The organism is Sinomicrobium halophytocola, assembly GCF_052983395.1.
Map to the genome: position 1 here is coordinate 173,014 of NZ_JBRKIT010000011.1, position 57,671 is coordinate 230,684.

Sequence of the window (57,671 nt, forward strand, 5' to 3'; positions counted from 1 at the left end):
ATCGGTAAGGTTATCGTAAAACCCACCTTTTCCCGACTTGCTTTCATCAAACGGTTTTTGCCTGTAATCCAGGTATCCCATCTGGTAGGGGTCCATGATATAATTCCACGGACCGTTAAGACTCAGAAATGTCCTGCCATAAACATTCTGAATGGTTTCCTGACCATACCCATGGCCGTGAAATATGGTAAAGACGATAAGGGCTAAAATTATTCTTCTTAACATGAGGTGTTCTTTTAAATTCAAAAACTTATGGGTTGTACTAAAACTCATTTGACTTCTTAATAACCGGTATTGAACTGGGATGCGCTGCTTCCCATAATATCTATCTGGCTTTGTGGTATGGGACAATTTACAAAATGTGACTGCCAGGGAGTCTCACTGTTGTTCGCGTCATTGGCCTCGGCGGTAGAATTATCGCCATTCCTGTAGTGCAGTGAAATTCGTTCTCCCAGGATACCCAACCGTTTTAACAGGAACCACCGGTTATTTTCAAAGGCGAGCTCCCGGGCCGATTCTTCCAGATAATCTTCGAGTGTCCAGGAAGTAAAATCTACGGTCGGAGCAACAGTATCCGGATCAAGGCCATATCCTCTGCGTCTTACTTTATTCATATACTCCAGGGCAATACCGTCTTCTCCAAGATTGTGATATGCTTCGGAGGCCAGTAATAAGGTTTCGGCAAACCTATAGTACATATAATTCTTATAACTCTCGTTGGTGTTGGGCAGTTTGGTCTCGAAATCGGCATATTTCTTCAGGCTCCAGTGAAACCTCCTGTAGTTATCCTCCGGTTCGGTAATAGGCTGACCAAAGTTGGGGTGCTCGGGGTTATTTACGGTGTATTCCTTATAGTCCTCGGGCCAGTAATAGGTTGAAAACCGGAGGTCGTTTTCCTTATCATACAATCCGTTCAGGTACGTATTGGGAAAGAACCAGCCCAGGGACTGTCCGCCGTACTCAGCGTCAATACTGACTTCTGCTTGTCCGTCAACTTCACCGGACTGCTTTTCATACAGTCTTTGGTTAAATACACTTCCCAACCAGGAACCTCCTCCCCCTGCAAGATCGTCTCCGTCTCCCAGCAGTTGATCTTTCTGGTACACGAAGAGGGCCTCGTTATGGTTTACATCGGCGCCAAAAACCTGGTTAATACCTACAAGTTGATGTGTTCCGTTGTTTATAATGGTATCGAACTGGCCTGCCGCTTCCTGCCAATCACTTGTCCACATCGCTGCTTTTCCCCGTAAATGCCTGGCTATGCCTTGCCCGTAGCGTCCATCAGGCACCTGCCAGTCCAGGTATTGAACGGCAAAATCAAGGTCCTGATTTATCACCCCGAAAACAGCTTCTTCGGTTGCGGCTTCGTAAACAACAGGATCGTTGATGTTCTGGGGAGTAGTCGGAACGGTATCTATTATAATATTCCCGTACATCCTTATTAGGTCCAGGTATAATTCTCCCCGGATTACCCTGGCCTGTGCTACTAATTTATTTTTCGCGCTCTCCTCCATTTCTATATTCCTGGCACTGGTAATAATAGCCGATGCCCGGTCTATGATCCGATAGGCATTATTCCATTTATCTGCCGGAAATACAGCAGGTGTATGTGTAGTGGAACCGTATGGGGTAAACCAGGTTCTGTGCAAGCCCAGGTCTGTGGCTGCCAGAAAGAACACGTTGGATTTCAAATTGTTGTTATCTCCTGAAGGAACATTATACAATCGCATCCTGTTATAAAGCGCAATTACGCCAACTTCCAGTCCTTCGGGTGAATTATAAATGAAATCTACGGAAACTTCGTCTGTTATTTCTTCTTCGAGGAACGACTTGCATGATAATAATGATAATGCCGTTAAAAGAGAAGAGAGGAATATATATTTAGTATTTTTCATCTGTTTATTTTTATTATTATTTATCAAAACCCGAATTGTAGTCCCACCACTACCGTAACCGGTTCGGGGTATTCATTGGGGTTTCTTTCCGGGCTGAAAGATTGAAAATCCGTAATGGTTACCAGGTTGCTCCCGGTAGTATATATTCTCAGGTTGGTCAAGCCGAACCTGGAAAGTATATCTTCCGGTAAGGTATACCCCAGCGTAATATTCTGTAACCTTACATAAGACGCGTCCTGTAGTCCCAGGAAATAAATATTGCCGGGATCATTTCCTTCCCTGGGCCTGGGAAAATCGCCCCCGGGATTTTCCGGTGTCCAATAGTTCTGCTTGATTCCGTTTTTAATACCTCGTAAAGATCCTCCTTCCAGATATCCGTACAGGAACGGATTATTTCTAATGATTCCCTGCACCGTGTATATATCGGCAGACATATCAAAACCTTTATATTCTGCGCCGACGGAAAGTGTTCCAAACCAATCCGGGGCCTGTGAAGTAATGACACGGTCCTGGTCGTTGATCAACCCGTCACCGTTCGTATCCTGTAGTTTTATATCACCCGGAAGTGCCAGGGGCTGGGCAGAACCTGCAATGTTTTCCCCTTCCTGGAATATCCCGATGGGTTTGTATTGGTAGAAAACACCAATAGGTTCTCCGATAAACCTGCGGTTCAGTACATCATCATCTTCTCTTCCGTCTCCATCGGCATCTTCTCCGTAAAGACTGACTATCTTATTTCTGTTTTTGGTAAATGAGGCTCCCAGGTTTACCTTAAGATCTTCTTTCCTGATAATATCTGCATTAAACGTGACTTCTATCCCCGTATTCTCTATTTCACCGATATTGGTCAGTTTTGAGGTATAGCCGGACGAAGGGTCAAGCGCTTCCGCTACCAGCAGATCTTTTGTCCGGGTATTGTAATACTCTACGGTTGAGGTAATCCTGTTATTGAAAAGTCCCAGGTCTATGGCGGCGTTGAAAGTGGTGGAGGTCTCCCATTTCAAATCAGGATTGGGTAATGTACTTCCAGGCACATACCCGGAAACACGGTCTCCGTCTATCACATAATCTCTCTGATCTGCTGTACTTTGACTCTGACCAGGGCTGATCCCTTCATTCCCCACACTTCCGTAGCTGAACCGCAATTTCAGGTTATTGATCTCACTGATATTCTTCATGAAATCTTCCCGGTGTACATTCCATCCCAGGTTGGTAGCAGGGAAAAATGCCCATTTATTATTTCTTCCGAATACGGTAGAGCCATCAGCCCTTCCGGAAATCGTTAAATAATATTTATTGTCATAATCATATTCTATCCTTCCCACTGCGGAAACGATACCTCTCTTATTTCCGGAAATGGAGGGTGTGTTCAAAAATGCGCCTTCAAGTCCCTTGATACCCAGAATATCGTTGGGAATCCTGTCTGCCTCGTTTACAAAATTGTTATATTCCGTTTCGGAAACACTCTGTACCGCGGTAATGGCAAAATGATTTACTTCTTTTATACTGAAGTCATAGGTCAGAATATTTTCGATCTGCCATTCTACATTATCCTGAAACTGGATGGCTCCGCTTCCCTGTCCGTTCCTGGCTATCCCGGCCAGTGACCTGGAAGTATTGTACGAATACCTTTTGTAATTCCAGGACCGTCTACTGGCATTTAACCTGTACTTAAACCCTTCGAAGGGCATGACATCTACAAAAACATTTAAAATATCATTCCTGTTTTTAATCAGGTTTGTCGTTTCGTTCAGGTCAATCAACGGATTTTTGTTCTCTTCAAATCCGCCGGGCAACCAACGCAGGGAACCATCATCATTATATACCCGCCCCAGGGGTGCCGTAGTAATTGCATTGAGCAACACTCCACTGTTGTTCGGATTATTGGTTTCGGAAAATTGAAATGAGGTATTCAGCCCGATTTTCAGCCAATCCCGGATCTTTTGGTCCGCATTCAGCCGCACGCCTACTTTATCATAATCGGAATTAGGGATAACTCCTTTTGTATTTATATAATTGACACTGCTGAATATGCTGAATTTCTCCGTGCCGGAAGAAATGTTCAGGGCGTGATTCTGAGTTTGTCCCGTACGTAAAATCAAATCTTCCCAATTGATAAAATTCCCGCTTTCTACACTTTCCAACTCCAGCGTGGAGAATATATCAGCATCCGGCCTGTAGACACCTCCGTTGTTAGTCCGGAATGCTTCCCTTTTTAATTGGACGAATTCTTCCCCGCTATAGATATCAAAATTTCTGTCGATGGTCTGGAGTCCGGAAAAGCCATTGTAAGATACGCTCATTCTTCCTTCCTTTCCCCTTTTGGTCGTAATCAGGATTACCCCGTTGGAGGCCCGGGCTCCGTAAATGGATTGTGCCGCGGCATCTTTCAGGACTTCCAGAGATTCGATGTCATTAGCATTAATATCATTGATGCTTCCTATCCGTACCCCATCGGCAATGACAATAGGATCATTACCACCGGTAATGGAACGTTGCCCCCTGATGCGAATCGTAGAAGACCCACCCGGGGCTCCACTGGCCAGGGTAACTTGTACCCCTGCCGCTTTTCCCCGCAGCATTTCCCCGATGTCTGATGTAGCCACTTTAACGAGGTCTTCGGTTTCTACCCGTACTACAGAACTGATCACATCGCTTTTCTTCTTGGTTCCGTACCCGATAACCACAACATTGTCCAGCAGATTATCACTTTCCATGGTCAGATTTATCTCATCCTGGTTTTCTACCGTTACGGAAACGGATTTCATCCCTACAAACGAAAATAGGAGTTTCTGACCCGGTGATGCATTAATCGTATAGTTCCCGTCAAAATCCGTTTGTGTTCCCGTTGCCGTGCCTTCGATCAGAATATTAACGCCTCCAAGCGGTAAGCCGGTATCATCGACCACCTTCCCGGTTATTGTATTATCCTGAGCATACGCAGACGTAAACACAAGGCAGATGTAAACGATCAGGCCCCACCGCAGATGATCCGCAAATTGTAAAAGAACATTTTTCTGTTTTTGGTTTTTCATGTGTTTAAAGTTGGTTTATCGAAAAACAAATATGATCTATTCTGTTTTTGTAGAGGGGATTTATATATTCGTTTGTAGGGGTAAAAATGTATTTACCCTAATAAATACGTGAATTTCAAAATATTACACAAAACAAAAAACATCCTTTTGAGCTATAAAAGCCTCTCAAAGGATGTTTGAACCCGTATTATGCGGCAATACTTATTCTGTGGTGTAATCAGAATTTTTATAGGCCGTAGGAGAAACCTTATATACTTTTTTAAATTCTCTACTGAAGTGCTTCCTGTCGTTGAAACCAACCATAAAGGCCACTTCCGAAATTGGATATGTTGTTTTTGAAATAATGTCGGCCGCCTTTTTCAACCGGACTTGTTTGATCAAACTGGCTACGGAATGATTGGTAAGGGTATTGACCTTTTTGTATAGCACAGTTCTGCTCATACCAATTTTATCAACAAGCATGCTTACATCAAAATCGGGATTTTCTATGTTCTCCCCGATAATTTTCATGAGCTTTTTAAGAAATAGTTCTTCGGGGGTGGTCAGCGTGTCGAGATCGGAATCTACAATAAAATTACCACTATACTTCTGGCGGAAAACTTCTTTGGATTTAAGCAGGTTCTGAATACTCAACATCAAAACTTTGGTACTGAAGGGTTTTGAGATATAAGCATCCGCACCGGTGGACAAACCTTCTATCTTGTTATCTACGGAAGCTTTGGCCGTCAATAATATTACGGGGATGTGATTGGTGCTTTCGCTGGTTTTGACATACTTGCAAAATTGTAAACCATCCATTTCCGGCATCATGATGTCACTGATGATCAGGTCCGGTATTTCCTTTTGCATGTATGAAATGGCATCTTTGGCGTTGGAAAAATCCAACACATTATATTCCTCTTCCAGAATGTTGTTTATAAATTTCCTGACCTGGTCATTATCTTCTACCGTAAAAACCGTTTTTTTATTGGGATCAAAATCTTTAAAAGTGAATTCCGTATCATCTTCCTCTTCAAGCCCTAACGGTATCTTTGAGGGAATATTTTCGGCATCTATGACGCTGTTGTACATGTCGGTTTCACTTTCACTGACCTGCTCGGCATTCAGGTGTTCTTTCCCGAGTAACAAGGCTATCTGAAAAACGGTATTTGCCCAACTTTCTTTTTCCTCCAGTACGGTTATCTCACCTTTATGAAGCTCCACGATAGTTTTGGAAAGAGCCAGGCCAACACCACTTCCCATGTTGTGAATGCCCCTGTTATCTACCTGGAAAAATCGGTTAAAAATATTGTCCTTACTATTCTCCGGTATACCTATACCATTATCTTTTACCTTTATCAGAACCTTATTCTCAACCTGGCCCAGTTGTTCTACAGCAAATACTATTTTCCCGTTTTTCCGGGTAAACTTAAAAGCATTGGAGAGCAGGTTAAAAATAACTTTTTCCAATTGATCGCGGTCAAAATACACTTGTATGGAATTGGAATTCAGCACGAATTTGTACTCGATATTCTTTTTAGCTGCCAATCCTTTAAAGGATTCATAGATGTCAAAACAAAAAGACACTATGTCCTGTTTTTTGCAATGGATAAGCATTAGTCCCTTCTCCGATTTCCTGAAGTCGAGTAATTCATTGACCAGTTTTAACAGCCGGTCTGAATTCTGCTGAATCGTCTTTAGTTTATTTTCTGTTTTCGGGTCCTTTGCGGAAGCCGACAGCAGTTCTTCTACCGGGCCTTTTATAAGTGTTAAGGGTGTTCTTATTTCATGGGATATGTTCGTGAAAAAATTGAGTTGCATATTCAACATTTCCTGCTTCCTCTCGCTTTCCACATGCTCCAGGAATAATTTTCTTTTTAGTTTTACCCTGTTACTCACAAACCTGAAGATGATAAAACCGCAGAGCAGCAGTAATAAAAAATAGATAAGGTAGGCCCACCACGTTTTCCACCACGGAGGAAGAACATGTATTTTCAACGTCTTTATCCTGGAGTTCCAGCTGTTATCCTCGTTGGTGGATTTTATGGAAAGTAAATAGTTTCCGGGATTTAAATTTGATAAATTGATCCTGTTCTGCGTTCCGGTATCGTGCCATTCGTCTTTTCGCAGATCATCATCCAACTTATAGGCATACCTGTTTTTTTTGGGATTGATAAAATTCAGGCTGCTGAATTCCAGTCCCACATAACCCTGATCATAATTGATCGTAATTTCGGAAGTTTCCGAAATTGTTTTCTTTAAAATAGCATTTTTGGAATCGGGCTCTATAGTTTCATTATTGATAATGAGGGTTGTAAGAACTATTTCACTATCATTGGGTGTTTTGTATAGTTTGCCGGGTTCAAAAACAATTAGTCCCCTGGTGGAACCGAAAGCCAGCTGGTTTTCATTGAGCACAACACCGGTGTTATACGAAAACTGCTTTACGGAAACACCATCTTTATCGGCATATTTTGTAATTTCAAAATCATTTTCTTTTAAGTCCTTTGATGAATTTTTTATGCTGATCTTAAACAGGAAATCTTCCGAACTGACCCAAATATTTCCCGCGGCGTCTTCAGTAATACTCTTTATGGCAGCATTGGTAAATCCTTTATCTTTATTAAGCCTTGAAAATGTTTCCGAAGACTGATCAAAACAGAAAAGTCCGTCATAATCCCCCCCGATCCACAACCTTTCCTCCGAGTCGGTAAATAATACCGTCAGACTGTTGTTTCCAATGGACGCCGCTCCACCTCCTGTTCTGTATATACGGGTTACTTTTTTAAGGGATTTATCGAAATAATTCAACCCGTTCTGGGTTGAGATCCAGATTCCTCCTTTACTGTTTTCCAGATCCATTATAAAATTATCGGAAAGCGAATTCGGTGATCTGTCATGAAGGTAATGTTCCACACTGCCATCTTTCAGTACCCGCTTCAGGCCATTTCCGTCGGTCCCTACCCAAATATCACCATTGTCCATCAGTAAAGATGTGATAGGGCGTTCGTCTTCCACCCTTCCGTTGGCAGAAAGCGGAACCGGACTGAACTGTTTGCTGCTTTTATCAAATTCATATAAACCATTAAAGGTACCGCATACGAGGCGATTTTTATCTTTTCGGATCAAAGCGGTGATTACATTTTTGGTCTTTTTATCAACCTTGTCATCAATCATATAGGAGACGGAAGTATGCCGGTTAAAATCGAGATACGTCAACCCTCCTCCATAGGTCCCTGCCCACAGCGCATGATCATTTTCCCTGGCGAGGGCACGCACGATAGAATTGTTCAAACCAAAATCCTGCCCGATGGTTTCATCTACATTGGTGAAGTTCGAATTGGCCTTGTTGTAAAAATTAATTCCCCCTGCCATCGTACCTGCCCAGATACATCCATGCCGGTCTTTTAAAAAACATTGTATGTCATTGTCGGTAAGACTCGAATTGTTGAGCGGGTGATGCTTATATTGTGTAAAGATTTCTCTGGTCTTGTCAAAAACACTTAACCCGTCTTTTGTTGCAAACCATACGGTATTGTCATTAATCGTAATGATATCATTAATCCAGTTGAAAGAAATAGAATTATTATCATCGTACTGATGCACATATTGAACCAGGGTGTTTTTGGCTTTGGAATATAAAAAAGCACCCATGGTTTCCGTGCCAAACCATAAATCTCCATTAGGCTCCTTTATGATTTTCCAGACCTTGGCTTTTAAAAATTTCTTGTTCCCGCTTAAAACTTCAGGCAGCTCCCGGAGTTCGGCAGTTGCAGGATCAAAGCATTGCAGGCCCTCCGCCGTGCCTACCAGAACCCCATACTGTTTATCATAAAATAACGAAAGTACCCTGCTCTTATTTAATGTGAAATTGGAGTCGCTTGTAATGTTGTCCAGCAACTTATCTTTCTTATTCAATTTTTTGACACCACCAAAAGTCCCGACCCATACATTTTGAGCATCGTCTTCGGCAAAGGAGCTTATATAATTCCTGCCGCCTTTGGTGGAAGAAACGTCAACCGGGGAGAAATTATCCGAGTTTTTATTAAAAAGATTAACCCCGTGGTTGGTGCCTATCCATAATAACCCTTCACTGTCCTCAAAAATCTCATTCACATGGTTATTGCTTAAACTACCCTCGCTCTTGTCCCTCACATACCGGTAAAAGCGATATCCGTCATATCTGAACAATCCGTTTTCGGTACCTATCCAGACAAATCCTTTATCGCTTTGGGCCAGGCAGGAAATCATACTTGGTGAAAAATCCTCATCATAGCTGATATGTTCAAAATACAAAGCCTGATCCTGTGCCAGCAGGATGTTATTACCTCCAACAAAAAGTAAGAGGTATATTATGTTTTTAATCAAACAATGTATGTCGTGCTTCAACATAAAAACTGTTAAGTTATATCTATAATAAGTATTGATCCGTGAACAACATTCCTAAAAGTACGATTTTTTTTGTCTGACGATATAGACAGGGCTTTCCTTTACTGTCTTAAGGCATAGTTGTAAAGCTTCACCATGTGCTAAAATAACAACCCTGAGAATGGCCGTTTACTTCAAACATCTCTTTTTGGGGGTAGAAATGTACATGCTGTTATAAATATCAAATACGTGTATCGCATAAACGACTCGTTGATAGTATTGTGAAAACAAGACTCCTGCTATTTCATTCATCAACCTGGTCTTTTTAAGCCCGGTAAGAGAGAAAAATACATTTTTACCCCCAAAGAAAAACGATCAGGCCCCTTTTTGTTTTATATAATTCCAATATTTGCCAAACTTGTAACATCTTCGGAATTACCACTTCCGGGGTATAAACCAAATAAAACTAACCGTAGCTCAGTGTGATTATGAAAAACCAGTATCTTATTTTGCTTTCTCTGTGTTTAATATTTTCCTGCGAGGACGATATCCGGGAAGTAAGTTTATTTGACAGCGGAGAAACCATTGCCGAGGCATCGAATTCAGATATAGGGTTTGGTGAGTCTGTCCGTTTTACCAGCACCTCCACCAAGGCTCTGACCACAAACTGGACTTTCCCTGGGGGTTCACCCGCGACATCCATTAACCCGGAAGTGACCGTAACTTATACGACCCCCGGAACATTTGAAGCTCAACTTATAGTTAAATATATCGACAATACCATCGACACCAGGACTTTTACCATAACGGTCCGTGGTATCGCCGAGCCTCTGCCTTTTGAGGGTGCCCCCGTTGACATAGAGGGAACTATCGAAGCAGAGAATTTCGATTTGGGTGGCGAGGGTGTCGGCTATCACGATACCGAAGAAGAAAATCTCGCGGTTGCCGCCGGAAGTCCTGTGTACAGGGACGATAAAGGTATTGATATCGAAGTTGACGAAATGGTAACGAACATCGGTTATACCAATGAAGGAGAATGGATGAACTATACTGTGAACGTCTTGGAAACAGGGAATTATGATTTTGAATTTATGGTAGCTTCCGGCAGTGAAGCCGGGGGAAATTCAATCAAGCTTCAGCTGATGGACCAGGATACCGGTACGGTTACTGAATTGGGAGAAACAGGCGATTTCGAAAATACCGGGGGATGGTCGGTTTATACCGGAATAACCATCTCCGAAGTCAGCCTGTCAGAAGGCTTGCATACCTTAAGAGTATATTTTACCGGGGGAGGAACCAATCTGGATAAAATAAACACTACCCTTCTGGGCGCCACACCACCGATCAATGGATTGGGTATCTATACCGAACGTGAGATCACGGAAAGTAATCCTGCTATAATCCCTCCTCTCAACAATGCTAATTTTGTAATCAGCGAGGTAGGAAATGCTGCCCATGGTGACAATGCTTTATATTATGAATTTGACCCGGCCAATTCATCAAGCCCGCAAACATGGGGTGCTATGGCTACATTGTTCCCAGAAGAGAATATAAACGCCTCTTCCTACTCCTATTATCATATCAGCCTGAAGACAACATCAACATCAAATATCCGGATCCGTATTAAAGCTAACGGTACAAATTACTGGGTCACCCTGAATAGCAGTACCACTGATGAGACTTATGGCATGGCAAGGGACGGGCAATGGCATAGTGTAAAAATTCCTTTGGCGGATTTTAATGCCCCTGATCTAACGTCGATATCCGAAATCCTTGTGCTCCGGAGCGATGATGCCGATTTCGGCAATACATCACCGGAAGATACGGAAAGGGATTATGACTGGTATGTGGATGATATTTACCTGACTGCAGAATAAAAAATATCACAAGACAGAGCCCTGGTTGTGATTCTTTAATTCTAAAAGGCCTTCACCTGTCAGGGTCACAAAAAGAACAAGAAATGGTAAGGAACCCTTGTAAATCAGAAAGTTTACAAGGGTTTACGATTTTTATAACCTTATTTGTTTTGATATAATTTGATTGTAAATGAAGTAATCAACGATATAATTTATAAATATTAACAAGTTGACAAATTGATTACAGCACTTTACAATCACAGACATTAAAAATTTGTAATCTGCCTTAAGCAATAAAAACTGCCACTGACATGACCGCATATAAAATATTTATAGTCATTTCCTTACCTATAAGTTGTATGACTATCTCTCCTCCAGGTTTTGCTTCTCAAAGTCCTTTCAATAACTCCTTCTTTTTCTCCTTAAATTCCTCTTCCGAAATGAGGTCGTCCTCAAAGAGTTCTTTCAGGTCTTTGAAATTGGCTTTAAGCTCTTAAAACTATCGGTATGGGTTTGAATATATTCTTCCCCCCTGGAAAAAACCCTTTGTTTAATAGCTTCTTTGATACTTGCTTCATTCATAGTCTAATAATTTTCATGCCGGATGCTAAAATTAATTTTATTTGAGGTTCAATTCGGCTGTTATCTCTATTTTTGTGTCAGATTTTTTATCTTTTAAAATAGCGGTCAACTGGTAAGGATTATTGATTTGTGCTTCGAAAAAAGTAATGGTAGCATAGAGTTTACTGTTGGTTACACTTTCGGCATCTATTCCCTCATGCTCATATTTGCTTAAAACATTTGGAGTGGATAGAATCTGGTTTCCTTTGGTATCTTCAATATTTAGTGACAGAACAGGATATACGTTTTCATTTTCAACGGTTAAACCGCTAAGTCCTTCTAATATTAGTATCAATTCATCTTCCTGGTTTATTTCATCCTCCAAAACCGGTTGTTTGAGGCTTTCGTTCCACAAATAGATGTTTGAGTAACTGATATCTTCGGAATGAATAGCGAGCAATTTGCTTTCTTCCACGGCAAAAGGAAGTTCATACAAAAAAGTCCCCTCGCCCTTTTTATCCCAGATATTGATATGGACCTTATATTTTTCGTTGTCCTTACAAGGCAAAGCGGCTGTGAAATTTGCCTGAAGTTGAAGCGGGGACAGCGTTGTTCCTTCTTTTATATTATCCAGCAAATCGGGATAAGCCAGAACGGTATCTTTTTCGTTTTTAGTGATGAACATGGATAATCCGGGAAACACTCTATCCCCTTCCTTCTTTAAGCCTTGTATATCATTGAACACGAAATTTACTTTTTCACCGTACACAAAATGACTCTTCTTTTCCGCTTTTCCACTTGCCTGGATGACCACTTCGTCACAATCTATACCATCGCCCCTTGAGTAAGCGCCGGATGTGAGATCTTTTTTCGCAGATTGGTTGAAATTACAGGCGGAAAAAAGTACAAAAAACAGGGGGATTACTATTACAGCTGTTTTTTTTATACGTTCATGAATAAATCCATCCGGACTTCTTTTTCCGGGCGATGAATTTCCTGATGTTTCATCTCGAACAAACGTATCCCTCAATCTACTGTTATCCATGGCACCTGATTTTTATGGCCGTATTACAGCCGATTATTGTCGAATATATTTTTTGTATTCGTTTATTTTATGCGTCAACCTGGTATTCAAATACCTGTTTTTATTTTTAAGTGTGGTTCCGATCAATTTAGCTTCTTCCAGGTAGTGTGCTATTTTATCGTTGCTCCAATGTCCTGGCGGAACTTGTAAATTTGTTATCCGATCGGCTAATTTTACCATTCCCACCTCTTTTTCCGATTGGTTGATTCGCCTGAGGCTGTCCGTCATTCTTTCTTTTTTGGATGTGATATTGTCGTTCTTGGTCAATGCCAACACCCCCGAAGCCACTTTTTCACCGAATTCGGTTTTAATTTCATTAAACCCGGTGGTTGTATCCTCAATAGTGTCGTGAAGAATGGCAACCTGTATGGCAAAATCCACGTCAAAATCATTTTTAGCTTGGTAGGCCATCAGTATTTCCATCGCTACATTGGAAATATGTAGCAGGTAATTGGAACTTGTTCCGGGAACTTTTTGGCTGCCGTGTTTTTCGCCTGCAAATTTCATTGCTTTTTGATATAAGTCCTGAGTCCTCATATTTGTATAAAGGTTGTTGCGTTAAAAATGCATAGTCACTTATGTTATTGTACTTTAACCGGATCTTGTTTTTCGGGTTCCGGTCCATAAAATGGCAGGAGCAGGTTACTTTTGGCAAACCGGCCACTCAGATCATCCCCGTGAGGCGTTTTTACAAGCACCATATTCCACCTGCCATTTACGCCGATGTAAACCTGGTAATTGCCGGAATTTATAAAATTGGCAAGGCAATCTTCAACGGCAGACACGAGTTCCTTTCTCGAAGAAGCTTCGACTTTCTTTAAATGGGTCGCTTTTAGCAAAACAAGGAGTTTATCTTCTTTTACTTTTGAAAAGTACTTTATTTTTTCGGTATCTATACCATATATGGATTGATCCATACAGTTTTTTAACCGATAGGAAATGGAATCTGTCTTACTGTCGGGATGGCTTGTCGTTTTTTCAATATCGTTATGGAGGGATATGCTACGGGCGTCTATTTCGGTTTCCACGTCTTTGTTACTCCAGAAAATAGCACCTGCAATGGAAAACAGGCCTATCAACAAAAGAACGGAACCCATCATTAAACAACCGCAACCGTGCCAGAGCGGCCTTTTGGGCGGATCGAGCTCATTGCTTTTCACCAGAGCGCGTTTCAGGTCTTCCGGAAGCTCGTGTTCGGCATAGTTTTTTTTGCAATGGCTACACTCCAAAATGGTGGTTTTGGAGAATGGGAACAGCGGAATCCAAAATATGTGAAAATACTTGCCAAAGGTAGTGGCCACAAAGGTATTTATATTCTTGCAATACGGGCATTCCGTATTACCTCCAATGCGTTTGGTTTTAATTTTTGACGCCCTTGTACCAAAAAATATCAGCATAATGTATTCGTTTAGACTTTTTAATTATCAGTCCTTTTCTTGTCATCCAGATAAAATTCGGTGTTTCCGTCGGTAGACAACAAGCGAACCGAATAGGACCCTTTTTCTTTGATTTTTGTCGGGGTTACCTCTGTTTCAAAATCGGTGTTGTTCAATTGCTCTTTGGGTTGATGGCCTTTGCTCATTTCCGTGCTTTTGGCCACATAATAGATGTCGTTTTCCACTTTCACGATCCTGAACCACCCAAAGCCAGTTCCGGAAGCAATACGCCCCAGTTTTTCAGCTTCTTTGTACTCTTCAAAATGCCCGAAGAAAAGATCACCTGCCTCCAGGGGCTGTTCCATAGCAATAACATCTTCTGATTTGGGTAACGGGGGTTTATTGGCTTCGTAAATAATGTACCCCAGTGTGGCAAAGCATGCCACAAGCCAAATCCAGCCGAATATGGTGATTTTAAAGATGAACGGAGGCCTGGGAGCTTCTTTGGCTTTTTTTGTGCAGTAGGCTTTCATCTCTGAGGTCCAAAGCCGTTTCGGAATTTTTTTACCTTCCACAACATCCCAATATTCCCCAGAGGCTTTTTTGGCATAAGAGGTATAAAAAAATGTTCTCCCAACAGTCCGGAATATGCTTAGTTGCATTTCATTTCCGGGGTTTCCTGGGTTTTTCAGCTCATCTGTTCTGTGGGTAGCTACTTCTATTTTTCTAATGCTTATAAACATATCTCTTTATCTTTAAATATATTAACTAAGGCAATACAAAGGATGAGTATGATGATAGCGTTCGTTTTCATGCATTTTTAAACCTTAAATTTCCTTTCACAATTTTCCGATCAGTGCTATGCGTATCCATCAATGATAGTGATGCACGATACGATTGAAATGTTTTTTGCTTTTATATTCACCTGGTTTTATGAGCAATGATTCCGGTGAAAAACTTCAGGAACAAATTTAAAATACCGGAAAGTTTGTGACAATTCTCAACCGCATATACAGTGACTACAAGTTAACAGAAAAACGTCTACAAAGCGTCTACGGTATTTGTTTCTTAGGCATAATACCCGCAGAGAAAATGAATACCGTGGGGGCGGCATTTTACAAAAAAATGACTGAATTTGAAATGGCACCATAAGCCATTACCGACGATGTACTTAAGCTAATAAACATGGAAAAAAATATGCCCTTTTACGCTTTCCCATAGAAAACATTACACGGGGAACCGATCATGATTTTATAAATACAAGGGCTGAAATTAAAGCTGGATGGTTAGTTATAAAAATGGTGCTTTTTTAGAACGCCCCACATCAGGTTGTTGCTAATGGTTATAACTGATTTCACAAATCTTCCAGGGGAATTCTTCGTTTATTTTTAATTTTTTTATAAAACGAAGGGGAAAGACCTGTTATTTTTTTAAACTGGGTTGAAAGATGGCCTACACTACTATAATGCATAAGACAAGAAATTTCAGTAAGGCTCAGTTCGTCATAAAGGAGTAGTTCTTTTATCTTTTCAATTTTATGAATAATAATGAAATGCTGTATCGTTATTCCTTTAACTTCAGAAAAAATATTTGCCAGGTATACATAATCATATCCTAATTTCTGACTGATATAATCCGAATAATTAACCTGGGGTAATTCATTGGTATAATGGATCATTTCTATAATGACGGCCTTTATTCTTTCGATAAGGATACTTTTTTCGTCATCCATTAATTCCAAACCGGATTTACGAAGATTCTTTTTCAGTTCTGCCTCCTGCATAAAGTTAAGATCTTCCAGTAACTCCACCATTCCTAAACCTATAGAACCATACTTAAGGTTTAGTCTGTCGAGTTCGGATTTAACCACCATCTTACATCGAAGACATACCATATATTTTATATATAAAATCATATTTCATTTTTTTTAACACACTCATAATAAGCATTCTAAAGTCCTGATCAAATATTAAAAATGGTGTGTTGCCATCTTGGTGATAACAATGTAAAGCAAAGGGTATTTCATCAATTGTTCCTAATGAAGGACATCGTCAATACTAAGATGATATATAAATGTGTAATAATTTTCTTTTTAAGTGCAATGTAATGGAAAGGTAAGAGTGTATCTTGGCATTACTTTATTAATGCACATTTTTGTAGGTCTAAAATACAAAATTATTCTTTGTAAGTTAGGTGGTAGTAACTATTTATTCACTGTATATGCGTATTCCCGTACTTCGTAAAGACCTGAAATTCATTCCGGATTCCAGGCGTGTTATCGGGCGGTTTTTTTCTAATGGAGACGATGGGACGAGGAATATGATTAAAAGAATAATGGCTCTGACCAACTCTCAAGTACATCTTATTCTAGAGCAGACTTTAAGAGAATTTGCGCCCCGGCACCGCAATATTTTTGAGCTCTTTAATAAGCATTGCGAACTGGTGAGAGAACTTATACAAGGTGTGGGAATTGTTTATGAAAAGCTTTCTTACCCTCGGAAAATGTTAATCGGAGCTTATTGTACGATGGAATATTCCATTGAATCTGCCGCATTTTTCAATCCGTCTATCATAGAGGACCCCGATCAATCCTTGTTGGAGGAAGGAGAAAAAAGGGTTATCTTATCATTTCGGGCAACGGGAGAAGGACATATTTCGTCTATTGTTTTTCGAAGAGGAGTGTTAGACAAGGAAAACAATCTGCACCTGGATAAAGTGGGGAAATACGTGGACATGGCAGAGATTATTCATAAAACAACTTATGATAGAGAACGATTTATAACGAAAATGAAAGAAATGCGTATTCCGGAAAGTTTTACATCGATTTTTATGGAAAATCTTCCGGAAGTTTTTGAATATCAATCACTATTAAATACTGTTAACTTGTTGCTGAAAGATGAATCACTGAGTCAGAAAAGAAGAACTGCCTTTACAGAGATTACCTGGTTAATGGATTCATATTACGATGTGCAGTTCAAACCGGACTCAGATATAACCGAACGTGTCATATTCCCATTGTCAGCATCAGAACGCAATGGTATGGAAGATGCAAGGTTTGTCAATTTTTCCGATGACGATAACACCAATAAAATATATGCTACTTATACGGCATTTAACGGACATACCATATTACCTAAATTGCTCTCCACAGATGATTTTTACACTTTCAGGATCATGCCTTTATTGGGTAATGGTGCACAGAATAAAAACCTGGCATTATTCCCTAAAAAAATCAAGGGAAAATATGCCATGCTCGCGCGGGTTGATGGTATTAATAATTATATTATGTACGCCTCAAGAATTACGGTATGGAATAACCCTATATTACTCCAGAAACCGGAATCTCCCTGGGAGTTCAGACAAATAGGAAATTGTGGTTCCCCATTATGGACACCGCAAGGATGGTTAGTAATTACCCACGGTGTAGGGCCCATGCGGCGGTATTGTATAGGGGCTTCACTTCTGGATCTCGAAGATCCTGCGAAGGTATTAGGCCGGCTGGAAGAGCCCTTACTGATCCCTCTTGAAAATGAGCGGGATGGATATGTTCCCAATGTGGTATATTCCTGTGGCGCAATTATACATAACGACAGTCTGATTCTTCCTTATGCAGTATCCGATTATGCATCTGCATATGCTGTCATATCCATGCCGGATTTGATAAAAGCACTAACAGGGTAATTCAGTATGATCCGGTCGTATAATAAATTCTTCATGAGCCTGTAAAACTGTCAAATGAGAGATCAAATAAGCTAATGAACTCTCCGCTCCCTGATTTCGATTAACCCCATAACTTTCAAAACCATCACAACATCCCTTGGTCTCGAAATCATATAAACTCATTCTCAGATCATTTTCACCCAGAAACCACATGAAAGAAATAAATAGCAGGTTCAGAAACTCTTTGTCGTCAGTGCATAGAAAAGCCCGATGGTACATGAGGACCATAGCCATAGCATCGATAGGTTGCTGAGCAAACAAAGACCGTTTTCCATCCTTCGCATACCAATCCTTGTTCCCTATAATAGATAAACAACCGTCTTTTATGGTGTGTGTTGTTAAAAAGTTCATGGACTGTAAAGCAATTTCGGTAACATTGGTATCGTTGAGCAATTGAGAGGCATGCAATAGTGCCAGCGGCAAAATGCCGTTATCATATGCCAGTAAATGCTCAAACCATCGCCAGTCAGTCGTGCCATGTCTGGAATATTCGGAAGTTAACTTTCCGGTAAGGTTTCTCAATCGTTCTGTCATCTCATCATCTGACGGATTGGAAGTCAGGTAATAACTAATCCCTATAATGGTATTTGCGATACTTCGTATGGATTTAAGGTTTTCAAAATTGGGAGCTGCGTTGAAAAATAGTAATTTTCCTGTTTGATAATATGCATCATTGGGAGAATTACCCAATAAATAACCTAATGCCCAAATTGTTCGGCCAAAAGAATCCTCCGATCCGACCTCGTCTAAAAAACTTCGATTGAAACCCAAAAAATTCCGGAATGTTCCATCGTCATTTTGCATATAATGAATATAACTTAAATAAATAGGCATGAGTTCAAGAGCCAGTTCATTCTTGTTTTGTTTATATGTCATTAAAACCATGAGTAATGCCCTGGCGTTATCATCCAGACAATATCCTTCCTTTAAATTGGGAATCCCGAATTTTGCATGCTGAATAATCCCGGTATCATCTGTAAGTCTCTTGATGTGAATTAAAGATAAAGGAGGGAGCAGCAAAGGATCGAGTACTGTTTCTTTTATGGGCACACTCCTTTTAGGTTCTTCCAAAATGGTTTGACATAGTGCTGTATATTGCAATCCTATTTTTGGCCAAACGAGGTTTTTCCCATATGAAGAGGATTTTTCATGGATAGCGGCACAAATTTCAGGCTCATCCAAAAGCCGGTTTAAGGTATTGGAAAGCATCAGATCGTCATTGAAATTAAATAATACCCCCCGATCATCGGCCAATAATTCTGCGGCATGCCAGAATGGAGTGGAAACTATAACACAGCCCGCCCCCAACGCATAGGATAATGTACCACTGGTAATTTGTGCTTCATTGAGATACGGCGTGATATAAATATCACTGGCTGATAAATATTTAAAGAGCTCCTGTTCGTCGATAAACTCATTCAGTAACAACACATGTTTACCTAACTGGTGATTTTTAATCAGTAACTGCAAATAGTTACGATATTCTTCCCCGGAATGTCGCAGCACATTCGGATGTGTTTTTCCTATGACAATATATAATGCTTCCGGATGTTGCTCAATAACCCGGGGTAATGCTTTGATCACAGTTTCGATACCTTTACTCCTCCCTATAAACCCAAAAGTAAGTAAAACCTTATGATCTTCCAGTTTGTAAGCCCTTTTGGCTGCCTGTGAGTCAAAATGAATATCAGGAACCCCGTGTTCAATAAATATAATTTTATCTTCCGGAACGTCGTAAACTGCTGTCAAGATTTGAATAGCTTTTTTGGACATCACCACAAGTTTATTCGCCATTTTACAAATTTCTTTCAAAATGGCCTTTTCATTATATGATGGTGTTTCCAGTATGGTATGCAATGTTACTATGATGGGTATTCGCAACCTATACAATAATGGTAAAATATACACCCCGCTGAGCCCTCCGAAAATTCCGAATTCATGTTCCAGGATACAAAGATCGGCACCACTGAGGTTAATAAAATTGGCAGCCTCCAGATAATCGGTCTGTTGTTCCTGTTCAATAATGTGTTTTACTTCTTTAGGGTAAGTGTAAGGGATATGATGGTCATTCATGGCAATAATCAGCGTCTCCGTATTGTCTTCGGTACTGCCAGCCATTGCCTGTGTCAAATTTTGTGTAAAAGTAGCAATGCCACATTCACGAGGTGGATAAGTACCAATTAATGCCAATTTCATAGGAATGATTTTTAAAACAAAGTAATCGCCAAACCAGAAAGTAAGACGATTCTAAGGATTTAACACTACAGTTATTTATGTTACCGAAATGCTTACGCGATATATTCTTTTAACTCTCTCTCAAAATACACCAGTTCTTTCGCTTTCAAATCGTTTTGCACCTTACAGTAATACACCCCTCGTGCATAAACCCTGATAATAAGCGGAACAGTAGGACGTACTATGGCGCATACTTGTTCCCCTTCCTTATATAAACTATTCCTTTCTTTCATTTTGTATGCTTTAAGTAGAATTAGTATTTGTGTATTTTTACATAATGTACTTTATGTCTGCCTTCAATAGAAGAATAAAAATACTATCTCATCATCAGCCAATATTACAAATGTGACATTAATTAAAATAAAAAGTGTTACATAATAAAAGATAAATATTATAGATTTAAATAAGGTTCTAATCCAATTGAACTGCTCTCGCTATTATGTTTTTTATCCACTTAACTGTTTTTGTCGCACTGTACATCGCTACACTAATAATGAGCATGCCTTACTACACATGAGAAATGGATAAATAGGAAAGGGATGTTTACTTTAAATTCCAAAATCAATCCGGTTTTTCAGGAGAAAGGTCCCTTCAAAAGGGGGAACTGAATACCCAAGAAAATCATTGAAAAATGGGTGGCAATATCCCAGGTTAACTACTATTACCTATTTTGAAGTTTTTTAAGAGCTTGAAACAAAAGGATAATATGGATAATGAAGGTATGTTTTTATCGACTATTTTTAATACGTTTTTTTACAAAAGGGAACACTGATCATTCCTTGAATAAATCTTTATTGGGTGTATTGCCCATTACGAAATGTAGATTTGCGCCAGATTTCAGAGTTTCCAGGGGAATCTCTTTTTGATGATATGCTTTCCCGTTTAATGTAAAGGACTGGATATAGTAATTTCCGGGTTTATTATTTTCCGTGGTGATATTGATCGTATTCCCGTAACCATTCTCTATCTTAATCCCCTCAAACATAGGGCTTCCAAATTGAAACGAAGGTTTCGGCCCGGTCAGTCCTTTTACATCAAATAATCCCATGGAAGACATCACATACCACGCCCCTAGTTGTCCCTGGTCTTCATCCTGTCCGTATCCATATCCGTGAACTTCTTCTGTACCATAGAAATTGTCACAAATCTTTCTTACCCATTTCTGGGTGAGCCATGGATGGTCCGTATAATTGAATAGCCAGGCAATGTGTAAATTGGGCTGGTTTCCCTGGTTATAAAGGTATTTTATTCCCGCAAAGGCATCGATGTCCTCTCCGCCGAACTTGGTCTTTTCGGATACCGTAAAGATAGAATCCAGACGTTTTACGAATTTTTCCTCTCCCATTTTATCGACGAGTCGTTCGGGAGTATGAGGTACATAAAAGGTATATTGCCAGGCATTTCCTTCCTGAAACCCTTCCCAGGGGGCAAAAGGATCAAAATCCTTGAGGAATTCCCCGGAAGCCCGCCTGGGACGGATAAAATCTGACTCTTCGTCATAGATATTCTCCCAGTTCTTCGATAACTTCATCAGTTCTTTATATTCTCTTTCTTTTCCCATTGCTTTGGCCAGTTGGGCCACTGCATAACTGCTATAGCTGTATTCGAGGGTGTGGGAAGCTGAAAATCCGGAGCCTTCGGGATTGGTATCCATACCTTCGACTTGATTCACATACCCCTTTTCAATAAAGTTTTTCAGATCGGTTTTCCCGGCACCCTGATTCCTGTTTTCATACCGGACTTCGTTTTCATATGCCGCCTTGAATGCCAGGTCCGTATCATAATCACGGATACCGGACTGGTAGGCAGAAGCCATAATCAGACTTACAAAATTAGTCCCGACACCGGAAACAAATTTGGAATTGGCCAGTCCGTCGCCCAGCCATCCGGAATTCTTATACACCTCCAAATGTGTTTGTATGAAATCATTATAATATTCCGGCCATACCAGGGTCCACAACTGGGTGAGATTCCAAAATGCTCCCCAAACCGAATCGGTATTGTAAAATGCATATTCGGGGATTCCGTTTTCATCCAGGGGGATCTGTCCCACACTACCATCATTCTGCGGAAATTGGCCATTGATATCACTAGCCAACCCGCGGCCCAGCAAGGCGTGGAACAGCCCTGTATAGAATTTCGTTTTATTGACTGTTGAAGTATCGGTCAGCTGTATTTTGTTCAATTCTTTCGTCCAGGTAGCCTGAGCCGCTTTTTTAGCCTGGGCAAAATCCAGGTCCCGGGCTTCTTCCATTAGGTTGTTCCTGGCATTTTCCAGGGAAGTATAGGAAAAACCTGTTTTAACCTCTACCCTATCATCCTGCTTTGTTTCAAACCCAAAGTATATCCCGACTCCTTTCCCCTGTCTGTCCGTTTCCCCGGGAAATTGTTCCTCTCCCTGAAAAGTCCCTACAGTTGAAGGCGGGGTATCTACCACTGCAGAAAAAAACATTTTGACTTCTCCATCAGGCTGGTATTTCTGTACGTATTTCGGATACGTGATCACCCATCCTTCTACGCTCTGATTTTCTTTATCATAGGAAACATAGGCATCCTTGACCTGCCCGCTTTCTCCCAACTCATTTCCAATATCCATAATCACATAAGAGTCGCTGGATTCGGGGAAGCAGTATCTCTGAAATCCAACGCGCTTGGTGGCCGTAAGTTCAACCGTAATATGATAATCGTCCAGAAGAACCTTGTAGTAACCAGGCTGAGCCACTTCATTTTTCCTTTTGAACCGGGAACGATATCCTGTATCGGGATCCTCCAATGTACCGGGCACTGTCTTTAACTCACCGGCCATAGCGGTAAACAGAAAACCGCCTACCTGGAACTCATGCATATTGGCAAAACCTTCGATACTGTGGTGACGGGAGTCATACCCCACGGCATCCCACCCATAAACATTCCCGTAACTCCCGTTGGTTGAGGGACCTAATTTTGCCATTCCAAAAGGTACTGAAGCTGGTGTATAAAAAAACCAACGGCTATGCGCCGTCCCTATATTCGGGTCTACATATGCAAATACGTCTGTATTGGAAGATGCTTCTGTTTCTGTACTCTGCCGGGCGTCATTACAGGCTAGAAGCATAAAAACCGGAAGTAAAAGGAAAAATCGTCTCATAGTTATAATCATTGGTGTTTTTTAAATTGAAAACCGGAAACTAAACCTTAAGGTTTTCTTCTCCCAGCTCTTTTAACCATTTTAACTGGCTGGTCTCCATCTCTACCTCTTACGCCAATACACACTTATCAATACCTGATCACGGGCTACATCCCCTATGGCACGACCTTATTTTTTAACCTTGATAATCTGGCTCTTGGTAAATCTACTTTTTTTCATCAGACAGTTTGATGTGTTAAAGTTAATAATTTCGAATTTTAAACTGTCTTATTTTTAAGGAAGCCTACAAATCATTTTCGTTTTAATACTGGTTTTTCATATGCATATCAACATTCGTACGAGCATAGCTTTAAAAATGAAGAAGGAAAAGTGGTGCCCGTTAGCATGGAAACCGGACTTTTTAGTGGTGAATATACCCCGGACTGAAGCTTCTCTTCAAATAAAAGAAACTCACGGACACCCCATAAGCTTTAACTCCAGCCTATTTGTAGATAAAACCATAGGAGGGTTTAACACTTTTTAACCAAAACAATATAAAATAGTTTCTTCATAAGTTTCATCTGGTTTTAATAGCGTATTGGAAAAGTGTTTGTGATTAGGACTATCAGGGTAAAATTGACATTCCAAACAAATCCCTTCATAAGGACCATAATATTTACCATCCTTTATATGAGAATTTAGAAAATCGCCTGTATACACCTGTAATCCGGGATATGTCGTAAATATCTTAAGTGTTCTTCCCGTTCCCGGATCATATAAAAAACAGATAGATTTATCTTTATAATTATGCGTATCGGTAGTGCCTGTAATGAAATAATTATTAAGTCCCTTAATTCCATTGGAATGGATCAGACTTTCTCCTAAACTCAGATCATTGGATGGATATATCATTTTTGATGGTATAATTCTTCCGGTGGGTATATAGTCCGTAGTAGTTTCCAATATTTTATCAGAAATAACCTTTAATTTATGGTCCCAGATTTTAGATTGGGTTCCGGATAAATTAAAATAGCAATGATTGGTTATATTCAAGGGGGTTGTTGCCGTGGTTCGGGCAAAATATTTTATGGACAGCTCATGTTTACACGTCCATTTATAATGTACTTCTAAAAAAACATCCCCTGGAAACCCTCCTTCTCCGGAAGGAGAATTTAAAGAAAGAATAAGCGATCCACTATTTATCTTATAATCAAAAACCTGCTTGTTAAAACCGTTTTCACCTCCGTGATTTTGATGAATCCCGTCATTCCTTTCTAAATAAACTTTATCTCCATTATACATATAGGAGGCGTTTGCAATACGATTTGCAAATCTTCCTACTGTAGCTCCTATATAACACTTGTCGTTTTGATATCCGTTTAAGGTGGGAAAATCTAATACTACATTCTTAAATACCTGGGCATTATCAGGAACAACTATGGACTTTACTATTGCTCCGTAATTAATGATTTCTACATAAGAACCATCTGTATTTTCAAATCTAAAAAGAAATACCTGTTTGTTATCATAAATACCCCAAAAGGTTTTTTCCCACTTATTAATCATATAAATCCATGAATTAAGATGCTTTTCTTATTGAATACTCACATTTATTAATTACATTTCAACTATAAATGTATTTTCAAAATTAGGTAGTATCATTGTTCACCTTATGGATTTTACTTTTGATATTATGGATTAAATTATGTTTCCGTTTCTTTTATAATATGATTATATGGAAAAAATAAGGGCTAAAAGAATACATGATGGTTTTATAGGGCAAAGAATGATCGTATTACCCAAAAAAATAATTAGTACGATTAAGAAAAATCCTCTGATCAATTCGTTATTTTTTACCGATATCGGTTTTTTTCCCAAAGCAAAGAATCATTTTCTGGAACGAACAAGAGGAAGCAGGCAATATATTTTAATTTATTGCAAGGATGGTCAGGGTATAGTCCATATACATAAAAAAAAGATACTATTATCGCCAAACACCTTCTATATACTGCCTCCTAATGTTGCACACAAATACTATGCGCATCCCATGCATCCATGGAGTATTTACTGGCTCCACTTTACGGGAACTTCAGCTACTTATCTTTATAATAAATTCCTGGATACAGGTACAAATGAAGCCAACTCTGTAATCTTAGAAGAGCGGAGAATAAGTTTGTTTGATAACCTGATTAACGTCATGGAAGACGGGTATAGCATTCATAATATAGAATATGCCAATATTTCACTTTGGCAGCTATTAAACTCATTTTTGTACCAAAAATTCTTCGTGGAGGTAGGAAAGAATAGTGATACCAGCAATATTGTCCAGGCTTCCATATCCTATATGAAAATAAATATAGAAAATCATTTAAAGGTTAGCGACATAGCTGAAAATTTCAATTATTCGCCTTCTCACTATTTCTCATTATTTAAAAAAGAAACCGGTTACTCCCCGATTCATTATTTTAATCACTTAAAAATTCAAAAAGCCTGCCAGTATCTAAGTTTTTCGTCATTGAGTGTCAAGGAAATAAGTTTTTCCTTAGGTTTTAGTGATCCACTTTATTTTTCAAGACTGTTCAAAAAAACCATGAACATATCCCCTTTAAAATACCGTAAAGAATACCAACTCTGATCATTAGTGTTACCCTCATAGGGTCCGGATTTGAATAAATCATAGAATAATCCATTTTATCAAAAAAAATATCCATAGAAAACGATTTCGTAAATAGTAGTTTTACACCACTGGAATACGAATTCTATGAAAAGCTATAATTATACATTTTTACTATTCATATGCCTGACAGCCGCTTTGGGCGGTTTACTATTTGGTTATGACTGGGTGGTGATCGGTGGCGCAAAACCATTTTATGAATTATATTTTCAAATTACGGATTCACCGGGATTACAAGGCTGGGCTATCAGTAGTGCCCTGGTCGGGTGTGTAATGGGTGCTGCCATAGCCGGTATCCTGGCCGACACTTATGGAAGAAAGTATTTATTGATCATGGCAGCTGTTTTCTTTACAGTTTCAGCTTACGGATCAGGAGCAGCCAATCATTTTAATTATTTTATTGTTTATAGGATTATCGGCGGTGTTGGGATCGGAATGGCATCAACCCTGTCGCCCATGTACATTGCAGAAATTGCTCCGCCCAAAACCAGGGGTCTCTTTGTCTCTATCAATCAACTTACAATCGTCATAGGGATTCTTGCTGCCCAAATAACAAATATGTTAATTACCGAAACGGTTCCCGAAGGGTTTTCCCAAACGCAGATCTTAAACTCATGGAATGGCCAGACCGGATGGCGATGGATGTTTTGGGGAGAACTGATCCCCGCCGGCATTTTCTTTATTTTAATGTTCTTTGTTCCTGAAAGCCCCCGTTTCCTGTCAAAAAAGGGAAAGCACATAGAAGCTACTTCGATTTTAACCAAAGTCGGAGGAGCTGATTATGCCAAAATTGAAAGCAGACAGATTACAGATACCCTTAAAAACGGCTCGCGTAAAATTACTTTTAAAACAATTATGGCTAAGATGCCGCTTTCGATTATCTCTATTGGTGTTGTACTGGCCATTTTTCAGCAATGGTGTGGTATCAATATCATATTTAATTATGCGCAAGAAATTTTCATCGCCGCAGGGTACACTATGAATGATCTTTTTATGAATATTGTGATAACGGGGAGCATTAATCTGATATTTACCATTATAGCAATGGCGACTATTGATAAAATCGGCCGTAAAAAGCTCATGCTATTCGGTGCCGGTAGTTTAGCCCTCATTTATTTAGTACTTGGCATTTTTTACTATATCGGTCTCTCCGGTTGGCCCATGTTAATTTTAGTTTTATTGGCCATAGCGGCCTATGCAGTTTCCATAGCTCCCGTAACGTGGGTTGTCATATCGGAGATCTTCCCGAACCGGTTTCGGGGTATAGCTATGGCTATATCTACTTTTGCCTTGTGGGTTGCTTCCGCATTACTGGTTCAAACCTTTCCATATCTGAATAAAAACCTGGGTGCTTCAGGTACTTTTTGGATTTACGGGCTCATATGTGCAGCCGGATTTGTTTTTGTCTTTTTCAAGCTTCCGGAAACAAAAAATAAAAGCTTAGAAGAAATTGAAGAGTTCCTTTTTAAGGAACCCAATGAAAATTCAACAAACTAAACTCATATAAAAATTCTACCGATGGAAAAAGTACGCATTTGGAAAGAACATGTAATTCTGCCCACATACGAAATAGGTACTCCGGAAAAAAATCCTGTCTTTATTGAAAAAAGGGTTTACCAGGGAAGTAGCGGTGCTGTTTACCCTTATCCGGTTATTGAAAAGATATATGATAAAAAAGTAGATAAGTCGTACATCGCTTTATTTCTGGAAAACCAGTTTGTAAAAATTATGGTGCTCCCGGAGCTGGGAGGAAGAATACAAATGGCTTATGACAAAACCAAGCAGCGTCATTTCGTATACTATAATCAAGTTATTAAACCGGCATTAGTAGGCCTGACAGGGCCGTGGATATCGGGCGGAATTGAATTCAATTGGCCACAACATCACCGTCCGACCACTTTTGATCCGGTAGATTTTTCGATAGAAGAACACGAAGATGGCAGTGCTACGATTTGGTGCAGTGAACTTGAAAGAATGTTTCGGACCAAAGGCATGGCCGGATTTACATTATACCCGGATAAATCGTATCTTGAGATTACAGCGAAATTATATAACAAGACCCCATTTCCCCAAACATTTCTGTGGTGGGCAAATCCCGCAGTTAAAGTAAACGATTCCTACCAGTCCGTTTTCCCCCCCGATGTCAATGCAGTTTTTGACCACGGAAAAAGGGATGTTTCATCATTTCCTGTCGCTAAAGGAACATATTATAAAGTCGATTATGCTCCAGGCACTGATATTTCGCGTTATAAAAACATTCCGGTACCAACTTCCTATATGGCCATAACTTCCAAATACAATTTTGTGGGAGGATATGAAAACGATACAAAGGCAGGGTTGCTTCATATAGCCAATCACCATGTTTCCCCGGGAAAAAAACAGTGGACATGGGGAAACGGGGATTTTGGCCATGCCTGGGATCGTAACCTGACCGATGAAGATGGTCCATATATTGAATTAATGTGTGGTGTATATACGGACAATCAGCCTGATTTTACATGGCTTATGCCTGAAGAAGAAAAAGATTTTGTTCAATATTTTATGCCATACAGAGACGTAGGCGTTGTAAAAAATGCCACAAAAAATGCAATGGTCAATGTAGAAAAAAGGGATGATTCGTTACTTGTAAAAGCATATACTACAGGAATCTATCCAAATTGCACGGTGATTGTTCAACAAGACAATAAAACGCTTCTAAAAGAATTTTATATGGCATCTCCTGCCTATTCTTTTGAACAAACTATTCCATTTGAAAACGATACAATGCAGGGAATTAAAATCCTTGTTACGGATGAAAAAAATAACATTTTAGTCGATTGGGAATGGGAAGCCCCTACCGACAACACTATACCCGAAGCCGCTAAACCGGCCTTATTACCCTCAGAGATCAACACTAATGAACAATTATTTCTTACGGGTCTGCATTTAGAACAATACCGCCATGCAACTTATAGTCCGATCCCGTACTATAAAGAAGCGCTTCGAAGAGACCCGAAAGACATCCGTTGCAATAATGCCTTAGGTCTATGGTTATTGAAAAAAGCAAAATTCAAGGAAGCTGAAAGTCATTTTCAAACAGCAGTTGACACCCTGATTGAACGCAATCCAAATCCATATGATGGGGAACCCTATTTTAATTTAGGACTGGCATTGAAATATCAGGGAAAGTATCAGGAGGCATACAACGCATTCTATAAATCCACATGGAATTCCGCATGGCAAAACCCAGGGTATTTTCATATCGCACAACTGGATTGTATCCAAGGAAATTATCAAGAGGCATTATCTCATATCGAAAAATCAATTTCAAGAAACACAAAAGACCATAAAGCGCAACATCTCCGGATTGCACTATTGCGAAAAACAGGGCGTATAAAACAAGCAAATCGCTTTGTTGAGACATCTCTGAACGAAGACCGTTTTAACTATGGAGTATGGTATGAAAAGTACCTGTTAAGCAATTCACCGGATACCTTAAACCAATTACATAGCCTTATTCGAGGGAACATTTATAATTATATTGAATATGCATTGGATTATGCTGCTGCCGGACTTTATGAAGAAGCTATTTCTTTTTTACAAGCCGGAATATCGGAAGGAAATGAAACATACCCTATGGGATGGTATTATCTCGGATGGTTTTATCAATTAAATGGCAATTCAAGCAAAGCAAATGAATTTTATAAAAAAGCAAACAAGGCCAACCCGGCATATTGTTTTCCGAATCAGGTAGAGTCGGTATTGGCACTTACCCACGCGATTCAACAGAATCCTAACGATGCCAGGGCTCCTTATTACCTGGGAAATTTCTGGTATGCTGCCAAACAATACAAAGATGCTATTCAATGCTGGGAACAGTCGATAGCTACAGATCATTCCTATGCTACTGTTTATCGAAATCTGGCCTTAGCGTACTTCAATAAAAAAGAAGATTCGAAAAAGGCGTTGACTTACCTGGAGAAAGCATTTGCTTTAGATCGAAAAGACCCCAGGATTTTAATGGAACTGGACCAGTTGTACAAAAGACTGAACCATGATCTGATTTTTCGTCTTTCTTTCCTGGAAGCCAACTTAGAACTTGTTATTCAACGAGATGATGTATATTTAGAACGTGCAACCATTTACAACCAGCTTGGGAGACCACAAAAAGCCTATACCCTTATTAAAAACAGAAAATTCCATCCCTGGGAAGGCGGGGAAGGTAAAGTAACCGGACAATATGTAATGTCGCTGGTAGAAATGGGAAAACAAAAAATTAATGAAGGGGATTATGAACAAGCGCTTACTTATTTGGAGCAGGCACAATATTATCCGGAAAATTTAGGAGAAGGTAAATTATATGGGGCCCAGGAAAATGATATTCATTACTGGATAGGTATCGCATTATCTAAATTAGCACGTAATGAAGAAGCCGGTCAATACTGGCAAAAAGCTTCCAAAGGATTAGATGAGCCCACTGCAGCCATATATTACAATGATCAACAACCGGACAAAATCTTTTATCAAGGTCTGGCGAATTTAAAGTTGGGAAAACATAAGGCTGCCAATCAACGTTTTGAAAAGCTTATCAACTATGGAAGAAAACATTTAAACGATGAAGTAACCATAGACTATTTTGCAGTTTCGTTACCGGATTTAATGATCTGGGAAGATGATTTAAACAAGCGAAATCAGACACACTGTAAATACCTTATGGCATTGGGGTATATAGGGCTGAAACAAACGGAACGGGCTCAAACCCTATTGCAGGAAATTATCAATACGGACCAAAGCCATATCGGAGCCATCACGCATTTGAAACTCATCGGGACAAAACACTTGTTATTTGACAGGACTATTTCAGGATTAAAAAAGAACATCACTATACAATAGTATACATTTTTCAAATAGAGAACGACGAGTTCAGAATATTGATTATTTTGTTAACGACAAAGAGATGCCCTTTCAGCATCTCTTTTTTTAATTGATATATGCCCATTGCTATCAGAGCCAGAAAACACATCATTTCTATTGCCCGATACCGGTCCAGTATCGCAATCTTATAGAATTCATTAAATTCTTTTTATTGTTGTTACAGCTTTAATGCGACCGTTGACCTTTATATCTATGGATTCAACCGAGTCCGAATAAATTTTAAATTCCGTGACCTTTCCATTTCTCCATTTCAGATCGACAGTATATCCTCCCTGAGCTTTTAGACCTTTATATAACCCCGATTCCGCCCATTGAGCGGGTAGAGCGGGCAACAATTCAATAATTCCGGAATGACTTTGTAAAAGCATCTCAGCAATGCCTGCCGTAGCACCAAAATTGCCGTCAATCTGAAAGGGCGGACCGGCGGACAGTAAATTCGGATATACTCCTCCTCCATCACCATAATTGATGTCCGTATTTGTAGTGGGCCTTAAAATATTGGACAACAAATCAAATGCATGATCTCCATCTTTCAGGCGGGCCCAAAACAACATTTTATAGGCAATGGTCCAGCTTGGGCCGTCATCGCCCCGTGCAATCAACGTTTTCCTGGCCGCTTCAGCCAACTCTGGTGTATGTTCGGGAGTGATCAGGTTCCCCGGGTAAAGTCCGTAAAGATGTGAAATATGCCTGTGGTGGGTATCCACTTCTTTATACGGACGCAGCCATTCCATTATCCGCCCGTCTTCGGCAATGACAGCTACCGGAGGAATTCCCTTTAACTTTGCCTTTAATTTATCACAAAAGTCAGCATCCGTATCCAAAACATTTGAGGCCTCCAGGATGTTCAAAAAAAGCTCTCTGACGATCTGGTTGTCAATGGTAGGGCCCATACAGATATTGGTTTGTTCACCATCGGGAAGGTAAAACGAATTCTCCGGAGATACGGAAGGGGCGGTTACCCACCAGCCCGTTTCGGGGTCTTTTATAAGCATATCCAGATAAAACCGTGCAACCCCTTTCAGTATGGGATATATTTCTTTCAGGTACTTAATATCTTTCGTATATAAATAATGCTGCCATAAATTATTGCACAACCATCCGGAACCTGCATTTGAAATCCCCCAGGAAGCCTGTTCCCCCGGGGCCGTATACCCCCAAATGTTTGTAATAACATGAGCAACCCACCCGTCTGAATTATAATAGGCCTTTGCTGTTTTTTTTCCGGGTTCCACCATTCCTGCTACCAGATCTTTCAGTGGCAGGTTCAGTTCTGAAAGATTGACCGTTTCCAAAGGCCAGTGATTCATCTGTACGTTCACATCCAAATGATAATCGCCATTCCATGGCGTTTGTACGTTTTTTGCCCAAAGCCCCTGTAAGTTCGGGGGCAACAGGCCAGGTCTTGTACTGGAAATACTCAAATAGCGGCCGAACTGAAAAAACAGCGAAGCCAAAGCATCGTCCTTATCTTCATTTTTCAAAAATTCTTCCAGGCGTTGATCTGTTGGAAGATCGCCACGTGACGAGGATCCCAATTGCACATCAACCCTATCAAAATATTTCGAATAAGAAGCTATATGGTTCTTTTTTTGCAATGCATAAGTCTTTGTTTGAGCATTTTCTAATTCTTTATCAATTACCGTTTCATAATTTTTCATTTTATAATCGGTAGCAGTCGAAATAAATAGAATAACCTGATCCGCATTCTTAACAAGCAATTCATTATCCGCCACATGAAGGCTTCCACCTTTAAGTATTGGTTGCAGCTTAACTTTATAACGCATCCCTTTACCATCTGTACCGTTGTTTAATTGCCCCTTCATCACAAGACTATTGTCACGGGTAAAAGTCTCGAATCGCTCCTGCCTGTCCATTCTAACTTTCAAACTAATCATTCCTGCTTCACTGGCCGATAATTTCACAATAGCCAGATCATCATCAAAACTTGTAAAATATTCGCGCTTATAAGTTATTCCGTTCACCTTATAGCTACAGAAAGCAACAGCCGTATTAAGATCAAGTTTTCTAATATAATCCGTGACATCCTTTTTTTCTCCATCCTCATGCCCGAACTCAAGATAAAGGTTTCCTAAAGTTTGATAACATCCGAAGGGCACATCAGCTCCGTTCCCACTACCGGACCCGGCACCCTCTGCAACAAAATGCCTGTTGATAATGGCTTCGGCCTCTTTATTCTTTCCTTCCTTTAAAAGTGTCCTGATCTGTGGTAAATAAGTATGGGCATTGACTTTATTGGCGTCCTCCGGCTGCCCTGACCATAAAGTAATATCGTTCAATACAATTTTATCGGTTTGGACACCACTATCCGGTGTGAGTCCCAAACGTCCGTTTCCCAGGGGAAGGGTTTCTTCCCATATTTTAGCCGGCCGGTTGTACCAGATGACATTGTCATTTTCCTGAGATTCCGCCTTCGGGATATTAAAAACGATCAAACAGGTTACAAAAACCAAACGTTGTCTTTTAACAAATCCGGACATCATATATTTTTTTATCATTAATTAATACTAAAGGTATATACCTGAGAATAACTACTGTTGGTTCCGTCGGAAGCTTTTATTCTCCAATAATATGTTTTACCCTTATCCAGTTGAAGCGTAAAAGTCGTACTCTCAATTTTTCTGAAATTATCCAGGGGCTCCTGCATACCGTCAATCTCGTCCAGATACAAGGTATAAAACAAATCGTCTCCATCCGGATCTGAAGTTTCCCATTTTAAGGTCACCATTCCATCAGAAGATTGAATGGTATTGCCGTAGTCCGGATAAAGAATGTCGGCAGGAAACGGAGCGTAATTGTCTTTTGGCTCGCCTACAAAGAAAAAATTCCATGTAGGGCTTATCCCGGTTTCATCAGTACTGGTATTTTTTGATATCACATACCATGCGTATGCGCGATTGTGTACTAACTCCAATTCCTTTTTCGTATCATATATCTTTTTGTAAGTAATAAAGTTTTCACCGGTCTCCAGGTCATTAACAACCAGATCATAGCTTTGCGCATTTTCTGCCTGTTCCCATTCAAAAAATATCCTGCTTTTATCTGCCTCGGAGTTAACTCCCTGCTCACATATCTGGTCTTTTAAAGGAGATATTAACTCAACATCTTCGGGAATAACAGTGGGCATATCATCATCATTACAGCCTCCTGCTATAAGAATGGAAAAACTCAATACAATATGTAGAATATTTCTCATTTTTTCAAAACCTTTACAGTTTGATTGAACTCATTACCGGAGATACGGATCAGATACGTTCCGCTATTCACGTTTCCCATATCAATTACAATTTCTGAATCGCTAACCTTCGCTTCATAATTTTTAATTGATCTTCCCTGCAGATCAAAAATGCCTACCATGACCGTTTTTTCTATAGTGGGAATGGCCACCTGAACCAAATCATCTGTCGGGTTGGGGTACACTTTAATACCTTGAGACACATAAATTTCCTCAGAATAGGTCCCCTGACATTCCAAATCTCCCTTAACACTTAATTCATTTAATCCTTTCTTCAATTTTAATTCGTGAACCCCGGATTTATAGAACTGTTCTTTCCCGTTTAAACTCACATAATACCTTTCCGCACCTTTTAAATCAAGATGAATTGCTCCTTTTTTCTTATCATAATTTGAAAATGCAGTAATCGAGCCCGGCTGGTTGACAGTTATATCAAAACATTGTTTGTAATCTTCAACCTCATTAATCGTAAAACATATTTCATAAACCCCGGCAGATAACCCCTCTAAATCATAATGATCGGTATGGGCAGGAAGTACAACCGGTTCCTGATCTGAAATACGGATCGTATATGTGTATTCCGGATCTTTTAATTCTATAGCTATGGCTCCATCGGCTTTTCCATGGCAACTTACATCTGTGGATCGGAGTTTGTAATTATCCGGCAATGAAAATACGCAGGAATTTTCTCCTGCGTTAAATTCATATATGGCAGCATCCTTTGCACCCATCGTAACATTAAAATTATCGCCATTCGATGAAAACTTATCTCCTGAGAATACTTCCGTAATACAATAGCTCCCTGCATTTATTCCCAGTCTGTTCAAATTGATGTTAAAAGCCTTTTCTTCGCCATAATTAAAAACTGCCAGGTAATACTTCCCCTCAAATTGATGAATAAATAATTCACTTGCGGTTTGACCGGTATTGCCTTCCACGGGAGTAAAAGCACTTCCCTCCCGGGCCAGATTCAAAATACGTTCATTCTGTAAAAGCGCTTTAGTCCGGTCTGTCCATTGGCCGGAAGTTGAATAATCGTCCCCGGTAAAAATGCTTCCGTTGACAATGGCAGAGGCCAGTCTGGCCCGGTTTTCACCCTCAGATGAATTCCCGAAGACGATATGATCCGCATCAATGTAATCATATATTTTTGACTGCCACCAGCCATAGGTAGTACTGTTCAATGTATATTCCGTAGCATTAATATCCGCATAAGCATCACAGGCGATTCTTCGTGCATGCACGTATCGACCTGTGGCCAGGTTTGGTGAAATTGCCGCGTAAACCAACATATCATCTCCAATTCTATCCGATAAATATTCCATTCCCGATTTGAATGCCTGCATTCCTGTTGTAACATCGGGATCATAAAAGGAAGTTGCTTCGGCAGCAGCATGCCCTATAAAATCGATTTTGATCATTTCAAAACCGGCTTGTTTAAATTTATCAATGACCAGATTCATTCTATCCTTTGTACCGGGATGGGTCGGATCCATCGCCCTGGCTCCGTCCACATCATGGTATTCACCTTCCACATTGGTCCAGGTTGCTGCGTAATTGTAACTGCTGCCCTCTACTTTTCTATCATATTTTCCCCAGTCCACAAAAGGTGCCCAGTAAATTCCGGGCTTTAGATCATGGCTTTTGCAATATTGAACAAATTCCGATAATTTAGTAAAGTCTCCTTCCAAACCTCCATCTACCAGGTTGTCCCAATAAGAATCTAAATCTATGTAAGCCGTATCGTCACTTCTGAACATCGGGATCTCATCAGCAAAAAAATCAACCACCGATTTGGCTTTATCAAGTGTGATATCCGATTGTATGCTTCCCCAGCTATTCCATCCGAAAGGAGTTGACCCGGTCCAATCGCCAATATACCTTCCATCTGCCATTTTATTGGTATAACCATAGGCTTCCATACCCTCTCTCCAATCCTGAAAGAAGCCGATGAGAATTTTGGGGGATTTTAATGAATTTCCGTTGATCTTTCCATGTGGAGCCTGGTCTCTTGTTCCCGAAGAAGAAGTGTAACCTCCCCAGATACGGAGTTGATTTAAAGAATTTCCGGAACCACTACTTTCAACGCCTGTTTTCCATACCGTATGTTCAACCGACCCGGCAATCAATCCATTACGACTGTTATTTTCATAAAACGCCATAACTTCAGAACTTATACTGCTAATGCTGCCCGCTGTGGATATCGAGTTATATCTAACCCATGCATCATTATCAAAAGGAACGTCCAACACGCGATTATCACCAACAGCATTAATAGTAACCATAGAAGATATTAATGGAGCCATATAATTGCTTTCCAGGCTTTCCGTATCTTCAAGAAATACTTCCATTAAAAAAAACGGCTTGTCGGAATAGGTGTAAAAAACCTGTTTCATTTCAGGCAGGTCATCATCATTTAATTCCACCAAAATCTTTTCTCCTTCCCCCGTGTTATCGGAAAAACTACTTTGACTTATTGTTCGTTCTGAGTAATTCTTGGAAGAAATTATAGTACCCGAGCTGGACACTTCCGAGTAGGCTCTTTGAATGATTAACAGATCCTGCTTATAAACGTTAAAGGTACCGTTTGTTCTGTCGTATACAATTTGACCATCACTACCGTAATCATAGATACTGCAATTTTCACAATTCCCAGTATCTTCCTCTATTAGCTCCAGGGAAAACCCGTCTATATTGGGGCCATAACCGGTGTCATTGAAAAACTTTATGGTATTTATCCCACTATCAAGTTCAATTTGCAAGTCCTTTTCTGCGACAGTAGTCCATCCGCCGCTTTCGCAAACAACACCAATGGCTGCACCATTGTTTGCTGAAATAAAAATGGAACGGGGGTCCCCGGAAGAAAAACTCAACCGTAATTTATATATCCCTGCCTCAGCCGCCTCCACATCATAGGTAAAATAACTTTGGTTAGTTCCTCCCAGATCACCTACTTGTTCTCCACCCGAACAGCTATCACATCCCTGTATGGTTGCACCATCGAACAACTCTCCATCTTCGGCTTCGTAAAAAGTGCCGTTTTCTTCAATATAGGAAAGTGAAAACTTATCTATATTAGGGCCGTAACCGGTATCATTAAAGAACTTAATAGTATTCACACCACTATGGAGTTCAATCTCCAGGTTTGTTTCCGCAACTGTTGTCCAGCCACCGCTTTCGCAAACCACTTCTTTAGGACTATCGCCATTTGCCGAAATAAAAATGGAACGGGGATCTCCGGAAGAAAAACTCAATCGTAGCGTATACATCCCTGTCTCGGCCACTTGCACATCATAGGTAAAATAACTCTGGTTTGTTCCTCCCAGATCGCCTACCTGTTCCCCTCCCGAACAGCTATCACATCCTTGTATGGTAGCGCCATTGAACAATGCTCCATCTTCGGCTTCATATTCCCCTTCAATGTATAAATTGCCATAGAAATGATTATAATGTGACGCCATTCCTGCTTCGTTATCCGAATTGCTATAGCTCTTATTCTGACCACATATGCATAATATTATGGTAAATAACAGGTATTTATAATCCGATAAAATTTCGTTTAAAGTAATTGTGTTTTTCATTGGCTGGTTTTTAAGAGAGACAAAATTATTATAAGGCACCGCCAAATCCATGGATTTGGCCGTACCCTATTAATACCCATAACTTTGTATCTGCTATGGATAAACTGGATCCTATGTGATTTTCGATTTCGGATTGAAAAACCACCTGGTTATTCTCTGACACTGTAAAACAAGTAACTGACTATCAATCAAAAATAAATCGGGTTCTATTAACACCGAGCCTGTTTCCCTATGGAAAAACCTATTCTTTGTTCCCGGTATTAATAAATTGAATGATAAATCCTCCTCTAGGTGCCATAGTGTAAGACCAATTGGAATCTATAGGATAGATATTACTATCGAATTCCATTAATGGATCTTTCCCTTCTGTAATTATCCTGAAATCTGAGAATTGATCACTATATTCGTTAAGATCCAGATTAACCGGCATCTCTTCATTGGTTCCGTTAATTCCAACAATATAAGAGAGCGAATCCTTTTGACGTGAAAGTACTATCGCTTTACCTGGCTCACCAATAATACATTCTGTTTTTTCCCATGTGGCCGGCATTTCCTTCAACAACTTTTTAATATCCTCAGGTAATGATTCAAATGACTCTTTGGAATCAGCAAAATGAATAACTCCTGAAGTATATATCATTGGGGTGGCCAACTCGTGTACCGCAGTAGTTAAACGGGGAAATTTTCGAATGGTAAGCGCCACAGGTGTATAATCTGCAGGGCCGGCAACATTTCTTGTAAAAGGTGATATTGTATTCTGTTCCGCAGCCTTTTCGGGAAATCTTTCTTCATAAAAATAACTTTCAGTTCCCAAAATTGCTTCTGCGGTCATAAAATTAGGCCAGGTCCTATGCCAACCCCTCGGGACAGTAGTGCCATGAAGATTTACCATCAAATGTTCATTGGCAGCATCTTCGAACACCGACTGTAAAGCATCCATTACTTCCTGCCGGTCAGAGCACCAAAAGTCAATTTTAACTCCTTTAACCCCCATGGCTGCCAATTCCTTAAAACGTTTCTTTCTTTCTTCCGGGTTAAAATAATTTGCCGAATATCCCCAAACCATAGGTTTAATCCCTTTGGATATGGCACTATCTATAATAGCGCCTTTTTTGTTCGCTTCTTCCCACCCGGCATCGAACAGCGTGTACTCCCAACCAAAATCGGCGGCCAGATTTGTAAACTCATTATAAATTTCAGGAGAGTGATCGTCTGGGTGAGACCACCAGGACCAAGATGCCTTCCCCGATTCGATCCATGAAGTGTCTTCGATCTTCGATGCCGGTGCCAGATCGGTCACCAGGCTTGAAAGCAATATATCGCCGGCCTCATCTCCCATAATAATAACTCTCCACGGCATAGTCCAGGGAAGATCGGATTTAGGTTTGGCACTTGTTTGCTCATCTATAGGAAGCGTAAATTTTTCGTCTTTTTTTGCAAAGGCAATTTTATAAATCCCTCCTTTTGAATCGGGGCCCAAATGACAGCCTGCATAGGAACCATCGGTTCCCGATTCAGCAATAAGGACCCAATTCCTTTTATCATTTACATTGAAAAGTGCGGGCATACACCACCCCACAGATGGGTTTCGCGGATTGGAAATAGCATCTCCCGGGTTTACATTAAAATAAAAATCCTCATATCCCGGGGTATAATCCCCTGCCTTATTGTAAGGCTGCAACCAGCCTTTTGCATTTTTCTCGATATGAAATCCCGTTATTTCTTCTTCTATAATGCGTTCTTTCTTTTGCGTTTCGGGAAACCGGTACCGAAAAGCGACTCCTTCTTCACCGGCAATTAAATCGACTGTTATTAAAGCTCCGGAATTATTTTTAAAGGTTACACTTTTACGCTCAAATACATGGTCTGTTTGTTTGCTGTTACTGACCTTTAACTGATAGTTTTCCCTGCTTTCCCGAACAGGGGAGACTTCGCTTATTGTCAATCCTTGTGTGAAATCCTGATCATTACAAACCAGTCCCAACGGAGACTTTTTAATTACGATTTCTCCACTTCTATTTACCTGGTAGTAAAGTGCCCCGTCTTCATCCAGTGATAACGTAATTGTGTTCAGGCCATCTTTTGAAGATAATTCCGGAGCTATGTCTTTTTTTCCGCAGCTTATAAACAACAAAAGAAGCCCTGACACGGTGATCGATCTTTTTAGATTAACAAATACATATTTCATGATACTGCTTGTTTTTTAATAAAGGGCTGGTTTTTCAGGAAACCATCCGAACCAGACCTTTGTATTTAATATCCCGGGTTCTGATCTTCCGTGTTTATATTTTCATTCTGCTTGATTTCGGTGTCGGGGATCGGCCACCATTGGTGAAACTCCTGAATGGTTCCGGACTCATTTGCCCAGGGGTTCCGTTCTTTTATATAAGGAACGAAGTTTTCTGTACGGATAAGGTCCATCCTGCGCCAGCCTTCAAAACCGAGTTCCCGCATCCTTTCGTCAAGAATCTGCGTCCTGAATTCGGCTTGTGACATCCCGGACGACCAGGCCTGTTCCACAGATAAGGTTCCTCCAAAGGCCCTGGTCCGGACTGTAGAATTTACTAAATTCACGGCTTCGGAAGTATTTCCTATCTCGTTTAAACACTCTGCTTTGCACAACAGAATGTCCGCAAGCCTAAGATAATAAATCAACCCTCCCGAATACCAGAAATTCTGCTCTCCTTGCGTACGGATATCTTCAAACTTTCGGGTATGGGGTTCCAGCTCATCCGACTGGCCAGTCCATGTAATTTGGGGTTCTCTTCCATCCGGAAGGGTAAAGTCGTAACGAATACTGGCTTCCCTCCTGGTGTCTTCTTCCAGGCCTTCCCAGACATCTTCGTAATAATATTCGGTGGGGAGTGCAAGATCATATCCCCCAAAATAGGTGTTGCCATCCAGATCGGCCACCGCCCTTGATCCTGCATGATGCTGCACCATGTTATTATCCGGCTCAAGATGATCAAATTGAAATGCATATATAACTTCGCTGGTATTCTGGTCCAGCGTAGTATCGAACAGGTCTGCATAATCCGGGATCAGGGAATAATTCGGTATAACCATGTCAAAGTATTCTATAGCTTTCTGATAATCCCTCACTCCCGATTCGTCAGGGGCGTACATATATACTTTGCCCAGCAATGCCTGAGCGGCTCCTTTTGTAGGCATTTTCCTGTCTTCCTGGGTAGAAGGTAAATGTTCTGCCGCAAATTCCAGGTCCCGGATGATAAAGGGATAAACCTCTGTAATGGGTTGCCTTGTCACTTTCATATCCTCAATGTCAATGATCGGGATGGGACCCCAGAACATAGTGAGTTCGAAGTTGACCGCTGCCCGGATAAAAGCTGCTTCTGCCTTAAGTGTGTTGTTAGGTGCATAGTATACTCCCTTGGCTGCGGGACTGACAATCTCCCATCGTTTATTCCATTCACCTGTGACCGCTGTATTGGGAGCCCTAAGTGCCCCGTCATATTTGTCGAGGGCAGCCTGCATATTGTTTTCCAAGACCTGTTGTCCTCCCTGTTTTCCTTCATCCGTACCCAGGCTGATATACAACATACTACGATCCTGTCGGGTTCCTCTCCATTGCGTATATAGCCCCGATATCAACAGGGAAAGTTTCTCCTCATCTCCGAAAACTTCTTCTTCCGTGAGGCTGGTATACGGATCCTCTTCCAGGAAGTCGGAACAGGAAATCATCTGAAGCGAAGTGATCATTACCAACACCAGCCACAATCTGTATTTTATGATTTTTTCCATTTTTGGTCATTTTTATGCATTAAGAATACAGTGTTTTAAAAAGTAATATCGATACCGGTCGCAAACATTCTCGCGGTAGGGTACCAATCCCCGTTTTCGGGGTCATAGCCCTTGTATTTTGTCCACGTATGCAGGTTGTTACCGGTCATATAGACCCTCAGGTTTGAGAGTCCGAATTTCTGAAGCACATCTCCGGGGAAATTATAAGCAAGCGTCACCGTGGAAAGTCTCAGATAAGAGCCATCCTGCAACCCCCACGAGGTTTCCCCGGTACCGAAGCGCTGCGAGTTATCGTAAGTAGCCCTGGGGATATTGGTATTCATATTCTCAGGGGTCCAGCGGTTGAGCATATCCGTATGTGCCGGCCCGAAACCTGTTCCGCTCATCAACCCTTCGTAATAGCCGCTTATCTTTTTGGCACCATAAGAATAGGTGAAAACAGAATTAAGGGAAAAATTTTTCCAGGTCACACCGGTGGAAAACCCTCCGTAAAACTTGGGGTCCTGTTTTCCTACAATAACACGGTCATTCTCATCGATAATCCCGTGGCCTTCTTCTCCTTCGGCCTGCTGGTCTTTGGGGAGGATATCACCGGGTTGCAATGTTTTTCCCGGCAATTGCAGACTGTTGACGTAATCCATATCTTCGGGCTGGATGATCCGGTCGAATTCATAAGTATAGATGGAATTCAGTGATTCGTTCAGGAAAAAATTCCCGGTCCTCTGTATCTCGTTCCCGGTAAACCCCCCGGTATTATATATGGCATCTACATCCTGGTAGAGCTTCGTGATCTTGTTTTTATCCGTAGAAAAATTGGCAGAAACATCCCACCGGAGATCATCGTTATCCACGAGTATCCCATTTAAAGACAGTTCTACTCCCCTGTTGGTCACCTCCCCTATATTCTCTATCGTTTCACCGAATCCTCCGTAGATTCTTGTTATATCATGTCTTATCAACAGGTCGGAGTTTACAATATCGAAATACTCCGCATTAATGGTCAGCCGATTATTCAATAGAGCCATATCTACTCCTATATTAAACTGGTGCTGTTTCTCCCAGGTAAGTCCGGGCCTACCTTCTAATTCTGAGGCAACAAAAGAAACCTTTTCATCTGAATACCTGGGAACATACAAGCTGTAAAAAGCGTAGTTGGGTATACCCTGGTTTCCTACACTTCCGTATCCCAGACGTAGTTTCAGAAGGTCGAACAGGTCCTGTTCTTTCATAAAGTCTTCATTGACCACGTTCCAGGAAAGCGCCACAGACGGGAAAAAGCCCCATTTATTTCCCTCCGCAAAACGGGAAGACCCATCAAACCTACCGGTCAAGGTCACAAAATAGCGGTTGTCAAAGTTGTAATTCACTCTTCCGAGATAGGACATCAGGGTAGAAGCGGAAAAATCGGAACCGAGTGCAAAATTTTCTTTATCAAAGGCTCCTCCCAGATTGTGATAACTAAAATCATCAATAGGAAATCCCCTGGCCCTTGTATTGGAATAACTAAACTTGTCCCTGCTCATACTGGTAGATACCAGGGCATTGAGGGTGTGTTTGCCGAAACTTGTATCGTAAGTCACAGAATTATCCCACTGGATGTAGCTGGACTGATCGAAATTATGAACAGCCTGCCCTTGGTACGAATCCCTTTTCGCCTGTTGGATATCCTGTGGAATATATTCGTAATATTCCTGTCTGACGTGATCAATGGCAAAAGTAGTTCTTATCTTAAGTCCCTCTACAGGAGTGATCTCCGCATAGTTTGAAGATGTTATTTTACTCCTTGTCCTGTCTTTATCTATTCGCAGGGTATTCAAAGGATTTTCCGCATTGATATCCCAGTTGTTTCCCCAGGCCAAAAACAAAGTATCCCTGTATCTTTCTATAGGCAACAAAGGGTTGGCTGCACGGGCATCTTCAAAAACAGCCCCGTCCACTTCTTCATTTACAGATTGTGTGTATGCAGTATTGGTTCCCACCTTGATCCAGGGCTTGAGCTGGTGTTCAGCATTAATCCGGCCCGTGTAACGCTTATTTGAAGAGTTTTTTATCAATCCTTGTTGGTCGATATACCCGAAACTCAGGTAAAATGAGCTTTTTTCGGACCCTCCCGAAAAACTGATGGCATGGTTTTGCTGAATCGCTGTTCTGGATACCTCGTCAAGCCAGTTATAACTTTTACCCTGTGCATAGGTATCTTTTTCATAGTCTGCAAACCAATTGGAGCCGTCAGCCAACAACTCTTCATCGACAAACTGTTGCCTGGTAGCATTGGGGTGTGCTGCGAAATATTCATCTGCAACATGGGAATTTGCCAGGGCATCGATCCTCAGGTTATACATATCCCTTGCTCTGAGCGTAATGTTTTCATTAATAAAGTCCTGCATACCTATCCATGTCTTATAAGTAATACTCCCTTCTCCTTTTTTACCCTTTTTTGTGGTTACCACCACTACCCCATTGGCACCCCTGGAACCGTATAATGCCGTGGCACTGGCATCCTTAAGTACGTTAATGGAGGCTACATCATTGATATTGGTCAGGTTAAAATCCTCATCCATGATAATGCCATCCACCACGAAAATGGGATTGCCGCCGTATTGTAAGGAATTATTACCACGGATCCGGATACTGGCATTCCCTCCCGGTGAGGGATCGTTCTGTATAAACACACCGGAAGCTCTCCCCTGGAGTGCTTCGTTTATACTGGTAACAGGGCGTTCTTCGAGTACTTTTTCATCGACATTGACCACTGCCCCCGTAAGGTCGCCTTTTTTCATCGAAGCTCCCACCAGGACAACCTCATCCAGTTGCTGGGAATCCATAACCATTACTACATCAATGGTAGTTTTTTCGTCAGTTTTTACCGTCTGTGTTTTAAACCCGATATAACTGAATTCCAAAACAGCTCCGGCGGGTACATTCTGTAAAACATAATTACCGTCAAAATCTGTTGTGGTGCCCTGTTGTATGCCCTGTATCATAATATTTACACCGGGTAAAGGGACACCTTCTTCGTCCGTCACTGTTCCGTCAATGGACTGTGAAAACAATACATTGCCGCAAAACAGTGTTAAAAAAAGACATAGACATCCAATTTGAATTTTCATAGTGGACTTGTGTTTAGTTAATAGATTGATTTAGCACCAAAATGCATAAATGTAGTAGGCATTCTTCATGTCGTAAAGTATCAGTCGATAACACTGTACTATACTATTCTATTATTAAAATACAAGTATACAAATATTTTAAATAACCATCGGTATTATTTTTTAAGAATCCATCAAAAAAATGTGATAAAATATTGCATTTTATCTTTTTGAGAATTCATATGTCTTTCGAAGAACCCTATGAAAATACTGCTTCCAAACCGAAATCCTACGCGATTCCGGCCTTGGAAAAAAATGCAAAGACGAGGATCATGCCCAGCAACAAGGCTATGGAAGCCCAATGCCGGTGTTTCCAGGGGGAGATATCCACGCCTTTTTTGATTTTTTCCGTGTAGTGGTGTTCGGGAAACCATCTTACGGACAGAAGCATACATGCCGAGGTAAGAACAAACAGTATTCCCAGTAAGTGCAGGTAATGCAGGGATACATCCAGTATAAAATTACATATGAGGTAGGATATAATAAAAAATACTATCCCGGTCTTTGCAGCTCCCGGAGGTACTTTTTTGGTAACAAATCCGATAAATATGATGGTAAAGACGGGCACACAAAACATTCCGGTAAGTTGCTGCAAATAGGTATAAAACCCCGTTTTTACAAACATAATAAACGGAGCACAGCACATCGCCAACAGGGAAATTGCGATCTCAAACCTCTTTCCGTTTCGCACCAGCATGCGTTCTGTAACTTTTTTGTTTCGTGACTTCATCCAGGGTTTATAGAGATTTAGTATAAACAGGGTGCTGCTGCTGTTGAGTCCGGCATTGAAAGTGGTAATGGCCGCTCCCAGTACCACAGCCGCCGTTAATCCCGTCATAACCGCGGGCAGGGTATCTTTTACCACGGAAGGAAAAACGGCCGCGGTATTCGGCAGGCTTTCATATAAGTGTACACCCAGAATTCCGGGAACATTAATCAGAAAGGGACACAGCAACTTGCCCACACAAGCCAGCGCCATCCCCTTTTGGCTATGTGACAGGTTTTTGGCCGTCATCGCCTGTTGTACTATATATTGTTCCATCCCCCAGTAATAGAGGTTAATAATGAACATCCCCGTAAATATGGTGCTGAACGGAATTTCATCACCGGCTCCTCCGATGGCATTCAGGTGTTCTTTATGGCCGGACAAAACCAGTTGCAGACCGTCTTTCCAGCTATCGTTACCCAGGTATTTAAAACCGAAATACGGAAAGGCGATCCCGGTAATCAGCAGGCCTATACTCAACACGCTATCTGAAATGGTAATGGCACGGAGCCCGCCAAGTATGGAATACAGGCTTCCTATAATCCCTATTACCCAGACCACAACCCATATGTTCTGCCAGTAAGTGAGGTTCAGGGGATCGAGAAAATCGAACATCCCGGTAAAGGCAACGGCACCGCCATATAGAACCGCCGGAAGCAGGTTTACGATATAGCTGGCCAGAAAAACAAGGGAAACCAGTCGTTTTGTGGAAGCATCGTATCTCTTACCCAGGAAATCCGGAATGGTCATAGCCCCGGTACGGAAATATACCGGTAAAAAGAACTCTGCCACCAACAGCATTGCCGCAACGGAACTTATTCCCCAGGCAATGACGCTCATGTTGTTTATGTAGATGGATTCGTTTTCGCCGATAAGCTGGTTAGCACTAATATTACTCAGAAAAAGTGCTCCTCCCACTACCCAGAAATTATTCTTCCGGTTTGCAAAAAACAGCCCCGTAGTAGTCTCTGTACCTTTTCTCCGGGTCTTCCACCAGGAAATCACTGCTACGAGAAAAGTAAAAAGCACAAAACTCGAAATGGTGGAGATATTCATTTACCTACAGGGAATTTCTCTCTATCAGTACGGTGGGGATCACTTCCCTGATTTTTTCTTTTTTCACTATAAAATCGGCTGCTTTTCTACCCATAAGGGAAAAATCGGTAGAAAAGGTGGTTACCCCGTCAAATATAATTTCCTTGACAATATCGTCATTATGAGATATAAACCCGACATCTTTTCCCAGGATAAATCCCTTGGACTTAGTGTCTTTAAGCATTTCCCAAAGTTCCAGATTATGAATAGTGAAGTAGACCTTTCCCTTTTCCAGGGATCCGGGTTCATAATTGTCCCGGATAACTGCATTTATCCCATGGTCTTTAACAAAATCCTGAAATGATTCCAGAATATCAGTGGGTTCTGCTGAATTCGGTTTAAAGAAAAAAACCACCTGTTCAAACTTTTTCATCTTGTCTTTAAGCCTGCAAAAAGCCTCATAAGAAGAGTCTTTAAACTCCTGAACTATATAACTGTAATTCTCCCTGGTCTTTATGTAACGATCGACCAGTAATACCCTATTTTCCGGCAATAGTCTTAATAATTCGGGCGTATTGGTATGTGGAATGGGGGCTATTACATACATCCCGTATTTCCCTCTAATACTGTTTATGACGTTATCGAACGTATCATAATTATTATGATGAAAAAAAATATCGAGCTGTATATTATTTCCTAATCCGTTTCTGAAATTTTCATAAAAAGTTTCCTGAAAAATATCAAATGCATAAATCACCAGCGCAACTTTCAACTCCTGTTGGGTATCTTCTGTAGCTACAAAATACCCAAGCCTGTTTTGGGACTCAATGATTCCGCTATGGATGAGTTCTTTATATGCCTTAACAATCGTTTCCCTGGCAAATCCCAATTCCTGTATCATTTTATTAACAGAAGGAAGCATCTCTCCTTTTGTAATATTTTTCTCATTGATCGCATTCAATATCCCCTGTACTATCTGTTCGTGTTTTGACAGGGAATTAACTGATTCCAATTCCCGGATTTGCCGGATTATTTGCTCCATTTAACTTCTGTATTTTATACTAAGATATTATCTTCTATCAAATAAACCCTATTTCGATACTGTTTTTAGTTTAAGTACAACACTTGGATTGCCTTTTTTCACATTCGGATTAATGCCTATTTTCATTAAAAAATCTCCCGTATAGGTCCGGCTCTCAAAAACGGCCTGTTCTCCCGGATAAACATTTATTTCTTCAACTTTGTATAGCGCTTCCGGAACCAAACCTTTAAGTTTTACAGGGGTACGGTTTCCTTCTTCATAACGGTAATTTACCAGGTAATTAAACACAACAGCCTCTTTTTGATCTTCACTTACATACATCAGGGAAGCAGCATTATTATCCCACGGACTTTGAAGCCTGTACAAATCTCCTTGCCATATAATACCTTCCAGATCATTATAATTCTTTATTGCTTGTTGACAAAACTCCAATTCGGCATCCTCCAGTTCTTCTACAACAATATCAAACCCTAATTTCCCCATCATTGCTACATCTGTTTTAAATTTTATGGATTGATCTCCCCAATCCGTAACGTGTGCAGCCATCGTTACCGACGGATAAAAATAGGAGTATTCCCATTGCATGTATACCCTCTCAAGCGGGTCCGTATTATCACTTGGCCAGAACTCCGTAAAATACTCGAGCGCTCCGTAATCTACTCTTCCACCACCACCGGAGCACAGCATCATAGGCACCTTAGGGTATTTTTTTCTGATTCTTTCCAAAACGTCGTAAAGTCCCTGCGCATATTTAATATACAATTCCGATTGATCTTCACCCAGAAAATCAGAATGCGCATTGTAGATTACCGCATTACAATCCCATTTAATATATGCCAAATCGGGGTTCTCGGTGAAAAGTTTATCTACAATTCCATAGACAAAATCCTGAACTTCCGGGTTTGAAAGATCCAGCACCAGTTGATTTCTGAAATAGTGTTCTTTACGTCCGGATTGTTTAATAACCCAGTCCGGATGTTTGTGGTACAGATCACTATCCGGATTTACCATTTCCGGTTCGATCCATATCCCGAATTTAACGTTGTTCTTTTCAGCAGTCTGAACCAAAGTTCCTATGCCGTTCGGTAATTTCTTCCGGTTTACCTCCCAATCTCCCAATCCGGCATTATCGCCGTTTCTCGGGTACTCATTTCCAAACCAGCCATCGTCAAGTAAAAACATATCCACGCCCAGTTTTCGGGCATCAGCGATCAATTTTTTAAGTTTTTTCTCATTAAAATCGAAATAGGTAGCTTCCCAGTTATTCAATAATGTTAAGCGGGAACCTTCTCCATCCAAGATCTTTTGACTCCTTGCCCATTTATGAATATTCCGGCTCGCATCGCCTTTACCTTTATTAGAGAGTGTAAACCAGAATTTAGGAGTAACAAAGGTCTCCCCTTCCTTTAGAATATACTCTGAAGAGTAGTTATTTATTCCCGAAATAATACGCAAATTGTTTAGCGGATCTATTTCAAACTCATTTTTAAAATTCCCTGACCACTCCAATCCTCCCATTAAAACGGTTCCATTTTCCTCCGAAGCCGGACGCCCAAGTGAAACTGTAAATACAGAAGGCTGAAATAAATTGGCCCTGGTCCCCAACTTGGAGTCAAGAGTTTTTATACCATGAGACAATTTAGACGTTTCAGGTTTCATCTCCTGTGCCCAGTCCCCATTGTAATGTGTCAGCCAAAAATCGTTGTTCCCGTGTAAGTATAAGTTAACCGATGCGAATTTGTGCATCCGTACATCTCCCCTTTCCTTATTTTCTATTGCGCTCCACGCTTCCATGACATTCTCTTCCACATAGGATCTAAAAAAGAGACGGACTTCCAAATCGTACACCTTGTCTTTTAATAAGATTTCCGTTTGGATTATACCGGAGGATATCTCATTCACCTGAGTGTTGACATACTCCAGGCTCAAGGAAGTATTACCATCCGAATGGGTTACATTTATGGCAGGCTCCAGAAGATTCTTGGAACCGGCGGGGGTATATGCCGAAGCGTAAATTCCGGTGTAGTCCGTTCCTTGTGTATACTGAGGGGGGATCTGGAGGTACTCATCAGAACGTTTTAGTTTTTCCCCGAAATAAATCGTGTTTAATTCCTTACTTTCATTTACTTCAAATACCAATGCATTATCAGCTGTCTCAATGGTAATGATTTTTTGAGCCGAAGCCTGAAAAAAAACCAAAAAAATTGTAAATGATATAATAGAATTTTTAAGTAGGTCAGATAAATCTTTAGACATTTTTTCGACTATTTAAATAACACTGGTTAATATAATATTTCATGCTTAACAGTGGATAATTATATTTTGAAATTGCTATAAACAGTATTCTATTTCGAACAACTGTTCTATTCTATTCTACAATAATACCATAATTTGATTAATTCCAAAAACTTTTTTTGTTTAATTTCCTCTAACATAAATAATTACTTGAATTCAAACAAGTTACAATCCAAAAGAGTTATTTACATTTCTCAACCACAATGCTATATGTGGTCGCTCTCCTACTGGTTTCGTCCAGTTCCAAACTTAAAATGAATGGCATATTATGTTTAAAGGCTGCTTTAGCTAATATTTCAGGGGAGTTGGGCCACATAAGACCTTGTAATCCGACAGGAGCAATCCCAAAAGGAGCATCATATTCTCTTCCGAATAATGTGGTTTTAGTGCTGCTATCTTTATAATTTTTAAGATAATGAGGTCTCAGCCGAATTTCCTTGAGTTCAGCCGTATTCCGATAAAGGTTCACATCCTCATTACAGCCACCGCCAGATATTCAAATGCAAATCCGGGAATTCTATGCTTTACCTTTCGTCTTAAATCCTCTATCGACAGATATTTATAATGAAAATAATACCATGATGTTATTACTACTATCGTTAAAAACGAAGGTATATAATGTGCAGGGAACAACAATCCTGCGGTATGCTGCACAACGGAGCAATTATCCAACCCTCAGAAGGCTAAACCGAATTCCTGTACAGGAAGCGGGATACACTTTTAACTTTCTCTTTTCTGCAATTCAGGAGCATGTCCGCAGCAGTCTCTCCCATCATTTTAAAATCGGTACTTATTATAGTAATCCCCGGTAATTTCTCGATAAAAAAACTTCATTCAATTACAGCGGCAAAGCCTCCATTCCTTACCATTCTTACGGTTATTTTCTCCTTATTGTGAATCTGCCGTACCTTCTTTTTATAATCCATAGCCTGACGATCTGCATTAATCCCGTCTTCAAAAGAGGTTATTTTCCAGTCTTTTCCAGCACTGAGAAAGTCCAGGCTGATTTCCATAATCCTCTCTTTTTCTTTACTGTTTGCCATCCCACCTATATACCACTTTCTACCTTTTCGCTTCGCTACGAGGACATATTCACCTACTTTGACGGCCAGCACCCGGGTTTCATCCCAGGTCGTGGGTACCTGTGTAATAAATTCCGTACATTCCTGCTCCCGGTAATAATTGGTAGGACTGTCCGCCAGCATCTGTAAACCGCTTTCAAAAACCACAAAAAGGGCCATCTGATAGGCACGGGTACCCACTCCTGCGGAGTTGGGTCGTCTACTGCAATATACTTCGGGCTGCATACTTATCATAGCCCCGGGAGTATAGTCCATGGGGCCTACAGCATTTCTCATAAAAGGAAAATAAATACTGTTATCGGGGACGGCATTTCCCATTTGTTCCATCCCCAGAACACCTTCATACGACAGCACATTGGGATATGCCCTTTCCAACCCGGCGGGCTTGAACGATCCGTGAAAGTCTACAAACAACTCGTTCTTTGCCGCCTCCCTGGCCACACGTTCATAGTAATTTACCATCCACTGGTCGCTGCGGTCCATAAAATCAATCTTTACTCCTGCTATACCCCATTCCTTAAATGTGCGAAACAGCTCAAAATTATTCTCTACAGTAAGCCATGTGAGCCAGAGCACTATCTTAACATTTTTTTCTTTCCCGTAACGGATAAGTTCAAACAGGTTCACATCAGGATTGGGAGTATAAGGATCCCGGGTACTTTTGGCCCAGCCTTCATCCATAATGATGTAGGGAATACCAAACCGGGAGGCAAAATCGATATAATACTTATAGGTTTCGAGGTTACAACCGGAAACAAAATCCACACCGTAGGGTGAAGCACCATTCCACCATTCCCAACTCACCTGTCCCGGCTTTATCCAGGAAGGATCCTCTATTTTATTGGGCTCTGAAAGTTTGAAGGTCATATTGTTGGTTATAAGCTGATGGTCTTCGGTAGCAATTACGAAATAACGCCAGGGATAACTTCTCTTTCCCGAGGTCCGGGCTATGTAATCGGCCTCTTCCTTTATTGTTACACTGCGGTCCCCATCTTTTCCGAACTCCAAAGGATATTTGGGAAATACTGATCGCATTCCGTTATTCCCGGTTCCCTTGAGAAACATACAAGGATAATCGGACAGGCCGGATTCCGATATAAGTATTTTGTGTTTTTTACCCGTGTCTATGAGAACCGGAAGGGTTGACATTTTACGTTCTTCCGTAAAATCGGTTGTTTTCACATGGGTATAGGGATATTCGTAAGAGGTTTTGAATGAGGATGTCTGCTGCAAATGGGCCTGGTAATTTTCGGGAAATCCGATCACGAAATCCTCTGCCATAACTTTTACATCTTTTTTCATACTGGTAATAAAACGATAAGCAATACCATCATCATACGCTCGGAACTCTACGGAATATTTATTCTTGAAATCCATACGGAGTGCATTGTAATGATCCTGTATTTCCGCATACTTCAATGGTACTACAGGCCTGAGTACCTTATCCGTACTGCTGTATTTTTTATCGGAAAGCTCCGGAACCTTACCCAGCACCTTGTCTTCCGTGGTCATTTGCAGGTAGCATTCCTTCAAGAGAAGTTCTCCTCCACAGCTAATAGAATAATAGATTTTATCACCAAGATGGACAGACAGTTCTATACGACCATCGGGTGAATGTAATTTCAGATCTTGTGCATATGAGGTTGTAAAGCCGGCACATAAAAAAGTTAATAGCCATGCAAAATGATATAAGATCGATTTTGGCAAAAAGCGGTGTGTATTCATTTTTATTCTTTCGGTTTTTTTATAAATTTCAATACAGGGCAGACATCAGGATCGATTATTCCAGCAGGGCTGCTGCACACCAGAGCATTGGTGCCTGGCCGTGCAGATCTCCGGTAATGCGTTTTCGGTTCTCATAATACATTTTGCTATCACCCGTATTTGTTCCCTGGCATACATTTCGAAGCTCGCCATTGGCATCCAGGTAATTCACCAGAGCCATCCATGCTTTACGGACCACCGGACCGTAATCTTTTTTGTTTAGCCATCCGTTTTTTATCCCGGTGATCATGGCATAGGTAAACATCGCGGAACCTGATGTTTCCGTCCATATCTCTTTCTCATCGATGAGTTGTCCCCACAGACCTTCTGCATTCTGCAAACTTTTCAGTGTAGTCATCATTCTTTTATAAGCTGCAAGTATACTGAGACGATGCGGGTGACCGGAAGGCAGGAGTTTGAGTACTTCGGTCATTCCGGAAGCCATCCAGCCATTACCGCGGCACCAGAAAAAAGGAGATTTCCCGGCGTGATGGAACAGGCCGTTAGGCTGCTGAATAGAGTCGAGATATACAGTCATTTCATAGGCAGCACGATCCAGGTATTTTTGGTCATTCGACGCGAGATAGGCCTGGCTCTGTACGGCAGATATCATAAACATATCGTCGATCCAGAAACGGGTCTGCCATGAAAGTCCCTGGTCCAGGTAATCCCGATATTTTTCGGCATCTCCTGAAGATGCAGGCATTTGCCATTGCCGGTCGGCAAAGTCAATACCTATGTAATAATACACCTTGTTCCCGGTACACCTATATAGCTGTAAGGGTATGGTTCCGAACACGGTATGGTCTACATGATCGGGCTTTTGCATCAGTTCTTTCTGACTTCCCAACAAAGGTAGAAAACGTTTTTCCAGTTTTTCAAACAGCTCTTTATTTCCTGACACATCTGCAAATTTCAGGGCGCCAAACCAGGCACAGACTTCGGGATAAATAACTTCGGAAGGGGGGCTTTGGATTCCGTCGAAATTACGGAAAGGCTTGGACACATAATTTTCGGCAACCCTGAGCCCGATCCGGAGAGGGTCATGGTCCGCACCGAAATTTTGCAGGGAGTCTTCCTGACCAGGACAAAGTTCTATTCCGGATAGGAAAAAAATGATTATGACAAATATGGAAGCCTGTTTCATAATACTGATCAAATGATTTTAGTTATATTAAACAATACTAACCCTCAAAAGGTTTATTTCCTGATATTTTCTCTTTCTTATTTCTCTTCGTTGTACCATCCGGACAAGGTCCCTCTCAATTCCAGCAGCATCACACCACTGAGATGAACAGAACAGTCCATGGTCTGCCCGGAAGACATTGCCGCCCAGGTATGTCCAAACAGGACATCGGGCATTAAAGTAGCGGTTGTCCATAAACTTACCGCATTTTTATCGGTATATTTCAGGTAGGTTTCCCGGGTGAAGTCATCCAGGTCCGGCTCTTTGGTCAGTTCTACGAAATATCTCATAAAAATTCCTTTGAACAAGCCTCCATCACCAGTATTTTCCCCTTTGAGTATACCCTTCGGCGAAAATTTCTGCCTGTCATTTATTATATAATTGGCATTCCTGACCGCTTCTGTTAAATAGCTTTCTTCTTTGGTTATTTCATATAGTTCCAGGGAAGCCCCTATATAAGTTCCCTGGTTATAGGTATAAATGTTATTTTCGTTATGATTTCCATAACCATCCCAAACCACACCTCTGGAAGGGTCTACCAAATGTTCTTTAAACCAGGTGTATATTCTTTTTGCCCATTCCAGATCTTCAGGGATGCCATCCAGCTGGAACAATCTGGCTGCAAGAATAGCCGCCGGTGCGTTGGAACATGCATTTTTGGAATTAGGTGACCCGCTTGCCCAGGCAATACCTCCATGGTGAATATCGCTCCACCCCTCTTTTATATAGCCCCAGAGTTCTTTTGCTATCTCTTTATAACGGGAATTACCGCTTGCTTCATAAACTCTCAGGCAGGCGAGAGCCATCCACTCCATGTCATCATAAAAAGTATTCCACATGGTATCGCCATTCCTGGCTCTGCAACCCTCGAGGAGCATATCTATCCTACTCAGATATTCCTCGTTCCCGGAACGCAGATAGGCATCGACCAGGACGTCCATTCCGTGAGCATTCCACCAGTAGTTAAAACCGATATGTCCGTCATTATCCTGGTTAAAATAATGCTGAGAAGACCAGTATTCCCTCATGAGGGATTTTTGAGATTCTTCAGCGATCTCATTCCAATCAAAGGTTTCTTCCTGCTCCGCCTTACTTTCTTCCGGGATCATATCACCATCGGAAGTCCCTTTACATGCAGTTATAACCACCATAGGTATGAAAAAACCGAAAACAAACCGTATATTTTTATTTAATTTCATTATTCTTGATTTTAGTTTTTTAACTGTACAATAATCAGTTCCGGATGATTTCATGAGTGTATTCCCCCGAGGGTTGAAATTTTACCAGGATGTCATTGCTCCCGGATTCCCATCCAAACTTATAGGTATAGTCCCATTGCGAAGTATCTCCCGTGTTTTTAAGGTAGTAATAGGATTCGGATGTATTGTCATCGGGGCGTGCGTTATCTTTATTACCACTACCTATAAAATATTCCGAAACTTCCCCTTCCTCATCGATCTCCGTTACCCGGAATTTATAGCGTTCATCCTTTCCCCAGGACACATCAGCCCAAACGATAGGGATATCCGTAGCTTTCCATACACCTCCGCTTTCATAGGAAAGTTCTTCAGTGACCTGGTTCTGTGCCGCTATCCATAATCCTACAGCCTGGATCTCTGTGAAACTGATCTTACTTTCGTTAAAGTCCAGGTCCATCCGATACACTTTTGTTCCTGTGGCGGGACTTTCCCCGTTTTCCCCACTCTTTATTATATTTCCTTCCGGATAAAAACTGTGGTATTCTCCCGAGGTTGCATCGACAAAGGCGAGCGTTCCTTCGTCAAGCGAAGTATAGAGTTCAAAAACTCCGTCAGAAATCTTTTTAAAAGGCATAGCCTGTCCTATATTGCTCCCGGCTTCGGTAGCCGTTCCGGTAAGAAACAGTTCATCGGGGTTTTCGGCAAATCCGGCAGGCCTCTCCAGAGCTATAGTAAGTGTATTTTCGGAAAAGGATTCCAGGACACCGTTCGTGGCTTTTACCTTCATACTCACATTTCCTTTTTGCAGCGATTCTATCCCGCATCGGGAAGCTATAATGTTCATTTCCTTATGGGGGATGAAAGCAAACGGCCGGATCCCTTCCTCATCTGACACGGTGGTATATACAGGTGATGTAAAATCTCCCCCCTCCACATCAAAAAGGACTTCATAAAAAACAAGTGTATGATCAGGCACACCGGATTCGTTCCATTCAAAATCCACTACGGCATTGCTTGAAGGATCCAGTGCTATCGACGTTTCATCTTTCGGAAATGTAATGGAAAAAGGTTTCATCATTTCCCCGGGATCGTCCTTATCATCACAAGAAACCAGACCTGTGAAAATGAACAGCAGTAAAAAGTTTGTATATTTTTTCATATTCTCATGCTTTAAAAATGACTATAAGACTTACCAACCCGGGTTCCCCACAAGGTTCCCGTTCTTGTTCAGTTCGTCCTGTATGATATTCCACAGGTAATTTTTCTTTTCAAACACCCTGGTCTCAAACTCCACCCTTTTGGAAAAGCCTTCAGTATTATTGGCATTTACGTCCATCCCGTAAAACGGTCCCCCATCGGTATTCTCGGCGATTTTCCATCTTCGGGTATCGAAATACCTCTGGTTTTCAAAAGCGAGTTCCACTCTCCGCTCCTGGCGAATGGCCTTTCGCATGGCTTCCTGCCCCTGTGGGACCGGCAAGGCATTATTTCCCGAACCGTATTGGGGAATTCCGGCCCTTTCCCGGATCAGGTTAATATACTTCAGTATGTCCGGGTGCCCGGGACTGTATTCATTAAGGGCTTCGGCATAACTCAGGTAAATCTCAGCAAGTCGCAATTTCACTTCCATACGGCCCGCAATCTTATCCGGGTTTACTGTACTGCTGGGATGTACCAGTTTACGGGTCACGTAGCCCGTCCTCGACCAGTTCCTTCCTGTATACCTCCCGCTATTCCCTCCGTTGTACATTTCTATGACCAGGGGCTGTCCGCCAGATCCGAATTCATTATTTATCCACTTGCTGCCGTTAAATGTAATTGCAACGTAAAACCGGGGTTCCCTGTTCACATACATATTATAGGTGCCTGCCGCGTAATAGGATGTCCCCTCATCGGCAAATCCTTCTTCGAGATAACCGGATTCCGAGTCATCAATAGGTCTTCCGTTAGCCATGAAATAGGCATCTACGGCAGACTGAGTAGGTCCCCATGAAGACCATCCCCCCACCCGGTATGGCGAACCGTTCTTGTCTACGGAATACATATCCGAAACCTTAGCCATAATGATCTCCGGATTCCAGTCACGCAGAAATACATTTTTCAGGGAAGCGTATGCATTAATACCTCCATCATCGTTATACTCCCTGTACAATTGGTATTGGGGCAGATCTATAACAACTTTCGAGGCATCGGCAGCTTCTTTCCACTTGTTTTCATCATATTGCTGACTAATCAATGGTGTCCCGTCCGGGTTTGTAAAGCCGGCATAATCAGTATTTCCGTTAAACAGCGGACTAGCGGCATAAAGAAGCATCCTGGCTTTAATTGCCAGTGCCATTCCCTGGTTGATCCTGCCCCATTCGATGGTATTATCCGGCTGTATGGGAAGATCAGGAAAGGCTTGGTCTATTTCACTGGCTACATAGTCCGCACACTCGTCATACGTACTTCTGGGAATACTCATTTCTTCAATGGATGCATCCGGCTCTATGGGTTCTTCGGGCAGTATTACAACAGGTCCATACTGACGCATGACCATAAAATAAAAATATGCCCTCAGAAACCTGGCTTCTGCCTTGTATTGGGTCAGTAATTCGGGGGTGAGCTCCTCGTTTGCATCTACATTCTGTAAAAAATAGGAAGCAGACCGGATACCGCGATAGTAATAATTCCAGTAATTGTAATCACCCCGGTTGATATCCCAGCTTCCCAGGTTCATGCTGTAAGTGGGATAATCGTTGTAAGTAACAT

Annotated in this window: 34 protein-coding genes and 1 pseudogene (2 of these 35 only partly in view); 6 read left to right on the plus strand and 29 right to left on the minus strand. The window is 41.0% G+C overall.

Annotated elements, in window-relative coordinates:
• The 4 genes from ACVBDY_RS03000 to ACVBDY_RS03015 form a co-directional block, all read right to left on the minus strand.
• Positions 1 to 225, minus strand: partial view of a glycoside hydrolase family 2 protein gene (locus tag ACVBDY_RS03000; protein ID WP_447173986.1) — the start only. The gene continues 1,599 nt to the left of window position 1, outside the view; the window shows 225 of its 1,824 coding nt (coding positions 1-225); its start codon is at positions 223 to 225; the stop codon falls past the left edge of the window.
• 56 nt (positions 226 to 281) lie between these two features.
• On the minus strand, positions 282 to 1,895 hold the full coding sequence (locus ACVBDY_RS03005; RefSeq protein WP_447173987.1) for a RagB/SusD family nutrient uptake outer membrane protein: 1,614 nt from the start codon (positions 1,893 to 1,895) through the stop codon (positions 282 to 284).
• Between the two features lie 23 nt (positions 1,896 to 1,918).
• Positions 1,919 to 4,930: a SusC/RagA family TonB-linked outer membrane protein gene (locus tag ACVBDY_RS03010; protein ID WP_447173988.1), complete on the minus strand. Its 3,012-nt coding sequence runs from the start codon at positions 4,928 to 4,930 to the stop codon at positions 1,919 to 1,921.
• A 201-nt stretch (positions 4,931 to 5,131) separates the two neighbouring features.
• Positions 5,132 to 9,277: a hybrid sensor histidine kinase/response regulator gene (locus tag ACVBDY_RS03015; protein ID WP_447173989.1), complete on the minus strand. Its 4,146-nt coding sequence runs from the start codon at positions 9,275 to 9,277 to the stop codon at positions 5,132 to 5,134.
• A gap of 488 nt (positions 9,278 to 9,765) precedes the next feature.
• Here ACVBDY_RS03015 and ACVBDY_RS03020 point away from each other — a divergent pair, with 488 nt between their 5' ends.
• Complete coding sequence (locus ACVBDY_RS03020; protein ID WP_447173990.1) at positions 9,766 to 11,154, plus strand: carbohydrate-binding protein; 1,389 nt, start codon at positions 9,766 to 9,768, stop codon at positions 11,152 to 11,154.
• Positions 11,155 to 11,521: 367 nt separating this feature from the next.
• On the opposite strand, the gene ACVBDY_RS03025 is transcribed toward ACVBDY_RS03020, so the two are convergent.
• The 6 genes from ACVBDY_RS03025 to ACVBDY_RS03050 form a co-directional block, all read right to left on the minus strand.
• Positions 11,522 to 11,602 (minus strand): hypothetical protein, encoded by an 81-nt coding sequence (locus ACVBDY_RS03025; protein WP_447174370.1) that lies wholly within the window; start codon positions 11,600 to 11,602, stop codon positions 11,522 to 11,524.
• Positions 11,603 to 11,752: 150 nt separating this feature from the next.
• The gene (locus tag ACVBDY_RS03030) at positions 11,753 to 12,739 is read right to left on the minus strand and encodes a hypothetical protein (RefSeq protein ID WP_447173991.1); all 987 of its coding nucleotides are present in this window, start codon (positions 12,737 to 12,739) and stop codon (positions 11,753 to 11,755) included.
• A gap of 33 nt (positions 12,740 to 12,772) precedes the next feature.
• Complete coding sequence (locus ACVBDY_RS03035; protein WP_447173992.1) at positions 12,773 to 13,285, minus strand: HD domain-containing protein; 513 nt, start codon at positions 13,283 to 13,285, stop codon at positions 12,773 to 12,775.
• A 74-nt stretch (positions 13,286 to 13,359) separates the two neighbouring features.
• Positions 13,360 to 14,175, minus strand: coding sequence for a zinc-ribbon domain-containing protein (locus tag ACVBDY_RS03040; RefSeq protein ID WP_447173993.1), 816 nt, complete (start codon positions 14,173 to 14,175; stop codon positions 13,360 to 13,362).
• Between the two features lie 20 nt (positions 14,176 to 14,195).
• The gene (locus ACVBDY_RS03045; protein WP_447173994.1) at positions 14,196 to 14,897 is read right to left on the minus strand and encodes a hypothetical protein; all 702 of its coding nucleotides are present in this window, start codon (positions 14,895 to 14,897) and stop codon (positions 14,196 to 14,198) included.
• Positions 14,898 to 15,508: 611 nt separating this feature from the next.
• Entirely contained in the window at positions 15,509 to 16,069 is a 561-nt protein-coding gene (locus tag ACVBDY_RS03050; protein WP_447173995.1) for a helix-turn-helix domain-containing protein, read from the minus strand.
• A gap of 305 nt (positions 16,070 to 16,374) precedes the next feature.
• On the opposite strand from ACVBDY_RS03050, the gene ACVBDY_RS03055 reads away from it, so the two are divergent.
• Positions 16,375 to 17,835 carry a glycoside hydrolase family 130 protein gene (locus tag ACVBDY_RS03055; RefSeq protein WP_447173996.1) on the plus strand — a complete coding sequence of 487 codons (1,461 nt, stop codon included), beginning with the start codon at positions 16,375 to 16,377 and terminating at the stop codon, positions 17,833 to 17,835.
• Here ACVBDY_RS03055 and ACVBDY_RS03060 read toward each other — a convergent pair.
• From ACVBDY_RS03060 to ACVBDY_RS03070, 3 genes are all read right to left on the minus strand, one after another.
• Positions 17,824 to 20,070: a glycosyltransferase family 4 protein gene (locus ACVBDY_RS03060; protein WP_447173997.1), complete on the minus strand. Its 2,247-nt coding sequence runs from the start codon at positions 20,068 to 20,070 to the stop codon at positions 17,824 to 17,826. The two genes, ACVBDY_RS03055 and ACVBDY_RS03060, sit on opposite strands and share 12 nt — an antisense overlap.
• A 92-nt stretch (positions 20,071 to 20,162) precedes the next feature.
• The gene (locus ACVBDY_RS03065) at positions 20,163 to 20,342 is read right to left on the minus strand and encodes a hypothetical protein (RefSeq protein ID WP_447173998.1); all 180 of its coding nucleotides are present in this window, start codon (positions 20,340 to 20,342) and stop codon (positions 20,163 to 20,165) included.
• 539 nt (positions 20,343 to 20,881) lie between these two features.
• The gene (locus tag ACVBDY_RS03070; RefSeq protein ID WP_447173999.1) at positions 20,882 to 23,236 is read right to left on the minus strand and encodes a GH92 family glycosyl hydrolase; all 2,355 of its coding nucleotides are present in this window, start codon (positions 23,234 to 23,236) and stop codon (positions 20,882 to 20,884) included.
• Between the two features lie 355 nt (positions 23,237 to 23,591).
• Between ACVBDY_RS03070 and ACVBDY_RS03075 the strand changes: the two genes are divergently transcribed.
• Positions 23,592 to 23,759, plus strand: coding sequence for a hypothetical protein (locus tag ACVBDY_RS03075; protein ID WP_447174000.1), 168 nt, complete (start codon positions 23,592 to 23,594; stop codon positions 23,757 to 23,759).
• Here the strand turns inward: ACVBDY_RS03075 and ACVBDY_RS03080 are convergent.
• Positions 23,756 to 24,781, minus strand: a complete 1,026-nt coding sequence (locus tag ACVBDY_RS03080; RefSeq protein WP_447174001.1) for an aldose epimerase family protein — start codon at positions 24,779 to 24,781, stop codon at positions 23,756 to 23,758. The two genes, ACVBDY_RS03075 and ACVBDY_RS03080, sit on opposite strands and share 4 nt — an antisense overlap.
• A 169-nt stretch (positions 24,782 to 24,950) precedes the next feature.
• Here ACVBDY_RS03080 and ACVBDY_RS03085 point away from each other — a divergent pair, with 169 nt between their 5' ends.
• The 3 genes from ACVBDY_RS03085 (at position 24,951) to ACVBDY_RS03095 (ending at position 30,761) form a co-directional block, all read left to right on the plus strand.
• Entirely contained in the window at positions 24,951 to 25,850 is a 900-nt protein-coding gene (locus ACVBDY_RS03085) for an AraC family transcriptional regulator (RefSeq protein WP_447174002.1), read from the plus strand.
• 126 nt (positions 25,851 to 25,976) lie between these two features.
• Positions 25,977 to 27,386 (plus strand): sugar porter family MFS transporter, encoded by a 1,410-nt coding sequence (locus ACVBDY_RS03090; RefSeq protein WP_447174003.1) that lies wholly within the window; start codon positions 25,977 to 25,979, stop codon positions 27,384 to 27,386.
• Between the two features lie 21 nt (positions 27,387 to 27,407).
• Complete coding sequence (locus tag ACVBDY_RS03095) at positions 27,408 to 30,761, plus strand: DUF5107 domain-containing protein (protein WP_447174004.1); 3,354 nt, start codon at positions 27,408 to 27,410, stop codon at positions 30,759 to 30,761.
• Between the two features lie 179 nt (positions 30,762 to 30,940).
• Here ACVBDY_RS03095 and ACVBDY_RS03100 read toward each other — a convergent pair whose 3' ends face one another.
• The 15 genes and pseudogenes from ACVBDY_RS03100 to ACVBDY_RS03170 form a co-directional block, all read right to left on the minus strand.
• Entirely contained in the window at positions 30,941 to 33,322 is a 2,382-nt protein-coding gene (locus tag ACVBDY_RS03100; protein ID WP_447174005.1) for a glycoside hydrolase family 95 protein, read from the minus strand.
• Positions 33,322 to 34,020: a hypothetical protein gene (locus ACVBDY_RS03105; RefSeq protein WP_447174006.1), complete on the minus strand. Its 699-nt coding sequence runs from the start codon at positions 34,018 to 34,020 to the stop codon at positions 33,322 to 33,324. Before ACVBDY_RS03105 ends, ACVBDY_RS03100 begins: the two co-directional genes overlap by 1 nt.
• Positions 34,017 to 37,640: a T9SS type A sorting domain-containing protein gene (locus ACVBDY_RS03110; RefSeq protein WP_447174007.1), complete on the minus strand. Its 3,624-nt coding sequence runs from the start codon at positions 37,638 to 37,640 to the stop codon at positions 34,017 to 34,019. Before ACVBDY_RS03110 ends, ACVBDY_RS03105 begins: the two co-directional genes overlap by 4 nt.
• Positions 37,641 to 37,881: 241 nt before the next feature.
• The gene (locus ACVBDY_RS03115; RefSeq protein ID WP_447174008.1) at positions 37,882 to 39,828 is read right to left on the minus strand and encodes a glycoside hydrolase family 97 protein; all 1,947 of its coding nucleotides are present in this window, start codon (positions 39,826 to 39,828) and stop codon (positions 37,882 to 37,884) included.
• A 65-nt stretch (positions 39,829 to 39,893) separates the two neighbouring features.
• On the minus strand, positions 39,894 to 41,402 hold the full coding sequence (locus tag ACVBDY_RS03120; protein WP_447174009.1) for a RagB/SusD family nutrient uptake outer membrane protein: 1,509 nt from the start codon (positions 41,400 to 41,402) through the stop codon (positions 39,894 to 39,896).
• Between the two features lie 35 nt (positions 41,403 to 41,437).
• Positions 41,438 to 44,512, minus strand: coding sequence for a SusC/RagA family TonB-linked outer membrane protein (locus ACVBDY_RS03125; protein WP_447174010.1), 3,075 nt, complete (start codon positions 44,510 to 44,512; stop codon positions 41,438 to 41,440).
• A 268-nt stretch (positions 44,513 to 44,780) separates the two neighbouring features.
• The gene (locus ACVBDY_RS03130) at positions 44,781 to 46,373 is read right to left on the minus strand and encodes a solute:sodium symporter family transporter (RefSeq protein WP_447174011.1); all 1,593 of its coding nucleotides are present in this window, start codon (positions 46,371 to 46,373) and stop codon (positions 44,781 to 44,783) included.
• Positions 46,374 to 46,377: 4 nt separating this feature from the next.
• The gene (locus tag ACVBDY_RS03135; RefSeq protein ID WP_447174012.1) at positions 46,378 to 47,394 is read right to left on the minus strand and encodes a GntR family transcriptional regulator; all 1,017 of its coding nucleotides are present in this window, start codon (positions 47,392 to 47,394) and stop codon (positions 46,378 to 46,380) included.
• Between the two features lie 48 nt (positions 47,395 to 47,442).
• Positions 47,443 to 49,650 (minus strand): alpha-galactosidase, encoded by a 2,208-nt coding sequence (locus ACVBDY_RS03140; protein ID WP_447174013.1) that lies wholly within the window; start codon positions 49,648 to 49,650, stop codon positions 47,443 to 47,445.
• A 286-nt stretch (positions 49,651 to 49,936) separates the two neighbouring features.
• Positions 49,937 to 50,277, minus strand: a pseudogene (locus ACVBDY_RS03145) (alpha-hydroxy acid oxidase); the annotation flags it as partial.
• A gap of 242 nt (positions 50,278 to 50,519) precedes the next feature.
• Positions 50,520 to 52,496, minus strand: a complete 1,977-nt coding sequence (locus tag ACVBDY_RS03150) for a glycoside hydrolase family 97 protein (protein ID WP_447174014.1) — start codon at positions 52,494 to 52,496, stop codon at positions 50,520 to 50,522.
• Between the two features lie 55 nt (positions 52,497 to 52,551).
• Positions 52,552 to 53,682: a glycoside hydrolase family 88/105 protein gene (locus tag ACVBDY_RS03155; protein WP_447174015.1), complete on the minus strand. Its 1,131-nt coding sequence runs from the start codon at positions 53,680 to 53,682 to the stop codon at positions 52,552 to 52,554.
• A 77-nt stretch (positions 53,683 to 53,759) separates the two neighbouring features.
• Positions 53,760 to 54,920: a glycoside hydrolase family 76 protein gene (locus ACVBDY_RS03160; RefSeq protein ID WP_447174016.1), complete on the minus strand. Its 1,161-nt coding sequence runs from the start codon at positions 54,918 to 54,920 to the stop codon at positions 53,760 to 53,762.
• A gap of 34 nt (positions 54,921 to 54,954) precedes the next feature.
• On the minus strand, positions 54,955 to 56,079 hold the full coding sequence (locus ACVBDY_RS03165; RefSeq protein WP_447174017.1) for a SusE domain-containing protein: 1,125 nt from the start codon (positions 56,077 to 56,079) through the stop codon (positions 54,955 to 54,957).
• A 30-nt stretch (positions 56,080 to 56,109) separates the two neighbouring features.
• On the minus strand, positions 56,110 to 57,671 hold the 3' portion of the coding sequence (locus tag ACVBDY_RS03170) for a RagB/SusD family nutrient uptake outer membrane protein (protein ID WP_447174018.1). It continues 244 nt past the right edge of the window; 1,562 of the gene's 1,806 nt are visible here — the last part of the coding sequence; the start codon falls outside the window, past its right edge — the gene reads right to left on this strand; it ends in the stop codon at positions 56,110 to 56,112.

Coding starts and splice junctions, on each gene's coding strand:
- ACVBDY_RS03005 (WP_447173987.1), bottom strand. CDS start 1,895: ATGAAAAATACTAAATATATATTCCTCTCTTCTCTTTTAACGGCATTA.
- ACVBDY_RS03010 (WP_447173988.1), bottom strand. CDS start 4,930: ATGAAAAACCAAAAACAGAAAAATGTTCTTTTACAATTTGCGGATCAT.
- ACVBDY_RS03020 (WP_447173990.1), top strand. CDS start 9,766: ATGAAAAACCAGTATCTTATTTTGCTTTCTCTGTGTTTAATATTTTCC.
- ACVBDY_RS03030 (WP_447173991.1), bottom strand. CDS start 12,739: ATGGATAACAGTAGATTGAGGGATACGTTTGTTCGAGATGAAACATCA.
- ACVBDY_RS03035 (WP_447173992.1), bottom strand. CDS start 13,285: ATGAAATTTGCAGGCGAAAAACACGGCAGCCAAAAAGTTCCCGGAACA.
- ACVBDY_RS03040 (WP_447173993.1), bottom strand. CDS start 14,175: ATGCTGATATTTTTTGGTACAAGGGCGTCAAAAATTAAAACCAAACGC.
- ACVBDY_RS03045 (WP_447173994.1), bottom strand. CDS start 14,897: ATGTTTATAAGCATTAGAAAAATAGAAGTAGCTACCCACAGAACAGAT.
- ACVBDY_RS03050 (WP_447173995.1), bottom strand. CDS start 16,069: ATGATTTTATATATAAAATATATGGTATGTCTTCGATGTAAGATGGTG.
- ACVBDY_RS03055 (WP_447173996.1), top strand. CDS start 16,375: ATGCGTATTCCCGTACTTCGTAAAGACCTGAAATTCATTCCGGATTCC.
- ACVBDY_RS03060 (WP_447173997.1), bottom strand. CDS start 20,070: ATGAAATTGGCATTAATTGGTACTTATCCACCTCGTGAATGTGGCATT.
- ACVBDY_RS03065 (WP_447173998.1), bottom strand. CDS start 20,342: ATGAAAGAAAGGAATAGTTTATATAAGGAAGGGGAACAAGTATGCGCC.
- ACVBDY_RS03070 (WP_447173999.1), bottom strand. CDS start 23,236: ATGAGACGATTTTTCCTTTTACTTCCGGTTTTTATGCTTCTAGCCTGT.
- ACVBDY_RS03075 (WP_447174000.1), top strand. CDS start 23,592: ATGAAGAAGGAAAAGTGGTGCCCGTTAGCATGGAAACCGGACTTTTTA.
- ACVBDY_RS03080 (WP_447174001.1), bottom strand. CDS start 24,781: ATGATTAATAAGTGGGAAAAAACCTTTTGGGGTATTTATGATAACAAA.
- ACVBDY_RS03085 (WP_447174002.1), top strand. CDS start 24,951: ATGGAAAAAATAAGGGCTAAAAGAATACATGATGGTTTTATAGGGCAA.
- ACVBDY_RS03090 (WP_447174003.1), top strand. CDS start 25,977: ATGAAAAGCTATAATTATACATTTTTACTATTCATATGCCTGACAGCC.
- ACVBDY_RS03095 (WP_447174004.1), top strand. CDS start 27,408: ATGGAAAAAGTACGCATTTGGAAAGAACATGTAATTCTGCCCACATAC.
- ACVBDY_RS03100 (WP_447174005.1), bottom strand. CDS start 33,322: ATGATAAAAAAATATATGATGTCCGGATTTGTTAAAAGACAACGTTTG.
- ACVBDY_RS03105 (WP_447174006.1), bottom strand. CDS start 34,020: ATGAGAAATATTCTACATATTGTATTGAGTTTTTCCATTCTTATAGCA.
- ACVBDY_RS03110 (WP_447174007.1), bottom strand. CDS start 37,640: ATGAAAAACACAATTACTTTAAACGAAATTTTATCGGATTATAAATAC.
- ACVBDY_RS03115 (WP_447174008.1), bottom strand. CDS start 39,828: ATGAAATATGTATTTGTTAATCTAAAAAGATCGATCACCGTGTCAGGG.
- ACVBDY_RS03120 (WP_447174009.1), bottom strand. CDS start 41,402: ATGGAAAAAATCATAAAATACAGATTGTGGCTGGTGTTGGTAATGATC.
- ACVBDY_RS03125 (WP_447174010.1), bottom strand. CDS start 44,512: ATGAAAATTCAAATTGGATGTCTATGTCTTTTTTTAACACTGTTTTGC.
- ACVBDY_RS03130 (WP_447174011.1), bottom strand. CDS start 46,373: ATGAATATCTCCACCATTTCGAGTTTTGTGCTTTTTACTTTTCTCGTA.
- ACVBDY_RS03135 (WP_447174012.1), bottom strand. CDS start 47,394: ATGGAGCAAATAATCCGGCAAATCCGGGAATTGGAATCAGTTAATTCC.
- ACVBDY_RS03140 (WP_447174013.1), bottom strand. CDS start 49,650: ATGTCTAAAGATTTATCTGACCTACTTAAAAATTCTATTATATCATTT.
- ACVBDY_RS03150 (WP_447174014.1), bottom strand. CDS start 52,496: ATGAATACACACCGCTTTTTGCCAAAATCGATCTTATATCATTTTGCA.
- ACVBDY_RS03155 (WP_447174015.1), bottom strand. CDS start 53,682: ATGAAACAGGCTTCCATATTTGTCATAATCATTTTTTTCCTATCCGGA.
- ACVBDY_RS03160 (WP_447174016.1), bottom strand. CDS start 54,920: ATGAAATTAAATAAAAATATACGGTTTGTTTTCGGTTTTTTCATACCT.
- ACVBDY_RS03165 (WP_447174017.1), bottom strand. CDS start 56,079: ATGAAAAAATATACAAACTTTTTACTGCTGTTCATTTTCACAGGTCTG.